Raw genomic sequence first — 55698 nt, 5'->3', positions numbered from 1 at the left:
AACGATCGTGCGTTTCCACTAGTGACAAGGCGCTTGACACTGGCAACACTGCCGGCCGTGGACGTAACAGGAGCGTAACGTGTCTTTGCACCGGTTCTTGGCTCTCACCCTCGGCCTGCTCTTGATGGTGGCAGGCAGCGCGCACGCCCAGTCCGTCGATGCGGGCGGCGTGAAGTTCTCCAAAGACCTGCAACTGCGCAATGCGCGCCTGCAACTCAACGGCGCGGGCGTGCGCTACAAGGCCATCTTCAAGGTCTATGCGGCCGGCCTCTACCTGGTGGAGCGCACCGACAGCGCGGAGGCCGCCATTGCGGCCGCCGGGCCGCGCCGACTGAACATCGTGATGCTGCGCGAGATCGATGCCAACGAGCTCGGCAAGCTCTTCACCCGCGGCATGGAGCAGAACGCCGCCCGCGAGGAGTTCGCCAAGTCCATCCCCGGCACCATCCGCATGGGCGAGATCTTTGCGGCACGCAAGCGGCTGGCGGTGGGCGAGTCCTTCCAGATCGACTGGATTCCCGGCGAGGGCACCGTGATCTCGGTCAACGGCAAGCCGGCCGCCGATCCCATCGTGGAGCCGGAGTTCTTCACGGCGCTGATGAAAATCTGGCTCGGCCAGCATCCCGCCGATCCGGCACTGAAGGATGCGCTGCTCGGCAAGGAGCCGAAGGCAGCGCGCGGCGGCAACAGCTGAGGCCGGGCGGCAGCCGCTTTGCGTGCAGTGCAGCGGCTGCAGGCGCGTGCCGGGCCGCGAGCGGCGGGCGGGCGGCGAATGAGCCGCCGGAGACCGCCTGCGCGCCTTCGATCCATACCGCAGAGGCGGTGCAGGCCGCCAAGTGCGCCCGCTTTCCGCGCTGGTGCGCCAACACCCGGCTAGTGCGCGAACAGCCGGCTCAGCGAATCGACATAGCCGTTGGCCGGCGTGTCTTGCACCGGCTCGCCATGGTTGTAGCCATAGGTCACCAGCACCACCGGGCAACCGGCCGCCTGCGCGGCGCGGGCGTCATTGCTCGAGTCGCCGACCATCAAGGTGCGGCCCGGCGCGGTGCCGAGGGCTTCGCAGGTCTTGAGCAGCGGCAGCGGGTCCGGCTTCTTGCGCTCGAAGGCATCACCGCCGAAGGTCCGCTCGAAGAACGGCGCGAGGCCCTTCTTCTCGAGCAGTGGCAGCGCGAAATCGCTCGGCTTGTTGGTCAGGCAGGCCAGCTTCAGGCCACGGTCGCGCAAGGCCTGAAGGCCCTCGCGCACGCCGGGATAGACCTCGGAATGGTCGCCGTTGATGGCCACGTAGTGATGGTGGTAGCGGTCCCAGGCCGGCGCGAACAGTCGCTCGACCTCCTCGGGTGCCAGGCTGCGCCCCAGGGTGCGCCGCAGCAGGTGCTCCGACCCCTTGCCCACGGTGCGTTCGATGAAGCCACGCTCCACGCCGGGCAGGCCCAGGTCGTCCAGCATGCGATTGAGGACGACGACAAAGTCGCCCAGGGTGTCCACCATCGTGCCGTCGAGGTCGACGATGACGGCTTGCAACTCGCTCGGGTTCAGGCGCATCGGTTGGGGGCCATCGTGCATCCGCCCGGCGGGCGGCCTCGCTCACGCGGCCCGTCGGCATTATCCGGGCCGCAGCGGCCGGGGCACCAGCACGTCCTCTTACATCGCACGCAAGAGCTGCGACAGACTGTGCGGTCCGATGATCGGCGCCCCCGGCGCGCCTTCCACAAGACACCCGGAGACCGGCTCATGCACACCATCACCCGCTGTCTGCCCCATGCCTTCGGCGCCCTGGCGCTGGCCCTGCTCGCCGCCTGCGGTGGGGGTGGCAGCGACAGCGAGACCCCCGACAGCACCGGCACCGCCGACAACGGTGCGGTCACCGACGACAGCAACAGCCAGGCCAGCGGCACCGCCGGCCCGGTGCGCAGCGGCGAAGCCACCTTCTACGGCGCCACCGGCGAAGGCCACTGCAGCTTCGATGCCAGCCCGCAGGACCTGAGGGTGGCGGCGATGAACCATGCCGACTATGCCAACAGCGCCATGTGCGGTGCCTACGTGGCCGTCAGCGGGCCCAAGGGCAAGGTCACCGTGCGCATCACCGACGAGTGCCCGGAATGCCCGCGTGGCCACATCGACCTCAGCGAGTCGGCCTTCGCCCGCATCGCCGACCCGGTCGCCGGCCGGGTGCCGGTCACCTGGCAGGTGGTGCCGGGCCCGGTGCAGGGACCGGTGCAGTACCGCTACAAGGAAGGCAGCAGCATCTGGTGGACCGCTATCCAGGTGCGCAACCACCGTCGCCCGATCACCAAGCTGGAGATCCGCCCCACCGGCAGCAGCCAGTGGATTGCGGTGAAGCGCGAGCCTTACAACTACTTCGTGTATCCGAGCGCGATTGCCGCGGGCGCCCTGCAGGTGCGCATCACCGCCGAAGGCGGTGCGGTGCTGGTGGACACGCTGCCCGAGCCGCGCGGCGGCCTGCTGGTGCAGGGCCGGGCGCAGTTCCCCGGTTGAGGCCGGGCCTGGCCGCGGGCTCAGGCCGCCAGGCGCTCGCGCATCTGGTCGATCACGGCCTTGTAGTCCGGCTTGCCGAAGATCGCGCTGCCGGCCACGAAGGTGTCGGCACCGGCGTCGGCCACCTGGCGGATGTTGTCGACCTTGATGCCGCCGTCGACCTCGAGCCGGATGTCGCGGCCGCTGGCGTCGATGAGCTTGCGCACCTGCTCGACCTTGCGCAGCGCCGACGGAATGAAGCTCTGCCCGCCGAAGCCGGGGTTGACGCTCATGATCAGCACCAGGTCGACCTTGTCGATCACCCACTCCAGCAAGTCGATGGGGCTGGCCGGGTTGAAGACCAGCCCGGCCTGGCAGCCCTCGGCCTTGATCAGTTGCAGTGTGCGGTCGACGTGGGTGCTCGCGTCAGGGTGGAAGCTCACCAGGTCGGCACCGGCTTTCGCAAAGGCCTGCGCCAGCGCATCCACCGGCTGCACCATCAGGTGCACGTCGATCGGCACGCGGCTGCCGTCGGCCTTCTTGGCATGCGGGCGCAGGGCTTCGCAGATCATGGGCCCGAAGGTGAGGTTGGGGACGTAGTGGTTGTCCATCACGTCGAAATGGATCCAGTCGGCGCCAGCGGCGATGACGTTCTTCACTTCCTCGCCCAGGCGGGCGAAGTCGGCGGACAGGATGCTGGGGGCAATGCGGTAGTCGGGCATGGGGATTCCTTCGGAATCCGTGATTCTATGGAGCGCTTGCTACCATCGCCGCCCAGTGCAGCACCAACCCTCATATGAGCAGCTACGAGTTCACCTGCAGCGTCGAGCCGCGATACATCCCCGAGCAGTCCGATCCGGGGCACGGCGTGTTCGCGTTCGCCTATACCGTGACGATACGCAATACCGGCGACATCGCCGCCCAGCTGATCTCGCGCCACTGGATCATCACTGATGCCACCGGCCGGGTCGAGGAAGTGAAGGGGCTGGGCGTCATCGGCCACCAACCGCTGCTCAAGCCGGGCGAGGGTTTCGAATACACCAGCTGGACGCGCCTGGCCACGCCGCGCGGCACGATGAGCGGCAGCTACTTCTGCGTGGCGGAGGACGGCGAGCGCTTCGAGGCGCCGGTGCCGGCCTTCTCGCTCAGCGTGCAGCGCAGCGGCCTGCATTGAGGCGAGGCACCGAATGCGCCTGATGCTGTTGCGGCGCGTCGCCTGGGACCTCAACACCCTGCTGGCCACGCTCAAGCCGCGCGCCGAGCAGGCCGAGCGCAACCTGTGGTGGGTGCGCCTGGTCGAGTGGCTGCGCCACGCGCCGCTGCGCCGCGAAGGCGTGGACGCCCCCGAGCCTGGCACCCGGACGCCCTTGCCGGTGCTGCGCCTGCGCCACCTGCTGCGCCTGCTCGAGCGCCAGCCCGACTACCGGGCGCAGGTGGTGGAGCTGATTGCCCGCACGCTGCAGGAAACCGATGCGACGCTGCTGCTGGCCGACTTCGGCTTCGCGCCCCGCATGGCCTTCTTCGGCGAGATTGCCGAACGGCTGCAGCGCAAGCTGCTGCCCGGCACCGCCGAAACGCGGGACCTGGCCGAGCTGTTCCAGCTGGTGTTCTCGCAAGCCGACGATGCGCAGTGGCTGGAGGCCATCGACGACGCCACGCTGGAGAAGCTGGGGACGCTGCTGCACGAATCGGTCGCCGCCTCGGCGCATCCGCAGGCAGCGGCCGGCTGGCGTCGGGCGCAGCTCGACGCGCTGCTGTTCTGCGTCAGCCAGGTGCGCGCCGCCGCGTTCTCCGCCGAGATCCGCACCCGGCTGTCGGCCCCCGCGCAATCGCTGACGCCGTTCCGCCAGCTGGCACGGGCGTTCGAGGAGGTGCGCGAGCTGATCGAGGACAGCGCCGAGCCGCCCGCCGCGCTGGCGCCGGCGCTCGGCTTCGCGCGGGCCCTGCTGGACGCAGGGCGGCGCGACGTGCAGAGCGTGTACGAGCACCTGGAGGAGCACGGCGTCTCGATCGACATCGTCTTCACCCTGGAGCAGCTGCAGGCCCGCCTGGACCGCATCGACCACCTGCTCGACTGCCTGCTGAGCGATCGGCCTGCCCATGCGGTGCGGCGCCTCATGGTGCAGTTTGCCGAGGCCGCGCAGCAGCGCCGCAGCGTGCGGGCCTTGCTGGCCCGCAACTATTCGCTGCTGGCGCGCAAGGTGACCGAACGCAGCGCCGAGACGGGCGAGCACTACATCACCCGCAACCGGCGCGAATACCTGCAGATGTTCCGGCGCGCCTGCGGCGGCGGGGCGGTCACCACCGTCACGGTGCTGCTCAAGTTCTTCATCGCCGGCCTCGGCCTGTCGGCCTTCTGGGGCGGATTGGCGGCGGGGCTGAACTATGCGGCCAGCTTCGTCGCCATCCAGCTCGCCCACTTCACGCTCGCCACCAAGCAGCCGGCGATGACGGCACCGGCGATGGCGGCGCGGCTGCAGGACCTGGCGTCCGACGACGCGATCGAGCGCTTCGTCGACGAGGTGGCCCACCTGATGCGCACGCAGGTCGCCGGCATCCTGGGCAATGTGGCGGTGGTGCTGCCCTGCGTGCTGGGCGTGCAGCTGGCATGGAAGGCCGCCTTCGGAGAAGCGCTGGTCGGTGCCGCGAAGGCCGAGTACGCGCTGCATTCGCTCAGCGCGCTGGGCTGGACGCCGTTGTTCGCCGCCGCCACCGGCGTGCTGCTGTTCGCCTCCAGCCTGGTGGCGGGCTGGGCCGAGAACTGGTTTGTGCTGCACCGCCTGGGCAGCGCCTTGCGCTGGAACCCGCGCATCCTGTCCTGGCTGGGCGAGCGGCGGGCCGAACGCTGGTCACGCTCGCTGCAGGCCCAGGTCTCGGGGTTTGCCGGCAATGTCTCGCTCGGCCTGATGCTGGGCCTGTTGCCGGCGGTGGCCACCTTCTTCGGCATCCACTTCGATGTGCGGCATGTCACGCTGGCCAGCGGCCAGTTGGGGGCAGCCCTGGGCGCCCTGGGCTGGGGCCTGGTCTACCATGCCGACTTCTGGCTGGCGGTGCTCGGCATCGGCCTGACCGGCATGCTCAATGTGGGCGTCAGCTTCGCCCTCGCCTTCCGGCTGGCGCTGCGCTCGCGCAACCTGCGGCTCAAGGACAGGCACCGGCTGTACGCGGCCGTGCGGCAGCGGCTGCGCCGCCATCCGCTCAGCTTCCTGCTGCCCACCGGCACGGCACGGCCGGCGCCGCCCGCCACGTGAGGCCGCGAAGGCGGCCGCCAGCGCGCTTCAGCGGGCCGGGCGGTCGTCCTCCGGTCGGCCTTCGTCGGCACGGCGCTCCCCGCCCTTGCGGCCGGAGAACATCGTCCACCAGACAATGAACACGAAGATCAGCAAGGCGCCCAGCGCCTCCAGCAACAGCAACCACATGTTCCCTCCATCGACCATTCGCCTGCGCCATCGTGGCGCCGCACTGCGCGGGCTCTGCGCGCTCATTCTAGGAAGCCTGGCGGCCTGCAGCCTCACGCCCGATGTCGGCGAGCCGCCTCCCGATACGCCGGCGCTGCCCGGCACGGCCATCGAGCAGCCACGCTCCCGCTGGGTCCCGGTGGGCTGGGAGGCGCTGCCCGGCTGGGACGCCGACCAGGTCGGCCGCGTCTGGCCGGCGCTGATGCAGAGCTGCCAGCGCCCAGCGCCGGCCTGGACCCAGGTGTGCCGCGAGGCCCGCGCGCTGCGCGAGCCGACCGAGTCGGCGGTACGCGGCTTCCTGCAGCGCGAGCTGCAGCCCTACCAGGTGCAGGCGCGCGAAGGCGGGCAGACCGAAGGGCTCATCACCGGCTACTACGAGCCGCTGATCGACGCCAGCCGCGTGCCGACCGCCACCTACCGTGTGCCCCTGCACCAGCCACCGGCCGACCTGGCGCAGCGCCAGCCTTACTGGACCCGGGCCGAACTGGAGAACGTGCCGAGCGCGCGGGCCGCGCTGCGCGGCCGGGAGATCGCGTATGTGGCCGACCCGCTGGACGCCCTGGTGCTGCAGATCCAGGGCTCCGGCCGGCTGCGCCTGACCGAGCGCGACGGCAGCCAGAAACTGGTACGCCTGGCCTTCGCCGCCCACAACAGCCAGCCCTACAAGTCGGTGGGCCGCTGGCTGGTGGAACAGGGCGCCTTCACGCTGGAGCAGGCGTCGTGGCCCGCCATCAAGGGCTGGGCACGTGCCAACCCCGGCCGGGTGCAGCAGATGCTGCACGTCAACCCGAGGATGGTGTTCTTCCGCGAAGAGCCGCTGCCCGACCCCAGCGTGGGGCCTGTGGGCGCGCAGGGCGTGCCGCTGACGCCGGGCCGCTCGATCGCGGTGGACCGCGAGTCCATTCCCTACGGCACCCCGGTGTGGATCGACACCACCGAGCCGGTGCTGCCGCCGGCCACCGGCACGCGGCCGCTGCAACGCCTGGTGGTGGCACAGGACACCGGCAGCGCCATCGTGGGCGCGGTGCGGGCCGATTATTTCTGGGGCTGGACCGAAGGCGCCGGCGACTATGCCGGGCGCATGAAGCAGCCACTGCGCATGTGGACGCTGTGGCCGCGCCAGCCGTCATGACGAGAACCCGCGGCGGGGTGCCTCAGGGGGTGTGCCAGCCCTCAGCCGCAGGCCGGCTCAAGGCGCGCTGACGCGCATCTGCACCAGCACGCGGCGGCTGCCGGCCGCCTCGCGGCTGGACAGCAGGCCCCGTTCCTGCGTCTGCTGCGTGTCGCCACTGCTGGCGATGGTGACCCATTCGCCAAGCGGCAGCTGCACGGTGGTCTGGGTGCTCGATGCATCGCGCACGCCGCCGTCGCCCAGCCGGGCCGATTCGGCGGCGATGTCCACCAGCACCGGCTCGTCGCCTCCGCTCCAGCGCGGCTGCACGGTGAAGCCGCGGCCCGCCTCGACGATCACCGCCGAAGGCAACAGGCTGGCGCCGCCGCGGCCATTCCACATCACCTGATAGAACTGCAGCGGCTGGCTCTGCGCCAGCCGCACGCCCGCGCGGCCGCCGTTGAGCACCATCACCTGCTGCGCCAGCTGGCCGCTGCTGCGGCTTTCGCGGCGGGTGGTCTGCACCGTCACACCGCCTTCGACACGACGGGAGGTGGAGACGCTCACCTCGCCACCAGCCCCCAGCCCCTGCTGCGAAAGCTGGGCTTCGTCGCCCTGGCGCACCTCGATCAGCAGGTTGCGCTGCGGCAAGGCGGCGTCGCCGCGCTGGGCCCAGGCTACGGCAGGGGCGAGCAGGCAGAGGGAAGCGGCAAGAAGCAGGCGGCGGGCCGTCGGGGGCATCGGGGTCTCCTGGGATCGGACAGGCCCACCACTCTACCCAAAGCGAGGCACGGGACGGCGGGGCAGCGGCGCCTCAGCGGGAACTGCCGCCCTGCGACGGCCGCTTGCCGGCGTTCTTCTTGTTGTTGGTGTGCGGGCCGCGCTCCTGCGAGGCCTGCTGCTGCTGCCGCTGCGGCGACTGGGCGGCGTCCAGCTGGGCATCGGGCTGCTGGGTCTGCGGCTGGGGCGTCTGAGAGCCGGGGGCTTCGGGGGAGGCGCTGGTGCGGGGGGTGTCGGGGTTCATGGCATTTCCTTTCGATATGAGAGGACCAGGTCCTGTCTTCCCCACTGGCAAACCCTGTGCCGCCACCCTTGCGCCTCAGCGCGAACGCGGCTTCAGGTGCCCCAGCGGCAGGGCCCGGCTGGCCTTCACCTCGCCCAGCGAGAAGCTGGTGTGCAGGTCCTTCACGTTGGGCAGCTTGAAGAGCGTGTCCATTGCCCAGCGCGAATAGGCGTCGAGGTCGGTGGCCATCACCTGCAGCTCGAAGGTGCCCGAGCCGGAGATGTAGTGGCAGGAGATCACCTCCGGCAGCGCCCGGATCGCATCCTCCAGCTCGCGGGTGGCGGTGGCGTTGTTGCGCTCGGCGTCCACCCGCACGAAGGCCAGCACGCCCAGGCCGATACGGTGCCGGTCGATCTCCGCGCGGTAGCCCTTGATGTAGCCCTGCTCCTCCAGCCACTTCACCCGCCGCCAACACGGCGTGGGCGACAGCCCGATGCGCGCGGCCAGCTCGGCATTGGACAGGCGCGCGTCCTGCTGCAGCTCCACGAGGATGGCCACGTCGTAGCGATCCAGCCCCTCGTGGGGCGCTTCGGCGGCGCCGGAAGTCACTTCCGCGAGCGCTGGGGTTTTCCCTGATTTTGGGATCTTTGAGGGCATTCTTTCTTCCAAACCTCGATGTTGAGTCGATTATTCCTCGAACCCCGGGTTTTGAGGCACAGATAAAAAAGACTTAGCGGCGTCGGATTCCTAAACTTGCCAGGCAAAACGCCGGTCGTGACGAGGCCCGCCACAAGCGGGCTGTCGAGCGGCACACAAGGAGTACACGATGAATGCCCCGCTTCCCGAGTCGATCCGCAAAGCGCTCGAAACGGTCTCCCTGGACGACAAGTACGCGCTGGACCATGGCCGCGCCTTCATGAGCGGCGTGCAGGCGCTGGTGCGGCTGCCGATGCTGCAGCGCACGCGCGACGCCCGCAACGGCCTCAACACCGGGGGCTTCATCAGCGGCTACCGGGGCTCCCCGCTGGGCGGCTACGACCAGGCGCTGTGGCAGGCCAAGAAGCACCTGGCCGCCAACAACATCGTGTTCCAGCCGGGCGTCAACGAGGAACTGGGCGCCACCGCCGTGTGGGGCACGCAGCAGCTCGACCTCTACCCCGAGCAAAAGAAGTTCGACGGCGTGTTCGGCATCTGGTACGGCAAGGGCCCGGGCGTGGACCGCTGCTCGGACGTCTTCAAGCATGCCAACATGGCCGGCACCGCGCGCCACGGCGGCGTCATCGCGCTGGCCGGCGACGACCATATCTCCAAGAGCTCCACCGCCGCCCACCAGAGCGACCACATCTTCAAGGCCTGCGGCCTGCCGGTGTTCTTCCCCACCAGCGTGCAGGAGATCCTGGACCTGGGGCTGCATGCCTTTGCGCTGAGCCGCTTCTCGGGCGTGTGGGCGGGCATGAAGACCATCCAGGAGATCGTCGAGTCCTCCTCCAGCGTCTGGGTCGACCCGGACCGGGTGGACATCGTGCTGCCCGAGGACTTTGCCATGCCGCCCGGTGGCCTGCACATCCGCTGGCCCGACCCGCCGCTGGAGCAGGAAGCCCGGCTGATGGACTACAAGTGGTACGCCGCGCTGGCCTACATCCGCGCCAACCGGCTCAACCACACCGTCATCGACTCGCCGCGCGCGAAGCTTGGCCTGATCGCCAGCGGCAAGGCCTACAACGACACCCGCCAGGCGCTCTATGACCTGGGCCTGGACGACGCCACCTGCCGCGACATCGGCATCCGCCTGCACAAGGTGACGGTGGTGTGGCCGCTGGAGGCCACCATCACCCGCGAGTTCGCCACCGGCCTGCAGGAGATCCTGGTCATCGAGGAGAAGCGCCAGGTCATCGAATACCAGCTGAAGGAAGAGCTGTACAACTGGCGCGAGGACGTGCGCCCGAACGTGCTCGGCAAGTTCAGCGAGCAGCCGGGCGACCAGTCCGGCGGCGAATGGTCCATGCCGAACCCGGCGCAGAACTGGCTGCTGCGCGCCAAGGCCGACCTCAACCCGAGCCTGATCGCCAAGGCGATCGCGCAGCGCCTGGAGCGCCTGGGCCTGCTGCAGCAGCTGGGCAGCGACCTGCGCGCCCGCATCGCCAGCCGGCTGGCCATCATCGAGGCCAAGGAGCGGGCCGAGCAGGCCATCACCGTCAGCACCGACCGCGCGCCGTGGTTCTGCAGCGGCTGCCCGCACAACACCTCCACCCGCGTGCCCGAGGGCTCGCGCGCGGTGGCCGGCATTGGCTGCCACTACATGGTGGTGTGGATGGACCGCCAGACCTCCACCTTCACCCAGATGGGCGGCGAAGGCGTGCCCTGGATCGGCCAGGCGCCCTTCACCAACGAAAAGCACATCTTCGCCAACCTGGGCGACGGCACCTACTTCCACTCGGGCCTGCTCGCCATCCGGCAGAGCATCGCGGCCAAGGTGAACATCACCTACAAGATCCTCTACAACGACGCGGTGGCGATGACCGGCGGCCAGCCGGTCGACGGCACCCTCACCGTGCCGCAGATGACGCGCGAGCTGGAGGCCGAGGGCGTGCGCAAGCTGGCCATCGTCACCGACGACCCGAGCCGCTACAACGCGCCGCTGAACCTCGCGCCGGGCGTCACGGTGCACCACCGCGACGAGCTGGATACCATCCAGCGCCAGTTCCGCGAACTGGAAGGCTGCACCGTCATCATCTACGACCAGACCTGCGCCACCGAGAAGCGCCGCCGCAGGAAGCGCGGCACGCTGGCCGAGCCGCAGCAGCGGGTGGTCATCAACGAGCTGGTGTGCGAGGGCTGCGGCGACTGCTCGGTGCAGAGCAACTGCCTGTCGGTGGAGCCGGTGGAGACCGAGTTCGGCCGCAAGCGCCGCATCAACCAGAGCACCTGCAACAAGGACTTCTCCTGCGTGAAGGGCTTCTGCCCAAGCTTCGTCACGGTGGAAGGCGGCCAGCTCAAGTCGGCCAAGAAGGCCAAGGCCGGGCGGCCCGATCCCTTCCAGCTGCCGGCCCTGCCGGAGCCGTCGCTGCCGCTGGCCGAGCGGGCCTACGGCATCGTCGTGGCGGGCGTGGGCGGCACCGGCGTGATCACCATTGGCCAGCTGCTGGGCATGGCGGCCCACCTGGAGGGCAAGGGCATCGTCACGCAGGACGCGGCGGGCCTGGCCCAGAAGGGCGGCAGCACCTGGAGCCACATCCAGATCGCCAACCGCGCCGAGGCCATCCACACCACCAAGGTCGGCACCGCCGAGGCCGACCTGATCCTGGGCTGCGATCCTCTCGTGGCGGCCAACAAGACCACGCTGAGCGCGATGGGCCACGGCCGCACCAAGGTCGCGCTGAACTCGCACGGCACGCCGACGGCCGCCTTCGTGACCAACCCGAACTGGGAATTCCCCAGCGGCAATTGCGACACGATGCTGGCGCAGGCGGTCGGCGAGGGCAACCTGTCGCGTTTCGACGCCGACCAGCTGGCGGTGCAGCTGCTGGGCGACTCGATCTATGCCAACCCGATGATGCTCGGCTTTGCCTGGCAGAAGGGCTGGGTGCCGCTGGCCCATGCATCACTGATGCGCGCCATCGAGCTCAATGGCGTGCAGGTGGAGAACAACAAGGCCGCCTTCGAATGGGGCCGCCGTGCCGCCCATGACCTGCCGGCGGTGGCCGCACTGGCGCAGCCGCCGGGGCAGGTGGTGCAGTTCGTGCGCAAGCCGACGGTGAACGTCGACGAGTTGATCGCCAAGCGCGAGGAGTTCCTCACCGCCTACCAGAACGCCGGCTATGCGCGGCAGTACCGCAACTTCGTCGAGCGCGTGCGCACGGCCGAGGCGCCGCTGGGCTCCACCCGGCTGACCGAGGCGGTGGCCCGCTACCTGTTCAAGCTGATGGCCTACAAGGACGAGTACGAGGTGGCCCGGCTGCACACCGACCGCAGCTTCCTGGACAAGGTGGCCCAGCAGTTCGAGGGCGACTACAAGCTGGCCTACCACCTCGCGCCGCCGGTGCTGGCCAAGCGCAACGACCGCGGCGAGCTGGTGAAGCGCCGCTATGGCCCGTGGATGCTGCGTGCCTTCGGCGTGCTGGCCCGGCTGAAGGGCCTGCGCGGCACCGCCTTCGATCCTTTCGGCCGCACCGAGGAGCGCCGCACCGAGCGGGCCCTGATCGGCGAGTACAAGGACACGGTCGAGGAACTGCTTGCTTCGCTGACTGCCGAGCGCCTGCCGCAGGCAGTGGAGATCGCCCGCCTGCCGGAGGAGATCCGCGGCTACGGCCATGTGAAGGAGCGCCACCTGCGGACGGCCAAGGAGAAGTGGCAACGGCTGATGGCCCAGTGGCGCGACGGAGCTGGGGTGCGACGGGCGGCCTGAGGGCGGCTCGGTCGCACGCGGCGGCCCGGCGCCCGCCGGGTCGACCGGCATGACGACACGACGATGTGACGCAGCGACTGACGACTGCCCGACGACCTGTGCGGGATACCGAAGCGGACGCTGTGCACCGCCACCTGGCATGCGCCACATGGCGTGCCGGCCGCCCGACACGGGGTAAGCTCGCACCGTTGCCCGCCGCCGCCGGCCTTGCCAGCTGCCGCAGCAGCGGCGGCTGACCGCGAAACCAGGAGCCCCCGATGTCCGATGACCCCCTCCTTTGCCGGCCGGTGCCACTGCGCCGCGCCTTCTTTCTCGCGCCGCTGGCGCTCGGCACGGCGACCATGCTGGCGGCCCTGGGCGGCTGTGGCGGCGGCGGCTCCGGGGACTTCGACGGCGACGACGATGACGACGACGACTCCCACGAGGACGAACCGCGCCTGCGCTTCGTGAACGCGACGCAGGACTACCGCCGGCTCGACATCTCGCTGGACGGCGAAAGCCGGCCGGTCATCGAAGGCCTGGCCTGGGGCGGCGGCAGCACCGGCTACGACTGGCTCAGCGACGGCCGCCACAACTTCCGGATGGTGAGCCGGGACCCGAGCGGCGAGATCACCGGCAGCGAGCGCTTTTCCGACCGCACCTACTACAGCGCCCTCGCCTACGGTCCACGTGGTGACAACGCCCGCCTGCTGTTCCTGGAGGAGAGCGAGCCGGCCCCGGACAACGATGAAACCAAGATTCGGGCCCTGCACCTCGCCTCCCCCAACGGCACGCTGGACCTCTACCTCACGGCGCCGGAGCTGACCGACCTCACTGGCGTGAACCCGGTCCTGTCGGGCCTGCAGTATTCGCAACTCGGCACCTTCCTGAGGCGCGATGCCGAGCGCATGGCCTTGCACCTGACCGCCGCCGGCAGCAAGACGCCGTTGTTCCGCGTCACTTTCGCGCCGGCCGGCGGCTCGGTGCTCACGCTGGTGCTGCTGCGGCGTGACGACCGGCTCAACGTCACCGCCTTGCCCCAGCGGCAGGCGGCCCATCCGCTGGACAACCAGCTCCCCTAGCCTGCGCCGGCAGCCCGGCGGTGGGACCAACGGCCGCCGCCATGCCGATCAGCGGTACCCGTCGCGACGCTCGCACCGGCACCGGCGCCGTCTGTCGGGCGGCCGGGCCGGGGCGCGGCGCGGCTGCCTAGACTCGCCGCCATGCCGTCCCGCGAGCTGCCCTCCTCCTTTCCTGCCGTGCAGGCCGCCCGTTCGCTGCGCAGCGAACGCCGGCTGCCCTTCCTGATTGCCGGCCGGGTCGTCGGCTCGGTCGCACGCGAGCACCTGGCCCTGCTGTCCGACTGCGCGCCCTGGCTGCAGATCGGCTCTACCGGCGTGCGCATGGACGACCGCCTGCGCAACGAAGTGCAGCGCAGTGCGGCGCTGGCCGCCGCCAACCAGTCCCTGCGCGACGACGGCGTGCTGACCGGCTGGCGCAACGAAACCTATGCGGTGTTCGGTGAACCCGGCGAGCCGCCGCTGGCCCTCATCGAGCGGGCCGCCTCGCGCTTCTGGGGCACGCTGACGCTCGGCGTCCACCTCAACGGCTACCTGGCCGACCCGACCGGCCGGCCCACCCACCTCTGGATGGCCCGGCGCGCCCTCAGCAAGCCCACCGACCCCGGCAAGCTCGACACCCTGGTGGGTGCCGGCGTGCCGCACGGCCAGTCGCCGTTTGCCGCCCTGGTGCGCGAAGCCTGGGAAGAATCGGGCCTGCCGCCCGAGCTGGCCAGCTGCGCCACGCTGGGCGAGCCCCTGCAGCTGCACCGCGATGTGCCGCAGGGCGTGCAGCACGAGATCCTGCATGTCTACGACCTGCAGCTGCCGCCTGATTTCGAGCCCCGCCGCATTGACGGCGAGGTGATGGAGCACCAGCTGCTGCCGCTGGCGGACGTGCTCCTGCTGCTGCGCGGCGACGAGATGGCGGTGGACGCCGCCCTGGCGACCCTCAGCTTCCTGTCACGCCACGGCCTGCTCGCCGACGAAGAGGTGCCCGCCCTGGCCCAGGCGGCCTGAGCCCCGCGACCACGGCAGGCCGGCGAAACGGATGCAGGCGCCCATCGGGTCCGTCTCGCGCTGAGCCGGCTGGCCGCACCGGGGCCGGCGACCTTCTGGCCGTCGGTCCGCTCGTCGAGCAGGTGCCGCAGCCGTCGGCACGCGGTCGTGGGCCCGCACCACCGGCAGGTTGCGGCCCGGGCTCAGAACTCGAACAAGGTCAGGCCGGCGCCGAAGCTGGTCTGGCGGTAGTTGTAGTCCAGCAGGGTCTCGCCATAGCCGGTGAAGGCCTGCAGGTACCAGCGCAGCCCGTCGGGCTGGGCGCTGTCCACCGGATAGGTCCAGTCCAGCTGCAGCGAACCGCGCTTGAAATCCTTGAGGTTCTGCCGCCAGCGCAGCGAGGCGGTGGCACTGCCCGGGATCCAGGTCACCGCCACCTCGCTGCGGCCCACGTACTTCGTCAGGTCCGGATTGTCGTTGTCCTCCGGGTCCTCGCTGAGGCGCTTGTTCAGGCGCGCGTAGAGCGTCACATCGCCGCGCTCGAGGCCGGCACCGACATAGATGCGGTTCCAGCTGCGCGACAGCGGGTCCGGCTGCCCGTTGGACTGGTGGGCCAGCCCGGCCTGCAGCATGCGGAACTGCCAGCCGCCCGGCAGGCGGCGCAGCCCCTCGGGCACCGGCACCACGTAGATCAGCTCGGGCTCGAAGTCGGTGTTGCGGAACGGCGAGGATTCCTTGCGGTTCCAGACCTGCCACAGCGATTGCTGGGTGTAGCCGAACCACAGATCGGCCCCCGGCAACAGCAGGCCCTGGGCGATCTTGGTACGCACCGAGAGCTGCAGCTTCGCTTCCAGGCGCTTGTAGTCCGGCCCGCTGCCGTTGCTGGGCCGCGTCGGGCTGCTGGGCCGGCGGTTGATGTCGCTGGTGTAGTGCACCGGCAGCAGGAAATTGGGCCGGTAGGTCTTGAAGCGAAAGGTGCCGCGCTTGTCCGACGAATCGAGCTCCCAGAAGCTCGACCAGAGGCTGGGCGTGTCGCCGGCCCGCAGCCCGGGCCCGGCGCCGGTCGTGGCGGCGGCGGGCGCCTCGGGCGTGGCGGCCGGCAATGGCGCCGGCAGGCTGGCGCGCGCAGCCGGCTCCCCGGTGGTGGCGCCGGCCGGCGCCGCCGCCGGGGCCTGGCCACGGCCGGCGAGGCGGTCGTAGCAGGCCAGGCGCTCGCTGTCGCCGGGCACTTCGGCGCAGCTGGTCAGGCTCAGGGGCTGCACCGGGGCCTGCGCCCAGGCGGCCGCTGCGGCCGTCAGCGCCCAGCCGCCCAGCAGCAGGCGGCGGGCGGCACGCTCGTGCGAGAACAGGTCGCCCCCCTGTGGGCCGTGGTCTTTGGCATGTGCTTGCATGGCGTCGAAGTGTGCCGCAAGACGACGACTTCCCTGTTTCCTGACGCAGCAACCTTTCAAAGCATTCGAACGATTCGGTGAAGGCGGGTGAACTTCCGGCCTGCTGCCGCCTCCTATGCTTCACATCTGTTCCATGCGTTTGCACAGTGGCAGACGTCTGGCCCGCCATCCGGCTCCCGTTCAAGCAGTTTCAATGAAGTCCCAGCCCACAGTCCGCTACTCCAGCGTTGCCATGGCCTTCCACTGGCTGCTCGCGCTGGCGATTGTCGGCGCCTTTGTCGTCGGCCTCTACATGACGGGGCTGTCGATGTCCCCCACCCGGCTGAAGCTCTACAACTGGCACAAATGGGCCGGCGTGAGCATCCTCGCCCTGTCGGCCGCCCGCCTGCTGTGGCGCCTGGTGCAGCGGCCGCCGGCCCTGCCGGCCGGCATCGCGGCCGCCATGCCGGCCTGGCAGCGCATCGCCCACCATGCGACGCACGGTCTGCTCTATGTGCTCTTCTTTGCCGTGCCGCTGGTCGGCTGGGCCTACAGCAACGCGGCCGGCTTCCCCATCGTGCTGTTCGGCGTACTGCCGCTGCCCGACCTGGTGACCCCCGACAAGGCGCTGGCCGAATGGCTCAAGCCCTGGCATGGCCGGCTGGCCTATGCGCTGGCCGCGCTGGTGGTGCTGCATGTGGCGGCCGTCATCAAGCACCAGTTCATCGACCGCGACGGCCTGCTGGCACGCATGCTGCCCGGCCCTCGCTGATCGCCTCCACCCCTTTCGTCTCTCCGGGAACCTGTCCATGAAATACCTGCTCTCCCTCGCAGCCGCCGCCAGCGTCCTGGCCGCCACGCCCGCCCTGGCGCAACAGAAGCTGCTGCCGGCGCAAAGCGAGATCGTGTTCGTCAGCAAGCAGATGGGCGTGCCGGTCGAAGGCCGCTTCAAGAAGTTCGACGCACGTGTCGCCTTCGATCCGAAGAAGCCCGAGTCCGCCAACATCGCCTTCACGGTGGACCTGGGCAGCGCCTCGCTCGGTGCGCCGGAAACCGAGGCCGAAGTGGTCAAGCCGCTGTGGTTCAACGTCGCGAAGTTCCCGCAGGCCAGCTTCCAGTCCAGCAGCGTGAAGGCGCTCGGTGCCGGCAAGTACGAAGTGGCCGGCAAGCTCAACATCAAGGGCAATGCGCGCGACCTGGTGGTGCCGGTGACGCTGGCCCAGTCCGGCGGCACCACCAGCGCGGCCGGCGCCTTCACGATCAAGCGGCTCGACTTCAAGATCGGCGAAGGCGAATGGGCCGACACCTCGATGGTCGCCAACGACGTGCAAGTCAAGTTCAAGCTCGCGCTGACCGGCGTGGGCGCCCTCTGATCCTCGCTCGCCCGGCCGGCCGCTTGGGCCGCCGGGCGGCTTTCCTGTCCTCACCGTCCTCCTCTTTCTGAAATGGATTCCAACGTGAAGAAGACCCTCCTCGCCGCCGCACTGCTGTCCAGCGTCATCGCCGCCCAGGCCGAGCCGGTGACCTATTCGATCGACCCGAGCCACACCTTCGTGACCTTCGAGGTCGTGCACTTCGGCACCTCCACCAACCGCGGCCGCTTCGACAAGAAGGAAGGCACGGTGCAGATCGACCGCGCCGCCAAGACCGGCAAGGTCGAGCTGACGCTGGAGACCGACTCCATCAATACCGGCGTGGCGCCCTTCAACAAGCACCTGCAGAGCAAGGACTTCTTCAACACCGCCGAGCACCCGACCGCCAAGTTCGTCGGCGACAAGTTCACCTTCGACGGCGACAAGGTGACGGCTGTCTCCGGCACGCTGACGCTGCTGGGCAAGAGCCAGCCGGTCACCCTCAAGGCCAACCGCTTCAACTGCTACCAGAGCCCGATGCTCAAGCGCGAGGTCTGCGGCGGCGACTTCGAGACCACCATCCAGCGCAGCCAGTGGGGCATGACCTACCTGCTGAACATGGGCCAGCCTGACGACGTGCGCCTGCTGGTGCAGGTCGAGGCGGTCAAGCAGTAATCCGACTTCCGGCCACCCTCGGATGGCCTGCCACGCCCTGGCCTTGAGCGCCGGGGCGCGCCTGCAGGTGCACCCTGCGCACGCCGGCGCAACGCCGGCCGAGCCGCGCGCCCGCTTCCTATAATCCGCCGGGCAACTTCCAGAGTTCCATGCGCGAGACAGAGCGCGCTGCCCCGCCCGCCTCCTTCACCACCGCCCTGCCTCCTGCCAAGCGCCCCTGGTGGCGCGTGCTGGCGGCCTGGGCCGGTGCGGCCGTTGCGCTGGCCTGCTGCGCGCTGATGCTGCTCGGCGTGGCGCTGGCGGTGGCTTATCCCAACGTGCCGGAGATCCACGAGCTGACCGACTACCGGCCGCAGCTGCCGCTGCGCGTGTTCTCGGCCGACGGTGTGCTGCTGGGCGAGTATGGCGAGGAGCGGCGCCGCTACCTGCCGCTGAGCGAGATCCCCAAGGTGGTGGAGAACGCGGTGCTCTCGGTGGAAGATGCGCGCTTCTACGAGCACCCGGGCATCGACCTGGTGCGGGTGGCGGGTGCCGGCCTGCGCAACATCGTGGACTTCCGCAGCGAAGGCGCCTCCACCATCACGATGCAGCTGGCGCGCAACTTCTACCTGCCGACCGAGAAGACCTTCACCCGCAAGCTCTACGAGATGCTGCTGGCGTTGAAGATCGAGGGGCAGCTGTCCAAGCGCCGCATCCTCGAAACCTACATGAACCACATCCACCTGGGCGAGCGCGCCTGGGGATTCGCGGCAGCCAGCGAAACCTACTTCGGCAAGCCGCTGCAGCAGGTCACCCTGGCGGAGGCGGCCATGCTGGCCGGCCTGCCGCAGGCGCCGTCCACCCGCAACCCGGCGGTCGACCCCCAGCGGGCCCGGGCCCGGCAGTGGCATGTGCTGGAGCGCATGTTCCGCAACGGCGTCATCACGGCCGCCGAGCGCGACGCCGCCCGCGCCGAGCCGCTGCGCCTGCACCTGCGGCCAGAGCTGCCGGAGTATGGCCGCCACGCTGCCGAGACGGCCCGCCAGCTGGTCTACAGCCACTACGGCGCGGAGGCCTACACCCGGGGCCTCAATGTGCACCTCACCATCGACTCGGTGCAGCAGCTGGCCGCCTGGCAGGCCCTGCGCCGCGGCATCCTCGACCACGAGCGCCGCCAGCCCTGGCGCGGGCCGGAGGCGTATGTCGACCTGCCCGCCGAGCCCGGCGAAGTGCAGGCCCGCATTGCCGAAGCCTTGCTCAAGCACCCGGACAACGGCGAGCTGCAGGCGGCCGTGGTGCTCGAGGCGAGCCCCGGACGGGTGGTGGCAGCCCTGCAGGACGGCCGGCCGGTGACGCTGGGTGCCACCGGCCTGCGCAGCGCGGCCACCGCACTCGCCGACAACGCCGACCCGCGCACCCAGCTGCGCCGGGGGGCAGTGGTCCGGCTCCTGCAATCAGCTGCGGGCGACTGGAGCCTGGCGCAGCTGCCCGAGGTCAGCGGCGCCTTCGTCGCACTGGACCCGGCCACCGGCGCGGTGCGTGCGATGGTCGGCGGCTTCGATGCCAGCCGCAGCGCGTTCAACCGCGCCACCCAGGCCTGGCGGCAGACCGGCTCGTGCTTCAAGCCTTTCCTTTATTCCGCGGCCCTGGAGCAGGGCTACACGCCGGCCACCGTCATCAATGACGCGCCACTGCGCCTGGACGCCGCAGCCGCCGGCGGGCGGGCCTGGGAGCCGCGCAACCATGACGGCCGCTTCGACGGTCCGATGTCACTGCGCCGCAGCTTCGCTGCCTCCAAGAACATTGCGGCGGTGCGGTTGCTGCAGGCCATCGGCTCGCCGTTCGCGCGCCAGTGGGCCGGCCGCTTCGGCCTGGACCCGGAGCGCCAGCCGGCCTCGCCCAGCCTGGCACTGGGCGCCGGGCAGGCGACGCCGCTGCAGCTCGCGTCGGCCTACGCGGTGATCGCCAACGGCGGACACCGGCTGCCGCCGCTGTTCATCGAGCGGCTGACCGATGCGCGCGGGCGAATCATCAAGGCCTGGCCACCGGCGGCGCGCGGTGCTTCGACGCGGGCGATCGACGAGCGCAACGCCTTCCTCACCGGCAGCCTGCTGCAGGAGGTGGTGCGCAACGGCACCGGCGCGCGGGTGCAGCAGGCACTGCCGCGGCCCGACCTGTTCGGCAAGACCGGCACCACCAGCGACGCGCAGGATGCCTGGTTCGCCGGCTACCAGCCGGGGCTGGTGGCCGTGGCCTGGCTGGGCTACGACGAACCGCGCCGGCTGGGCCTGCGCGAGGGTGGCGGCACGCTGGCCCTGCCGGTGTGGATCGATTTCATGAGCCAGGCCCTGCGCGGCGTGCCGGTGAAGATGCCGCAGCCGCCGGACGGCCTGGTGTGGTGGGACGGCGAGTGGTTCTTCGAGGAATACACCCCGACCACCGGCATCGCCACCCTGGGCATGGAAGACAGCCCGCCGGCCTCGCCCAGCGAGGAGGAGCGGCGCAGCATCCTGGACCTGTTCCGCTCCTGAAAGCGGCTCAGGACTGGATGTACTTCTCGAACACGTCGCTGAAGTCGCGCTTGACGTGGCGCTCCAGCAGCGCGCTGTTCACCGTGTAGAGCAGCGCGTTGTAGTGCTTCACGAGCGTGGCCTCGCTGTCGACCGAGCCGATCTTGTACATCGAGGCGAGCGCGCTCAGGCAGGGCAGCACGTTGTCGCGTGCCACCGCATGGCGCGACTGCATCTTGCCGATGGTGTGCAGCGCCTTGTAGATGTCCTTGAGCTGCTCGAGATGGCTCTTGCGCACGTCGATGTTGAAGTCCAGCGAGTCGTCGATCCTGAACTTGAGCTCGATGTCGAGGTCGATGGTGCCGGCCGTCTCGATCGACACGCCGCTGATGACATGGCTGGCGAAGTCATAGCGCCGGATGGCCCGCTTCGACGAGACGGCGGAGTCGCCGTCCACGTGGATCAGGGCCAGGTTGGTGAAGCAGTACTCATCCTTCTTGGACTTGATCAGGAAGAAGATCTTCTCGCCGTCCTCGTGGAAGAGGTAGTCGTCGGCATCGACCTTGTCGTAGTCGGACGGCGCGACGATCACGCCGATGTCACTGAGGCCGAGCGCCTCGGCCGCGAACTTCTTGAACATGTGCTGCTTTCTGTGGCGATCAGTGGCCGGCGGCGGCCGCCGTCGCGCCTGGGTGGAAGGGCTCCGCCATTCTCGACGCGGCCTGGCGAGGCCGGCCACCCCCAGGCGGGGGGCGGGTGGCGGGCCGGTCAGGCCGGCTGCACCAGGCGCCGGCGCTTGATGATCACCACCGGCGTCTGCGCCGGCCGCGGCGGCGGCGCCTCTGCGGCTCGCCGCACTGCCGCACGGACCTGGCTGGTGCTGAGGGCGGTGGAATGGTCGCCGTTGAGCTGGAAGTACAGACCCTCGGTGCTCACGGCCAGCGCACCGATCTGCGCGCCGCGCTCGATGCTGCCCAGCAATTCCAGCGCATCCCCTTCCGGCCGCGGCTGGGTGAACCGGCGCCAGTAGACCTCACCCAGGCGCACCCGCCATTGTTGATTTCGACGTGCCATCGTCAGCCTCGGTCTTGTGGTCGCTGGGAGAGGGAATGCTGCCGGCCCACGCCCACATCAATGCGACCAACGGAGCATCCAGATGGATGAGGGGCGGCGGGCAGGGATTCTGCCGCTTGGCCGCGACCTTCATGTGAATCACCTGTCGTCTTTTACAGGGAGCAACAACTCCAGCGCGAGCGGCCTTGCGGCTGGCAGCGACAAGTGCCGGCCTGCCTGCCCGCGGGGTGTGCGCAATGTCACGAAAGCCGGTCTTGCCCGCCCAAAAGCGGGCCTTCTTGGCAAGGCTGCGACGCAAGTCCGCTGGCGCGCGGCCGCAACACCGGGAAGCGCGCGTCGTCCGGCCGGCTGTGCCGGAAAGCCATCGGGGCGCGAATCGGCGGTTGTCGACGGCATCGAACTTGCTGTTTGGCCCCCCGGCTTCGCGATATCGGCACAAGGACGCGCTTCGCGAGCCGCGCAAGACACAAGCAGTTTCAGACACGACCTGCTCGGTCGCCCGATGACCATTTCGGGCTCCCGGAATTGCGCAATCCATCGTAAGGAGGGATGCCCCTTGGAACAACGCGCAACAAACACTCTGGTGGAACCCCGCCGACACCGCCTGGCCGCTGCCGCGACCCTGGCAATCCTGCTGACCGCCTGCGGCGGCGGCGGCGGAGGCGGCTCAAGCAGCAGCGACGGCGGATCCGGCACTTCGGGCGAAGCGGATCCGTTCGCGGTCCAGCCCACCTCTGCCCGCGACGCAGTCCGGCTGGCCGACCAGGCCACCTTCGGCCCCACCGAAGCCCTGGTCGCCGAGATCCAGGCCAAGGGCCCGGGCCGCTGGGTCTATGAACAGATGCAGGCGGAGCGGCGGCCCGACAGCCCCACCTCGTCCTACTACACCAGCGGCAACGGCGACGCGGTGCACAAGTTCACCGGCTCCGGCGAGTTCTGTGACGGCAAGGGCAGCAACTGCTGGCGCGACTGGTCGTCCACCCAGCCGCTGGTCTGGGACTTCTACCGCAACGCCGTCGGCAAGCCCGACCAGCTGCGCCAGCGGGTGGCCTTCGCGCTGCAGCAGATCCTGGTGGTGTCGAACCTGGAAGTGAGCGGCACCTACGGCTTCCGCAACTACCACAACGCGCTGCTCGACAACGCCCTGGGCAACTACCGCGACGTGCTGAAGAAGGTCGCGCTGTCGCCGGTGATGGGCGACTTCCTGAACAACGCCAACAACGACAAGGCCGCGCCGAACGAGAACTTCGCGCGCGAGCTGCTGCAGCTGTTCTCGATCGGCACCTGCCAGCTGGACGCCGATGGCGAGCTGGCCGGCCGCACTTGCCAGCCCACCTACGACAACGAGACGGTGCGTGCCTATGCCTATGCACTCACCGGCTGGACCTACCCGCAAGGCGGCGCCACGCCGTGGGGCTGCTGGCCCAAGGGCACCAACTGCCGCTACTACGGCGGCGACATGGTGCCGGTGGCGCAGTTCCACGATACGCAGGAGCGCAAGCTGCTGAACGGCGTCACGCTGCCGGCCGGCCACACGGCGCCCCAGGCGCTGGAGGCCGTGCTCGACAGCCTGATGAACCACCCCAACATGGCGCCCTTCATCAGCCGCCAGCTGATCCAGCACCTGGTCACCAGCAACCCGCCGCCGGGCTACGTGGGCCGGGTGGCGAAGGCGTTCTCGACCGGCCGCTGGTACAGCTTCGGCAGCGGCCGGCGCGGGGACATGAAGGCCACCATCGCGGCGGTGCTGCTCGACGTCGAGGCCCGCAAGATCGACCACAGCCCGCGCATGGGCCGCCTGCGTGAGCCGGCCCAGATGTTCACCGGCGTGCTGCGCGCGCTCAACGGCCAGACCGACGGCGAGCCGTTGGCCTGGTGGTGGGGCGACACGATGCGCCAGCATGTGTTCCGTCCGCCCTCGGTGTTCAACTTCTATTCGCCCGACTACCCGGTGGCCGGCACCTCGCTGGTGGGCCCGGCCTTCGGCATCCACAACGCCAACACGGCGCTGCAGCGGCTGAACTACGTCAACTACCTGGTCAACTGGGGCGGCTCCAAGGCCAGCGCGAGCGTGCCGAACGCCACCGCCACCCAGGTCAACCTGAAGCCCTTCGAGGCTGATGCGGCCGACCCCGCCAAGCTGGTCGACCGGCTGTCGATGCTCGCCTACGGCCAGCCGCTGACCGGCAATGCCCGCGCGCAGGTGATCAACGCGGTCGCCGCCTTCAGCCAGCAGACCAGCGGCGCCGCCTACCTGAGCAACCGCGTCAAGAGCGCTGCCTACCTGGTGTTCAGCGCCCCGCAATATCACGTGATCCGGTGACCGCGCCATGACCAAGAAACTCGACCTCCACGATCTCGACGCGCTGGTCCTGCAGCGCCGCCAGCTGCTGAAGCTGGCCACCGGCGCCCTCGGCGTGGCCGGCCTGTCCGGCCTGGCGCTGGGCCCCAGGCTGGCCCATGCGGCCGACTACCGCGCGCTGGTGTGCGTCTTCCTGTACGGCGGCAATGACGGCCTCAATACCATCGTGCCGACCGACACCACCCGCCACAACCAGTACAGCGCGGTGCGCAAGGGCCTGGCCCTGCCGCGCGCCAGCCTGCTCGGCCTGGCCGGCAGCGACTATGGCCTGCACCCCTCGCTGTCTGCCCTCAGCTCGGCCTGGAACGACGGGCACCTCGCGCCGGTCTTCAACGTCGGCCCGCTGGTGCGGCCGATGACCAAGGCCGAATACCGCAAGGAGCCCAACGCCTCGCCGCTGATCCCGGACAACCTGTTCTCGCATTCCGACCAGCAGACCCTGTGGGAGACCGGCACCACCAGTTCGCTCGCCCGCACCGGCTGGGGCGGACGTGCGGCGGCAGCGCTGGGCACCACCAATCCGGTGATCTCGGTCGGCGGCAACGGCCGCTTCGGCGTCTCGGACCTGGCAGCGCCGCTGGTGCTGCCCGCGCCGGGTGCGACCTTCGGCGCCGAAGGGCTGCAGGACAGCTGGGCCCCTGTGGCCGCCCGCAAGGCGGCGCTGGAAGCGCTGTATGCCGAGAACCATGCCAACGAGATGCTGCAGGCCTATGTGAAGCAGCAGCGCGATGCCTTCGCCACCTCGGCGCGGCTCGGCCCGCTGGTGAAGATCAAGCCGGGCGACACCGGCGCCTCCAGCGCGCTGAAGCAGGCCTTTGCCTCGCTGACCGGCCCCGACGGTCAGGCGACGACGATGATCGCCCAGCAGCTGTTCCAGATCGCCAAGCTGATCGAAGGCCGTGCCACCGTGCAGGGCGACCGGCAGATCTTCTTCGCCCAGCTCGGCGGCTTCGACACCCACGGCAACCAGATCGACGACAACGCCACCGTCGGCGAACATGCCCGGCTGCTGAAGATGCTGGGCGATGCGATGGGCGCCTTCCACCAAGCCATGAAGAACATCGGCATGGCGCAACAGGTGACGCTGTTCACACAGAGCGACTTCGGCCGCACCTTCCTGCCCAACAACAGCAACGGCACCGACCACGCCTGGGGCAACAACCACCTGGTACTGGGCGGTGCAGTGAAGGGCCGCACCACCTACGGCACCTACCCCACCCTGCAGCTCGGCGGCCCGGACGATGTCGGCGTGGACAGCTGGGAGCAGCAGGGCCGCTGGCTGCCGACCACCAGCGTGTCGCAGTACGCGGCCACGCTGTTGCGGTGGTTCGGTGCCGGCGACGGCCAGCTCGACTCGATCCTGCCCAACCTGGGCAACTTCGGCTCGAAGCGGGTGCTGGGCTTCCTCTGATCCCCGGCGCGGCCGGGCCGCGGGCGGCGCTCGCCGGGTGATGCCCGGCGGGCCGGCCAGGCGGCTCAGCCCAGGACGGAAGGCCACGCGCCGGACCGGGAGAAGCACCGCAGGAACGCACTGCGGCGGCACGGTCCGCGATGCGGGGTCCGCGCGGGCCGCGCGGCGTCTTGCCCTTGGCAAGCAGCCTGACCGGTCCGCGCCGGCTTCCTTGCCGCCGGCTCTCCTTCTGCTTCCCGCTACCCGGCTTTTCCCTGGCTGCTGCTTCCCGCCATCTCCGCTTCAGGCCGTCTTGGCCTGCGCCGCCCGCGCTGCGAACTCCGCGCGCAAGGCCTTGAGCTTCTCGCGCGGGTCTTCCTTCATCGTCTTCTCGTCCAGCTTCATCTCGGCAATGAAGCGGCTCGGGATGCCGGCGACCCAGTCGCGGCCCTTCTTGCGCCGCTTGAGCACGCTCACCGCCAGCGTCTTGCGGGCGCGGGTGATGCCGACATACATCAGCCGGCGCTCTTCCTCCAGGCGCTGCGGGGTCATGTCCTCGTCCTCGCTGCGGAAGGGCAGCAGCCCTTCGTTGACGCCCACCAGCACCACGTGCGGCCACTCCAGGCCCTTGGACGCATGCAGGGTCGACAGCGTCACCACGTTCGGGTCGCCGGCCCGCTCGGTCAGGCTGAGGATGACGGAGATGGTCTGCGCCACGTCCATGATGCTCTTGCGCTCGCTCTCCACCTTCACGCCGCCGTCGTCCTCCAGCACACCGCCGCAGCGCCGGGCGATCCAGTCGACGAAGTCCATCACGTTCTGCCACCGGGTGGCGGCGGCCTTCTCGCTTTCCTCGCCGTCGTAGAGGTGCTGCTCATAGCCGATTTCCTTCAGCCACTCCATCAGCACCGGCTTGGCCGCCTCCGCGCCCATCGTGTGGCGGAAGCGGTATTCGAGGTCGTTCACATAGCGGCCGAACTCGTGCAGCGAGCCAATGGCGCGCGCGCTGACGGCGCTGGCCAGCGAATCGGCGAACAAGGCCTCGAAGAGGCTGACCTTCCACTTGGCCGAGAACTCGCCAAGCTGGCCCAGCGTCTGGTGGCCAATGCCGCGTTTCGGGGTGGTGACCGCCCGCAGGAAGGCCGGATCGTCATCGTTGTTGACCAGCAGGCGCAGCCAGCCGCACAGGTCCTTGATCTCCGCGCGGTCGAAGAAGCTCTGGCCGCCGGACACCTTGTACGGAATGTCGGCCTTGCGCAGCGCCTGCTCCAGCACCCGCGCCTGGTGGTTGGCCCGGTAGAGGATGGCGAAGTCGCTCCAGTTGGCCGGCGCGCTGGTGGTGGCGCCGCCGCGGATGGACTGGATGCGCGCCACCGCCCGCTCGGCCTCGTGCTCTTCCTTGTCGCACTCGACCAGCCGCACCGGCTCGCCGTCGCCGTATTCGCTCCAGAGCTTCTTCTCGAAGATCTTGGGATTGGCGGCGATCACGTTGTTGGCCGCACGCAGGATGTTGCCGGTGGAGCGGTAGTTCTGCTCCAGCGGGATCACCTTCAGGTTCGGGTACTCCTGCGGCAGGCGCTTCAGGTTCTCGATGGTGGCGCCACGCCAGCCGTAGATGGACTGGTCGTCGTCGCCCACCGCGGTGAACATCGCCCGCTCGCCCACCAGGGCCTTCAGCAGCTCGTACTGCACGGCGTTGGTGTCCTGGTACTCGTCCACCAGCACATAGCGCAGCGTGCGCTGCCATTTCTTGCGCACCTCTTCATCGCGCTGCAGCAGCTTCAGCGGCAGGCTGATCAGGTCGTCGAAGTCGACCGCCTGGTAGGCCGTCAGGCGCTCCTCGTAGAGCTTCATCACCCGGGCGCAGACGCGCTCGTCGTCGTTCTGGGCGGCCGCCTCGGCCTGCTCGCTGCTCAGGCCCTGGTTCTTCCACAGGCTGATGGTCCACTGCCAGCTGCGCGCCTGCGCGGCGTCGGTGGTGCCACCCGCATCGCGCAGGATGCCCAGCACGTCGTCGCTGTCGAGGATGGAGAACTTGTCTTTCAGGCCCAGCCGCGCGCCGTCCTCGCGCAGGAAGCGCACGCCCAGCGAGTGGAAGGTGCTGATCACCAGGTCCTTGGCCGCCCGGGCACCCACCAGGCCGCGGGCGCGCTCGCGCATTTCTTCCGACGCCTTGTTGGTGAAGGTGATGGCCGCGATCTGGCCGGGCGCATAGCCTTCCTGCAGCAGGCGGTCGATCTTGTGGGTGATGACGCGCGTCTTGCCCGAGCCGGCGCCGGCCAGCACCAGGCAGGGGCCTTGCAGGTAGTAGACGGCTTGGAGCTGGGCGGGATTGAGGCTAGGCGGGGCAGACACGGCGTGGAATCTCGGTCGTTCTATGGCAAGCGGGCGCTCGCCTCGGCAGGCTGCCGGGTGGGGGCGGATGCGAAGCCGGCCATCATAGCGAAGGCCGCCGCCGGCCGGTTTCGCGCTGGCGTGACAAAGCACCGGCGGCCCGCTTACAGTGGCGCGGTCCTGCCCGAGCACGCCCGCCTCCGGCCCCTGGCCGCGGCGGGGCCCCATCCCCGCGGAGCCTGCCCATGACGAGCCCCTTGTCCCGCCGGCTGTTCCTGTCCGGCAGCGCCGCGCTGCTGGCCGCGCCGGCCTTCATCCACCGTGCGCGGGCTGCCGACGTGCCGTTGTTCGAGCTGGGTGTGGCCTCGGGCCATCCCCAACCGCACGCCGTGGTGCTGTGGACCCGGCTGATGGGCGAGCAGTTGCCCCGCCAGGTGCCGGTGAGCTGGGAACTGGCGCAAGACGAGGCCTTCACCCGCGTGGTGGCCCGCGGCAGCGAGATCGCCGAGCGTGGGTGGGCCCACAGCGTGCACGCCGAGCCGCGCGGCCTGTCCCCGGGCCGCTGGTACTACTACCGCTTCCAGGCCCTCGGGCAGCGCAGCCCGGTGGGCCGCACGCGCACCGCACCGGCGCCGGCCGCCGAGGCGCCGCTGGCCTTCGCCATCGCCAGCTGCCAGCACTACGAAGTCGGCCACTATGCGGCCTGGCGCCACCTGGCCGGCGAGCCGCTCGACCTGGTGCTCTTCCTGGGCGACTACATCTACGAAGGCGCGCCGCGGCGCCAGGCACTGCGCCAGCACGAGGGTGAGGGGCCGGCCGTCACGCTGGAGCAGTACCGCGCGCGCTACGCCACCTACAAGCGAGACCCCCTGCTGCAGGCGGCCCACGCAGCCTGCCCGTGGCTCACCGTGTGGGACGACCATGAGGTGCAGAACGACTATGCCGGCCTGCGCGGCCAGGAACTGGAACGCAACTTCCCGCTGCGCCGCATGGCCGCCTACCAGGCGTACTGGGAGCACCTGCCCTTCCCGAAGGCGGCGCGGCCGCGGCGCACCGCGATGCGCATCTACGGCCGCACCGACTGGGGCCGCCTGGCCCGCCTGCACCTGCTCGACGACCGCCAGTACCGCGATCCGCAGCCCTGCCCGCCGCCGCGCCGGGGCGGCTCCAACACCGTGCTGGCCCGCGACTGCCCCGAGCTGGCCGACCCGCGCCGCTCGCTGCTCGGCGCGCGCCAGGAACGCTGGCTGGCCGAAGGCTGGGACCTGCACCGCCCCTGGAACCTGGTGGCCCAGCAGACCTTGATGGCGCGCTGCAGCTGGCGCGACCCGGCCGCCCCGGACAGTCCGGCCGGGGAGTACTGGACCGACGGCTGGGACGGCTATCCCGCAGCCCGCCGCCGGCTGCTGCAAGGCGTGGCCGAGCGCGGCCTGTCAGGGGTGGTGGTGCTGGGCGGCGACGTGCACAGCCACTGCGTGAGCGACCTGAAGCTGGACTTCGACGACACCGAGGCGCCGGCACTGGCCACCGAGTTCTGCAGCACCTCCATCACCAGCACATCGCTGCCCCAGAGCCAGCTCGACGCGATGCGGCCGTGGAATCCGCACCTGCACTACGCCCGCAGCGACCAGCGCGGCTACATGCGCTTCGACCTCGACGCCAAGCGGCTGTCGGCCCGCCTGCTGGCCGTGGAAGAGGTGAAGGACCCCGACAGCCCGGTGGCCACCGTCGCCCGCTTCGAGGTGGACCCGCGCCATCCCGGCGCCCGGCGGGACGGCGCCTGAGCCACGCCCTCACCGCGCCCTACTGCACCCCTACTGCGCCCCTACTGCGCCCTACGGCGGCGGCGGCCCGCCGGCATCCGGTGGCTCCGGCCACCGACCAGGGCCACCGGCGGTATCGCCGCTTGAGATACTGCGGCCCGCCATGTCAGCCATCTTCGCGGTCACCCTGCCCTTCTTCGCCCTGGTGCTGGGCGGCTACCTCGCCGCGCGGGCCCGCCTGCTGCCGGAAGCGGCGATTCCGGGGCTGAATGCCTATGTGCTGTTCTTCGCGCTGCCGTGCCTGCTGTTCCGCTTCGGGGCCGGCACACCGCTGGGGCAACTGCTCGATCCTGGGTGGCTGGCCCTCTATGCCACCTGCGCCTTGCTGGTGGTGGCTGTCACGGTGACCGTGTCCCTGGGCGCCGGCCTGCGCCTGCGCGACGCGGCCTTCGGTGCGCTGGTGGCGGCCTTCCCCAACACCGGCTTCATGGGCGTGCCGCTGCTGGTGGCGCTGCTCGGTCCCCAGGCAGCAGGGCCGGTGATCCTGACCGTGCTGGTGGACTTGTTCCTCACCAGTTCCCTGTGCCTCGCACTGGCGCAGAGCGAGGGCGCGGGCTCCCTGAAGGCCGGGCTGGCCAAGGCCGTGCGCGGCGCGCTCGGCAACCCGCTGCCCTGGGCCATCGCGCTCGGTGCGCTGGTGTCGGTCAGCCAGGCGGCCCTGCCCGGCCCGCTGGCACAGATCGTCCGCATGCTGGCCGACTCGGCCACGCCGGTGGCCCTGTTCACCATCGGCGCGGTGCTGTGGCGGGCCAACGCAGGCGCCGACGCTGCCCGCACGCCGTGGCGGCACGTAGTGCCGGTGGTCACCATCAAGCTGCTGCTGCACCCGGCCCTGGTGCTGGCCACCGGCCACCTGGCCAGCGCCGCCGGCCTGCCCCTGCGAGGCGAGGCGCTGCAGGCCCTGGTGCTGGCGGCGGCACTGCCTTCGGCCAGCAATGTCTCGCTGCTGGCCGAGCGCTACGGCGCCGACAACGGGCGCATCGCCCGCATCGTCCTGTACTCCACGGCGGCAGCCTTCCTCAGCTTCTCCTTCGCGGTAGCGCTGTTCCAGCGCTTCGGCTGACACGCCGCCAGCGCGCCCTGGCGGGCGGGTGCTCGCCGGCCTGGCCGCCAGCCATAGGCAGCGCCGGTATTTTTGGCCGTCTCTATAGCAATTCGCTATTGTCAACATGGCGACGTTCAACTTCCTCGCCCCAGCCGGCTCCATTAATCTTCATGCATCCAATCTATTGATGCACTAACAACGATAGCAAATGAGCCAGCCATGACCGATCTTGTTCTCGAACTGCTGGCCGCCCTGGCCGAAGCGATCTGACGACGACATCCCGATCCCGAGGAATCTCCATGACCAGCCGCACCACACTCACCACCGCCTCCGGCATCCCGGTGGCCGACAACCAGAACTCCCTCACTGCCGGCCCGCGCGGGCCGGTACTCCTGCAGGACTTCCACCTGATCGAGAAGCTGCAGCACTTCAACCGCGAACGGGTGCCCGAGCGGGTGGTGCATGCCAAGGGGTCGGCCGCCTACGGCACCTTCACCGTCACCCAGGACATCACCCGCTACACGCGCGCCAAGCTGTTCGAGCGGGTCGGCAAGCAGACCTCGGTGCTGCTGCGCTTCTCGACGGTGGGCGGCGAGAAGGGCTCGGCCGACACCGAGCGGGATCCGCGCGGCTTCGCGGTGAAGTTCTACACCGAGGAAGGCAACTGGGACCTGGCCGGCAACAACACCCCGGTGTTCTTCATCAAGGACCCGGGCAAGTTCCCCGACTTCATCCACACGCAGAAGCGCGACCCGCAGACCAACCTGAAGTCGCCGACGATGATGTGGGACTTCTGGAGCCAGAGTCCTGAAGCCCTGCACCAGATCACAACGCTGTTCAGCGACCGCGGCACGCCCGACGGCTACCGCTTCATGCATGGCTTCGGCAGCCACACCTTCAGCCTGGTGAACGCCGGGGGCGAGCGCTTCTGGGTGAAGTTCCACTTTCGCTCGATGCAGGGCATCCGCAACCTCAGCGTGGCCGACGCCGTCCGGCTGGCCGGCGAGGACCCCGACTATGCGCAACGCGACCTCTTCAACGCCATCGAGAACAAGGACTTCCCCCGCTGGCGCCTGTGCGTGCAGGTGATGCCGGAGGTCGAAGCCGAGACCTGGTCGCGCAAGACCGGCTGGAACCCCTTCGACCTGACCAAGGTGTGGCCGTACAAGGACTATCCGCTGATCGAGGTGGGCGTGCTGGAGCTCAACCGCAACCCGCAGAACTACTTTGCCGAAGTGGAGCAGGCTGCCTTCTCGCCGGCGAACGTGGTGCCGGGCATTGGCTTCTCGCCCGACAAGATGCTGCAGGGCCGGATCTTCGCCTACCACGACGCCCACCTGTACCGGGTGGGCACCAACTACCAGCAGTTGCCGGTCAACCGCCCGCAGTGCCCGTACCACACCTACCAGCGTGACGGGGCGATGCGCTTCGACGGCAACGGCGGCGCGGCGGCGAACTACGAGCCCAACAGCATCGCCTCGGCGCCCAAGCAGGCACCCGCCTACCGCGAGCCGCCCCTGAAGATCAGCGGCGATGCCGACCGCTACGACCACACGGTGGATGGCGACCCCTACACCCAGGCCGGCAACCTGTTCCGCCTGCTCGATGCCGCGGCGCAGGACCGCCTCACGAGCAACATCGCCAGCGCCATGCGCAGCGTGCCGATGTCCATCGTGCAGCGCCAGCTGGTGCACTTCGCCAAGGCCGACCCGCGCTATGGCGACGCCATCGCCCACAAGCTCGGCATCGAGGTGCCCGGCGCGGCGTGATCCCCCGGCTGCGCGGGGCGGCTGCGGCCGGCCGCGGGGCTCCTGCACAAGGAAAGGACATCATGAAGAACCGAAGCATTGCGTCGCCCGCGCTCCCCCTGCGCCAGCAAGCCGGGCTGCTGCTGTTTGCCGGTGGCTGCCTGGCGTTGGCCTCCGACCTCGCGCGCTGGCTGGCTGTGGCCGGCTGAAGCGGGCCACCACGCGCATGGCCGGCCGGCAACGAGCTGGCTCGGCCGGCCCGCATTGCGGCGCTGGCGCGCTGCCCCACTGCGGTGCGTGCCACGGACTTTCAGGTGGAGGCATTGACAATTCGCCTCCTGATCGAGAACACTGCAGCCATGACCACCGCCAAGACCCTCCTACTCATTACGCTGGCCACCACGATGGTGGCCGGTCTGAGTCGGCTCGGGTCCAGAGCAGCACAGCGCACCTAGCGCCCCCTGATACCCCGAGTTCCGAGACAGAACGGCCAGCCACAAGCTGGCCGTTGTCGTTTCTGCCCCCCGTTATCTACCCCTCCGGAGTCCCCACATGATCACCCCGATTAAGACGTCCACCGAGATTGGCACCCTGCGACTAACCAAGAGCTGCCCGGCCACGCGCCTGTGGCTGTCGGGCGGCTTCGACATGGCCACCTCCCTCGCCTCGCCACCTCACCGGACACCGCCTTCATCATGTTGATCGACCCGAGCCGCAAGTACCGTCCCTTTCCTCCCCTCGCCCTCGCCGAGCGCCGCTGGCCCAGCCGCACGCTCACCGCGCCGCCCATCTGGATGAGCACGGACCTGCGCGATGGCAACCAGGCCCTCTTCGAGCCGATGGACGCCAGCGCCAAGCTGCGCATGTTCCAGATGCTCTGCCGCATCGGCTTCAAGCAGATCGAGGTCGCCTTCCCCTCCGCTTCCCAGACCGACTTCGACTTCGTGCGCCGGCTGATCGAAGAACGGCTGATTCCCGATGACGTCACGATCGAAGTCCTGACCCAGGCGCGCGAAGACCTGATCCGACGCACCTTCGAATCGCTGCGCGGCGCGCCGCGCGCCATCGTCCACCTCTACAACGCCACCGCACCGGCCTTCCGCCGCATCGTCTTCGGCATGTCGCGCGAGCAAGTGCGCGAGCTGGCCACCCGCAGCGCGGCACTGATCGCCGAGCTGGGCGCCCAGCAGCCCGACACCCAGTGGACCTTCCAGTACAGCCCTGAAGTCTTCAGCGGCACCGAGCTCGACTTTGCCTGCGAGGTGGTCGATGCGGTGATGGACGTCTGGCAGCCGACACCCGAGCACAAGGCCATCGTCAACCTGCCAGCCACGGTGGAGATGAGCACGCCCAACGTCTATGCCGACCAGATCGAGTGGATGCACACCCACCTGCGTCGGCGTGACAGCCTGGTGCTCAGCGTGCACCCGCACAACGACCGCGGCACCGCCGTGGCAGCCGCCGAGCTGGCGGTGCTGGCTGGCGCCGACCGGGTGGAAGGCTGCCTGTTCGGCAATGGCGAGCGCACCGGCAACGTGGACCTGGTGACGCTGGCGCTCAACCTCTACAGCCAGGGCATCCATCCGGGGCTGGACTTCTCGCACATCAACGAAGTGGCGCGGACGGTGGAAGACTGCACCCAGCTGCCGGTGCACCCGCGCCATCCCTATGTGGGGGACCTGGTGTTCACCGCCTTCTCGGGCTCGCACCAGGACGCCATCAAGAAGGGCTTCGCGGTCCAGCAGCCCGACGCGGCCTGGGAAGTGCCCTACCTGCCGATCGACCCGGCCGACGTGGGGCGCAGCTATGACTCCATCGTGCGGGTCAACAGCCAGTCCGGCAAAGGCGGCATCGCCTACCTGCTGGAGGCCGGCCACGGGCTGGTCATGCCGCGCCGGCTGCAAGTGGAGTTCAGCGCAGCCGTGCAACAGGTGGCCGACCACAGCGGTGGCGAGCTGAACGCAGCCGACCTGTGGCAGCTGTTCGTCGATGAATACCTGGCGCCCGGCGAACCGCTGCGCTATGTCTCGCACGACAGCCACGAGCAGGGCGGCCGCGTGCACCTGAGCCTGCAGGTCGAGGCCGGCGGGCAGGTGCTGCAGCTCACGGGACACGGCAACGGCCCGCTCGATGCCGCGGTGCAGGCGCTCGGCCTGCCGCTGCGCATCGACAGCTATGAAGAACGCGCCCTGCAGTCCGGCTCCGACGCCAGGGCGGTGGCCTTCGTCGAGATCGGCTGGCCAGGGCTGGCCGGCAGCCTGTTCGGCGCCGGCGTGCACACGAGCATCGTGAGCGCCTCCATCCAGGCCTTGATCAGCGGCATCAACCGCTGGCAGGCGCGTGAACCCGGCGTGGTGCCGCAGCGCTTCGGCGCCGGCGCAGCGGCTGCCTGAGGGAGGCGATGATGGACGACTTCGATCCCGCGCCCGGCCCGCTGGATGAGGGCCGCGGCCTGTCGCACCACTGCGTGCTGCACAGCCCCCTGCTGGACGACCTGGTGGCCGGCACGACGCCCGCCCTCTGCTGCACGAGGTGCGGCCGCAGCGAGCGCATGGTGCGCCACGGCCGGCTCACCCGGCTGCTGCGCGACGTGCCACGCGATGGCCGGCCCACCTGGCTGCGCCTGGACGTCACCCGCTGGCGCTGCGGCGCCTGCGGCAGCACCCAGACCCCCGTGCAGGACGGCTTGCAGACCCGCCGCCGCCTGACGCAAGGGCTGATGGACTGGCTGGTGCAGCAGGCCGGCCAGCGCCCGCTGTCACAGCTGGCCCGCGAAGCGGGCGTGGACGAGAAGACGGTGCGCCGCCTGGCGCGCCCCAGCTGAAGCCGAGCAACGACACGAAGCCGAGGGACCGGCCAGCGCCACATCACCGCTGCCGGGCCACCATGGCGCCGCGCTGCTCATCCGGCAGCGACGGCAGCGTGCGTTCGCGCCGGCCCGCCACACGCGGGCCGTCACCTCGTCACTTCCTCTGCAGGCGCGCCCGGGCGGGCGCGCCCCTGGGCTTTGGCCGCCTCAGTGCAGCTTGCGGCCGCACGCGCCGCAGAAGGTATCGTCCGGTGCCACCACGCTGTGGCACGACGGGCAATGCGGCACCGGCTTGGACAGGTCGAGCCCGCCACTGGCCGGCAAGGGCGACACGGCCGGCGGCAGGGTGTCCTCGAAATCGCCGCCAGTGTGCGGCGCCGCCGCCGGGCGCGGTGGCTGGGCCGGCGCCATCGGCTGGATGATGGTCATCGGGTCCGCATGCCCGGACGGCGGCGGCACCGGCGCCGGACGCGGCGGCTGGGCCGGCGCCATCGGCTGGATGATGGTCATCGGGTCCGCGTGGCCGGTCGCCGGCGGCACCGGGGCCGGCCGCGGCGGTTCGGCCGGTGCCATCGGCTGGATGATGGTCATCGGGTCCGCGTGGCCGGTCGCTGGCGGCACCGGGGCCGACCGCGGCGGCTCGGCCGGTGCCATCGGCTGGATGATGGTCATCGGGTCCGCATGGCCGGGCGCCGGCGGCACCGGGGCCGGCCGCGGTGGCTCGGCCGGCGTCATCGGCTGGATGATGGTCATCGGGTCCGAGTACGAGGACGCGGGGGCCGGCGGCGTCGCGCCGGGCAGGTCGTCGGCCTCGGGGGCGCGCGCGGCTGCCGCGCTTTCGCCCCGCCGGCGGGCGGCATCCTGGACCTCCTGGGCCCGGCGGCGGGCTTCCTCGGCGGCCTGCTGGGCCTTCTCCCGGGTCTTGGCGATGGCGGAGTCCAGCGCCGCTTCGGCGAGGGCGGTGTCCAGGCCCACGCTCAACTTCAGGTAGGTCAGGCACAGGCCGAAGAGCAACAGCGCATTGAACACCGCGATGACCACACCCCACACCACGGCCGCCCCCACGCCGGCGCCGACCCAGGTGCTGCTGCTGACGGTACCGTTCGGCGGCTCCAGGCCCCCCAGGCCCATGCCCAGCACGCTGTTCATCACGCTGGCGGTGACGGCGAAGCCGCCCCCGACGAAGGCCATCACCAGGCCCGCCACGAAGCCGACCAGGATGAACAGCAACATCAGGTTGAGAAACGCCTCCAGCGGCCGCTGCGTGGCAATGGCCCACAGGCGCGACAGGGCCTGCTTCAGCGTCTGCCCCTCGAACAGGGCCGGCGCCGCGAGGCCCCAGGCCACATAGGCGCCCAGCAGCAGCAAGGCCGCGCTGAACACCAGCAGTGGCACCACCACCACCAGCAGCAGCCCGCCCAGCAAGGGGATCTTGCACAGGAACAGCAGCACCGAGGCCGTCACGCCCCAGGCCAGGAAGGCGCACAACAGCACCAGTGCCAGGCCAAGCATGCGCAGCAGCACCATCGGGCTGCCGGTGAAGGCTTCCACCGTGCCGGTGACCGGCTGCTGCAGTGCCTGGTCCATCAGCTGGCGGCCGGCGGCCACCATGCCGAGCATCATCAGCAGGAAGCCCAGCAGCACGGACACCGCGCTGATGAAGCCCACCCCGGTGGACACGCCCAGCCCGATAAGCAGCGCCACCCCCACGAAGGTGCCGAGCAAGGTGAGCAGGGCACGCGGGTTGCGCCAGGCCTCCCCGATGCGGGTCAGGCTGTGGGGCCCGGCGCCGCTGAAATTGAACGATGACATGGTGTCCCTCCGGCGCGGAGCGCCTGCTGTGGTCTCGATGGGGCGCAACGATAGCGCCGGCCGGCCGCGAACGCCACCCTCGGCCGCGCCGGCCGGCAGCACGGGCGGCCCGCTCAGATCGCGAGCGGGTCCACGTCCACCGCCCAGCGCACCAGCCCCTTGTGCTCGGCCCGCAGCCCATGCAGCTCCGGCAGCCAGGCGGCCAGCAGCCGCTGCAGTGCCGGGCGCGACGCGGCCTCCACCAGCAGCTGGGCCCGCTCCACATTGGCGACCCGGGCCACGCTCATCGGCACCGGTGGATAGAGCACCACGCCGGCATCGCCCGCGCCGAGCTCCTCGGCCATGGCGGCCGCCGCGGCGAGCCAGGCCTGGGCCACTTCCTGCGTGCGGCCCTCGGCGCGCAGCAGGGCCTGGTGGGCATAGGGCGGCATGCCGGCCATCTCGCGCTCCTTCAGCGTGCTGGCGGCAAAGGCGGCGTAGTCGTGCCCCCGCAGCGCGGCATAGAGCGGATGCGACGGGTGCCAGGTCTGGATCAGCATCTCGCTGCGCGCGGCCTGCCCGGCGTCGCGGCCGGCGCGACCGGCCGCCTGCATCAGCAGTGCGAACAGGCGCTCGCCGGCCCGGAAGTCGCTGCTGAACAGGGCCGAATCCGGGTTCACCGCCGCCACCAGCGTGACGCGCCGGAAGTCATGGCCCTTGGCCACCATCTGGGTGCCCACCAGCACATCGACCTCGCCCGCATGCACGCTGGCCAGCTGTGCCTCGAGGCTGCCCTTCAGGCGCGTGGTGTCGGCATCGATGCGGGCCACGCGCGCTTCGGGCAGTGCCTGGGCCAGCTGCTCCTCCAGCCGCTCGGTGCCACGGCCGACCGGCTGGATGTCCTGGTTGCCGCATTCCGGGCAGGCCCGCGGCACCCGCTCGGCATAGCCGCAATGGTGGCAGCGCAGGCTGCGGTCGATGCGGTGGAAGACACGCCAGGCACTGCAATGCGGGCAGCCGCTTTTCCAGCCGCATTCCAGGCATTGCAGCACCGGCGAGTAGCCGCGCCGGTTGAGCAGCACCAGGCTCTGCTCGCCGCGCGCCAGGCGCTGCGACAGGGCCGCCACCAGCGCAGGCGACAGCGCCGCGCTGTAGGCCGCGTCCTTGGGCACATGGTTCATGTCGACGAAGCGCACCTGCGGCAGCACACCGCCGCCGACCCGGTCCGGCATCGCCAGGCGCAGGTAGCGGCCGCGCTCGGCCTGCTGCCAGCTCTCGAGCGACGGGGTGGCCGAGCCCAGCAGCACGGTGGCCCCCTCCAGCTTGCCGCGGTACACCGCCAGGTCGCGCGCCGAGTAGCGGGCGCCTTCCTGGCTCTTGTAGGACGGGTCGTGCTCCTCGTCGACCACGATCAGGCCGGGCCGCGGCAGCGAGGCGAACACCGCCATGCGCGTGCCGAGCACGATGTCCGCCTGCCCGAGGTGGGCCGCCAGCCAGTGCTTCAGCCGCTGCGCCGGCGTCAGCCCGCTGTGCAGCGAGACGATCAGGCGCTGCGGGAAGCGCTCGGCGAAGCGCGCCTCCAGCTGGGGCGTGAGATTGATCTCCGGCACCAGCACCAGGGCCTGCCGCCCGGCCGCCAGCGCCTGTGCCACGGCGCGCAGGTAGACCTCGGTCTTGCCACTGCCGGTGCTGCCATGCAGCAGCGCCACCTGCGACCGACCCGGCTCGAGCTGGGCCAGGGCCTGCGCCTGCTGCGGCGTGAGAGCCGGCAGCACCGGCTCACTGCCGCCGGCCGGCTGCAGTTTCTGCAGCTTCCTCAGGCGCTGCAGCAGCTGCGCATCGCTGAGCTTGCGCAGCTCCGGTGGCAGCACCGACAGGGCCACTTCGCCAATGCCTCGCTGGTAGTAGGCCGCGGTGAAGGCCACCAGCTGGCACCAGGCCGCCGGCAGGGGCGGCAGGCTGGCCAGCACTTCACCCACCGGGCGCAATTCGACGCCGTCCGCAGTGCCCGGCGAGTCGCCGCAGGCCCACACCACCCCGCACACCGTGCGCCGCCCGAGCGGCACCTGCACCAGCGTGCCGGGCGCCCACGCTCGCTCGCTGAGATAGCTCAGCGGCCCCCGCAAGGCACTGTATTGGGGAGCATCGACCACCACCCCCAGCACCTGGGACTCACTCATTTAGCCCTGTCATTTCCGCCAGCTCTTTCAGACCCGACCGTAAGCGCTTGAAAAGAAACGTCTTTTGCAGCTATCCACCGATCGTGTGGATAACTTTGTGGGCAAGCTGCGAAAACCGGCGCTAAATGCTTGTCCCGCGCGGCTCCGCTTAGTTTGATGCCCCATCGTGCAGTGCTGTCGTCTCTATAAAAATCAATAACTTAGCGAGCACTTCCCGACTTACTCCCAGAGCCTGCACAAGTCCAATAAGATTTGACAGGCACCGCTTTTTTTGGGGATAAGTCAAGGCCACTGGTACGGCCTGAGGGGTTACCCGGTGCGCTTCGCGCACAAGCCGGTCAGGCCCCGGCTCCCGCCTGTCGCACCCGCCGGGAATGCTCGTGGACTGCCTCGACCAGTACAGCGACGCTGTCCGGCGGGGTGAACTGGCTGATGCCATGGCCCAGGTTGAAGACATGCCCGGCATGGCTGCCGTCGGCGTTGCGGGGGTTGCCGAAGCTGTCGATCACCTTGCCGACCTCGGCATGGATCTGCTCGGCCGAGGCGAACAAGACGGCAGGATCCAGGTTGCCCTGCAGCGCCACCCGGTGGCCGATGCGCGCACGGGCCTGCGCGAGGTTGACGGTCCAGTCGACGCCGACCGCATCGGTGTCGCTGGCAGCGATCTCATCCAACCACAGGCCGCCCCCCTTGGTGAAGACGATGCGCGGAATACGCTGGCCGTCGTGCTCGCGCCTGAGCTGAGCCAGCACCCGCTGGGTGTAGGCCAGGCTGAAGGCCTGGAACGCGCCGTCGGCGAGCACGCCCCCCCAGGAGTCGAAGATCATCACGGCCTGGGCGCCGGCATCGATCTGCGCATTCAGGTAGGCCGCGACCGCGTCGGCATTGATGGCGAGGATGCGGTGCATCAGGTCGGGGCGCTGGTACAGCATGGTCTTGACCAGGCGGTAGTCGTCCGAACCGGCGCCCTCCACCATGTAGCAGGCCAGTGTCCAGGGGCTGCCCGAGAAGCCGATCAACGGCACCCGCCCCTGCAGGGCGCGGCGGATGCTGGTGACGGCGTCGAACACGTATTGCAGCTTCGCCAGGTCGGGCACCGCCAGGCGGGCCACGGCCGCCTCGTCGCGCACCGGGGAGGCGAAGCGCGGCCCCTCGCCGGCCGCGAAGCTCAAGCCCAGGCCCATCGCGTCGGGCACCGTCAGGATGTCGCTGAACAGGATGGCCGCGTCCAGCGGATAGCGCTCCAGGGGCTGCAGCGTCACCTCGGTGGCCAGTTCGGGGTGGGTGGCCAGCCCCATGAAGCTGCCGGCCCGCGAGCGGGTCGCGTTGTACTCCGGCAGGTAGCGTCCCGCCTGGCGCATCAGCCAGACGGGCGTATGGTCGGTCGGCTGGCGCAGCAGGGCGCGCAGGAAGGTGTCGTTCTGGAGGGGCGCAAACATAGCCCTGCATTGTAGGGAGCGCTGCGACGGCGCCGGACGCGCAGGGCTTCGGCCCACGGCCCAGGGACCGCTGCTTGCTGACATGCCGCAAGCCAACGGCCGGCGGGGCGCTTGAACTGCGGCATGATCGCCCCTATTCATGCGAGCGGCGGCTTTCGCGCCGGCCCTTCCCTTCACAGAACAGGAGCCACAACGATGAAAAAGACGATTGCCACCTGGACCTGCGTGCTGGGCCTGAGCCTGGGCCTCAGCGGCTGCGGCTACAACCAGTTCCAACAGCTCGACGAGGAGGTGAAGGCCTCCTGGTCCGAAGTGCTCAACCAGTACCAGCGCCGGGCCGACCTGGTGCCCAACCTGGTGAACACGGTCAAGGGCGAGGCCAACTTCGAGCAGACCACCCTGACTCGCGTGGTCGAGGCGCGGGCCAAGGCCACCTCGGTGCAAGTGACCCCGGAGACCCTCAACGACCCGCAGGCCTTCCAGCGCTTCCAGCAGGCCCAGGGCGAGCTGTCGGGCGCGTTGTCGCGCCTGCTGGTGGTCAGCGAGAACTACCCGAACCTGAAGGCCAACCAGGGCTTCCAGGACCTGCGCGTGCAATTGGAAGGCACCGAGAACCGCATCACCGTGGCCCGCAACAAGTACATCGGCGCGGTGCAGCAGTACAACGTGCTGGCCCGCAGCTTCCCGACCAACCTGACGGCCAAGATGTTCGGCTACCCGCCCAAGCCGAACTTCAGCGTGGCCAACGAAGCGCAGATCTCGACCCCGCCGACGGTGGACTTCGGCGCCTCGCGGTGAGGCGGCGATGACGCAGGCCGCACTTCATCCATGCCGGGCCGCCCTGGCAGCCTGGCGCTGGTTGCTGGCCGCCTGGCTGCTGGGGATGCTGGCTGCCGGGCCGTTGCTGGCCCAGCAGGCGCCACAGCCGGTGCCGCCTCTGAATGCCCGAGTCACCGACCAGACCGGCACGCTCAGCACCGCCCAGCGGGCCGCGCTGGAGGCCAAGCTGGAGCAGGTGGAGACCCGATACGGCAGCCAGGTGGCGGTGCTGATGGTCCCGACCACCGCGCCCGAGGACATTGCCGCCTACGCCTGGCGCGTGGCCGACCGGTGGAAGATCGGCCGCAAGGAAGTGGGCGACGGCCTGCTCATCGTGGTGGCGAAGAACGACCGCCGCGTGCGCATCGAGGTCGCACGGGCGCTCGAGGGCGCCATTCCCGACCTGGCCGCCCGCCGCGTCATCGACCAGGCCATCGCGCCCGCGTTCAAGGCCGGCGACTATGCCGGCGGGCTGAACGCCGGCGTGGACCGGCTGGCGGCGCTGATTGCCGGCGAAGGCCTGCCGGCGCCCTCCCCCCGCAACAGCGGCGGCAGCGCCGGCGAACCGGGCACCCAGTGGTTCGACCTGGCGATCTTCCTGTTTGCCGGCGCCCCGGTCATCGGCGCCGTGCTCAGCGGCCTGCTGGGCCGCAAGCTCGGCTCGCTCGGCACCGGCCTGGCGGTGGGCGCCCTGAGCTGGTGGTTCACCGCCAGCATGGTGGTGGCGGCGATCGCGGCGGTGGGCGCCCTGTTGCTGATGCTGGCGATGGGCGTCGGCTCGGCACTGTCGTCCGGCCGCGGGCGGGGCCTGCGCCACCAGACGCCCATCGTCTGGGGCGGCTTCGGCGGTGGCGGCGGGTTCGGTGGCGGCGGCAGCGGGGGTGGCGGGTTTTCGTCCGGAGGCGGCGGCAGCTTCGGCGGCGGCGGCTCGTCGGGCAGTTGGTGAGGAGGGGCACCCCATGAACATCAAGCGCATCCTGCGCCACCGCTGGTGGGACGACACCGACACCCGCCGGGTGCTGGGCCCGGTGGCCCTGCAGTCGCTGGAAGCCCGGGTGCAGGCCAGCGAGGCCCGGCACACCGGCGAGATCCGGCTGTGCATCGAAGGTGCCCTGCCGTGGAGCTATCTGCGCCGCGACGCACCGGCCCGCGAGCGGGCGGTGTCGATGTTCGGCAAGCTGAGGGTATGGGACACCGAGGACAACAACGGCGTGCTGATCTACCTGCTGCTGGTGGAGCACCGCATCGAGGTCGTTGCCGACCGGGGCGTGTCGCGCTGCGTGCCGCAGGCCGAATGGGACCGCATCGTGCAGGGCATGTCCGAGATGCTGCGCGCCGGCCAGGCCGAGGCGGCCCTGGGACTGGCGGTGGACGAGGTCACGGCGCTGCTGGTGCGGCATTTTCCGCTGCGCGACGGGCAGCCGAATGTGGACGAGTTGCCGAACCGCCCACACGTGGCCTGAGAGCCGGCCCCAAAACAACAACGCCCGCCAGGCCACAGCCTGCGGGCGTCGTTCGGGCACCGGCGCCACGGGCCCGTCGACCCGTCGCATCCGGCATCATCAACTCACTTGCGGCGGAACCGGCGCAGTGCGGCGATCTGGGCGGCCATCGCCGCGAATTCGCTCTGGGCCTTGGCGAAGTCGATGTCGCTCTTGGCGTTCTTCATCGCTTCCTCGGCCAGGCGCTTGGCCTCGGTGGCCTTGGCTTCGTCCAGGTCCTTGCCGCGGATGGCCGTGTCGGCAAGCACCGTCACCGCATTGGGCTGCACTTCCAGGATGCCGCCGGCCACGAAGACGAACTCTTCCTCGCCGTTGTCAGCACGCTCGATGCGCACCGCACCCGGACGGATGCGCGTGATCAGCGGCGTGTGCTGCGGCAGGATACCCAGCTCGCCCGACTCGCCGGGCAGCGCGACGAACTTCGCCTGGCCGGAGAAGATCGAGGCTTCCGCGGAAACGACGTCGACTTGAATGGTTGCCATAGTTCAGCTTCCTCAGCTTCCTTCGAGAGGGGAGACGATGCAAGAAGCACGCAATCGGCGCGGCGGCGGCTGACGCCGCACGCGCCGCGGCGTCGCTTACTGCAGGGTCTTGGCCTTCTCGAAAGCCTCGTCGATCGTGCCGACCATGTAGAAGGCCTGCTCCGGCAGGCTGTCGCACTCGCCGTTGACGATCATCTTGAAGCCGCGGATGGTTTCCTTCAGCGGCACGTACTTGCCCGGCGAGCCGGTGAACACTTCCGCGACGTGGAAGGGCTGCGACAGGAAACGCTGGATCTTCCGGGCGCGAGCCACGGCCAGCTTGTCTTCCGGTGCCAGCTCGTCCATGCCCAGGATCGCGATGATGTCGCGCAGTTCCTTGTAGCGCTGCAGGATGGCCTGCACCTGGCGTGCCACCGTGTAGTGCTCTTCGCCGACCACGTTGGGGTCGACCTGGCGGCTGGTGGAGTCCAGCGGATCGACCGCGGGGTAGATCCCCAGCGAGGCGATGTCGCGGGACAGCACGACCGTGGCGTCCAAGTGGGCGAAGGTGGTCGCGGGCGACGGGTCGGTCAAGTCATCCGCCGGCACGTACACGGCCTGGATGGAGGTGATCGAGCCGATCTTGGTGGAGGTGATGCGCTCTTGCAGGCGGCCCATTTCCTCGGCCAGCGTCGGCTGGTAGCCCACGGCGGACGGCATGCGGCCCAGCAGCGCGGACACTTCCGTGCCGGCCAGGGTGTAGCGATAGATGTTGTCCACGAAGAACAGCACGTCGCGGCCTTCGTCGCGGAAGGACTCGGCGATGGTCAGGCCGGTCAGTGCCACGCGCAGACGGTTGCCCGGGGGCTCGTTCATCTGGCCGTACACCATCGCGACCTTGTCGAGCACGTTGGAGTCCTTCATCTCGTGGTAGAAGTCGTTCCCTTCACGGGTCCGCTCGCCCACGCCGGCGAACACCGACAAGCCCGAGTGCTGCTTGGCGATGTTGTTGATCAGCTCCATCATGTTCACGGTCTTGCCCACGCCGGCGCCACCGAACAGACCCACCTTGCCGCCCTTGGCGAACGGGCAGATCAGGTCGATCACCTTGATGCCGGTTTCGAGCAGGTCCTGCGACGGGCTCAGCTCGTCGTAGGCCGGTGCCTTGCGGTGGATCGAGGCGCTCAGCTCGGCGTTGACCGGGCCAGCTTCGTCGATCGGGTTGCCCAGCACGTCCATGATGCGGCCCAGGGTGGCCTTGCCCACCGGCACCGTGATCGGCGCGCCGGTGTTCTGCACCATCATGCCGCGACGCAGACCGTCGGAGGAGCCCAGCGCAATCGTGCGGACCACGCCGTCGCCCAGCTGTTGCTGCACTTCCAGGGTCAGCGCGGTGCCTTCCATCTTCAAGGCGTCGTACACCTTGGGCATCGAATCGCGCGGGAACTCCACGTCCACCACGGCGCCGATGCACTGAACGATCTTGCCTTCAGCCATTTTTCGTTCCTTCAATCAATATTCGTTGGATGCCTTCAGGCCTCGCGCCGTCAGACGGCCGCCGCCCCGCCGACGATCTCCGACAGTTCCTTGGTGATCGCTGCCTGCCGGGTCTTGTTGTAGACCAGCTTCAGCTCGGCGATCAGGTTGCCGGCGTTGTCGGTCGCGGCCTTCATCGCGACCATGCGCGCCGACTGCTCGGACGCCATGTTCTCGGCCACGGCCTGGTACACCAACGCCTCGATGTAGCGGGTCAGCAGCTCGTCGAGCACGCTTTGCGCATCGGGTTCGTAGATGTAGTCCCAGGCATGCTGGCTCTTGTCGGCCTTCAGCGAGTCGGCCGACAGCGGCAGCAGTTGCTGCACCACCGGCTCCTGCTTCATCGTGTTGACGAAGCGGGTGTAGCAGAGGTAGACCGCGTCGAGCTTGCCTTCGGCGTACTGGTCGATCAGCGTCTTCACCGGGCCGATCAGGCGCTCCAGGTGCGGCTGGTCGCCCAGCTGCGTCACCTGGGCCACCACCTTGGCGCCGATGCGGTTCATGAAACCGACACCCTTGTTGCCGATGGCCACCGTCTGCGCCTTCAGGCCCTGGGCTTCCAGTTCCTTCAGCTTGGCGGTGGTGGCGCGCAGGATGTTGGTATTGAGGCCGCCGCACAGACCCTTGTCGGTGGTGACGACAATCACGCCCACCTGGCCGGTACCGCTGTTCTGCTGCAGAAAAGCGGGCACGTACTCAGGATTGGCCTGAGCCAGGTTGGCCGTGATGTTGCGCACCTTCTCGGCATAAGGCCGGGCCGCACGCATGCGGTCCTGCGCCTTGCGCATCTTCGACGCGGCGACCATCTCCATGGCCTTCGTGATCTTGCGGGTGTTCTCCACCGACTTGATCTTGCCGCGTATTTCCTTGCCTGCCGCCATGACGGAACTCCTTGTTCTGTGGGATCAGGCGAAGGACTTCTTGAACGACACGATGGCGTTCTGCAGCTCGGCTTCCGAGTCCTTGTCCAGGGCCTTGTTGGTGTCGAGCTTCTGCAGCAGCGCGCCGTGGCTGGTCTTCAGGAACTGGTGCAGGCCGGCTTCGAAGGCGAGCACCTTCTTGACGTCCACATCGTCCAGGAAGCCCTTGTTCACCGCGTACAGCGTCGCGCCCATCAGCGAGATCGGCAGCGGCGAGTACTGGGCCTGCTTCAGCAGTTCGGTCACGCGGGCACCGCGGTCCAGCTGCTTGCGGGTGGCTTCGTCCAGGTCGGAGGCGAACTGCGCGAAGGCCGCCAGCTCACGGTACTGCGCCAGGTCGGTACGGATACCGCCGGACAGGCCCTTGATCAGCTTGGTCTGGGCCGCACCACCGACGCGCGACACCGAGATACCGGCGTTGATGGCGGGACGGATGCCAGCGTTGAACAGGCCGGTTTCCAGGAAGATCTGGCCGTCGGTGATCGAGATCACGTTGGTCGGCACGAATGCGGACACGTCACCGGCCTGCGTCTCGATGATGGGCAGGGCGGTCAGCGAGCCGGTCTTGCCCTTCACTTCACCGTTGGTGAACTTCTCGACGTACTCGGCGCTGACGCGAGCGGCACGCTCCAGCAGGCGGCTGTGGAGATAGAACACGTCGCCGGGGAAGGCTTCGCGGCCCGGCGGCCGGCGCAGCAGCAGCGAGATCTGGCGGTAGGCGACGGCTTGCTTGGACAGGTCGTCATAGACGATCAGCGCGTCCTGGCCGCGGTCGCGGAAGTACTCGCCCATCGTGCAGCCGGAGTAGGCCGACACGTATTGCATCGCGGCGGATTCGGAGGCCGAGGCGGCGACGACGATGGTGTATTCCATCGCGCCGTTGGCTTCCAGGGCCCGCACGACGTTCTTGATCGACGACGCCTTCTGGCCGATGGCGACGTAGATGCAGGTCACGCCCTGACCCTTTTGATTGATGATGGCATCAATCGCGACCGCGCTCTTGCCGGTCTGGCGGTCGCCGATGATCAGCTCGCGCTGGCCACGGCCGACGGGCACCATGGAGTCGATCGACTTGACGCCGGTCTGCAGCGGCTGCGACACGCTCTGGCGTGCGATCACGCCCGGGGCGATCTTCTCGATCGGCGAGCTGAGCTTGGCGTTGACCGGGCCCTTGCCGTCGATCGGCTGGCCCAGCGCGTTGACCACGCGGCCCACCAGTTCGGGGCCGACCGGCACTTCCAGGATGCGGCCGGTGCACTTGACCGTGTCGCCTTCGGAGATGTGCTCGTACTCGCCCAGAATCACCGCGCCGACGGAGTCGCGCTCCAGGTTCAGTGCCAGGCCGAAGGTGTTGCCCGGGAACTCGAGCATTTCGCCGGCCATCACATCGGACAGGCCGTGGACGCGGCAGATGCCGTCCGTCACCGAGACCACGGTCCCCTGGTTGCGGATGTCCGCTGCCGCACCGAGACCCTCGATGCGGCTCTTGATCAGTTCAGAAATTTCTGCGGGATTCAGTTGCATTGCATTCTCCCAGTCTTGTCCGGGTCCGGGCGCTGGCGCCCGGAGCCTGAACTTGGCTGCCCCGGACTCGCGCCCGGATGTTCATCGGCGCCGCGTGGTCTCAGGCGACCAGCGCAGCCTTCATGCGTTCCAAGCGGGCCTTGACGGAGGTGTCGAGCACCTCGTCGCCAACCACCACGCGCACGCCGCCGATCAGCTCGGGCTGGACCTGCACGGTCGGCAGCAGCTTGCGGCCGAAGCGCTTCTCCAGCGTGGCCACAAGCTCGGTGAGCCGTGCCTCGTCGATCGGAAAGGCGCTGTAGACCGTGGCGTCGACCACACCCTCGTTCGCATGCTTGAGCGCACGGAACTGCGAGGCGATCTCCGGCAAGGCGGCGAGCCGGCCGTTGTCAAGCAGCGTGGACACGAGGTTGCGGACGCCCTCGCCCAGCGGCATCCCGACCACCGACGTCAAGACGTCGAAGACCTGGGCGCGCTGCACGCGAGGGTTGTCCGCCAGCTCGCGCAGCTGCGGGTTAGCGACCACGACCGCCAAGGCGTCGACCTCGGCAGCCCACTGGTTCAAGTCACCTTTGCGGGCCACCTCGAAGAGGGCTTCCGCATAGGGACGCGCGATGGTTGCGAGCTCAGCCATGATCAAAGCTCGGTTTTCAGACGGGCCAGCAACTCGGCGTGAACGCCGGCGTTGACTTCCTTCTGAAGGATCTGCTCGGCGCCCTTGACCGCCAGGGCGGCAACCTGCTCGCGCAGCGCCTCCCGAGCCGAGATCAGCTGCTGCTCGGCCTCGGCCTTCGCATTGGCGATGATCTTGGCCGCTTCGACATCGGCCCGTTTCTTGGCTTCGTCGATGATGGCTTGCGCACGCTTTTCAGCGTCGCCGAGGCGTTGGGTCGCCTCCTGGTTGGTTTTGGCGAGCTGGGCCTCGACCTGCTTTCCGGCGTTGGCAAGGTCAGCCTTGGCCTTGTCAGCAGCGGCCAGCCCGTCCGCGATCTTCCGGGCGCGCTCGTCGAGCGACTTCGTGATCGGGGGCCACACGAATTTCATCGTGAACCACACCAGGATCCCGAAGACCACCATCTGCGCCCAAAGGGTAGCGTTCAGATTCACGGCTCGGACCTTTCTCGGTTACGGAAATGAAGACTGCGAGAAAAGCCGATCAAGCGCCGGTGACGACAAACGGGTTCGCGAAGGCGAACAGCATGGCCACGCCAACGCCGATCAGGAAGGCCGCGTCGATCAGGCCGGCCAGCAGGAACATCTTGGTTTGCAGTTCGTTCATCAGCTCAGGCTGACGTGCCGATGCTTCCAGGTACTTGCCGCCCATCAGTGCGATACCGATACATGCACCGACAGCGCCCAGGCTGATGATCATCCCGCAAGCGATAGCGACATAACCCAACACTTGTTCCATGATTACTCCTACTTTTGAGTGGTTTGACGAACGGAAAGGGAAACGGAAAAAACGCGAACCGGGATCAGTGGCCTTCGTGGGCCTGCCCGATGTAGACCAGGGTCAGCATCATGAAGATGAAGGCCTGGAGCGTGATGATCAGGATGTGGAAGATGGCCCAGGCGGTGCCGGCCAGCACATGGCCGATCCACATCATGGTGCCGCCCATCGAGGCGAAGCCGGTCATGCCCATCAGCGCGATCAGCAGGAACACCAGCTCACCGGCGTACATGTTGCCCCACAGCCGCATGCCGTGAGAGATGGTCTTGGCGCCGAATTCGACGATGTTCAGGAACAGGTTGGCCGGGGCCAGCGCGATCGCGGCGATGCCGTGGGCGTGGAACGGAGCGGTGAACAGCTCCTTGATCCAGCCGCCCACGCCCTTGATCTTCATGTTGTAGAACAGGCAGAGCAGCAGCACGCCGATCGACATGCCCAAGGTGGCCGACAGGTCGGCGGTGGGCACGACGCGCATGTAGGCGTGGTGCGGGTCATGGCCGGCCGCGGCATAGACCTGGGTCCACAGTGCCGGCAGCAGATCCACCGGCAACAGGTCCATCGCGTTCATGAAGAAGATCCAGATGAACACGGTCAGCGCCACCGGCGCCACCAGGCGGCGCGACTGGGCGTTGTGGACGATGCCGCGGGCCTGGGTGTCGACCATTTCGACCAGCATCTCGACAAAGGCCTGGAAGCGGCCCGGCACGCCGGACGTGGCCTTGCGTGCAGCCAGCCACAGGATGAACACCGCCAGCAGGCCGAGGGAGGCCGACCAGAAGATGGAGTCGTAGTTGATGACCGAGAAATCGGCAATGCCTTTCTGGTCGATGTTCTGAAAGTGCTTCAGGTGGTGGGTGATGTAGTCACCCGCGGTCGGTGCATGTCCTTCGGCAGCCATCTCTCTTCTTTCGAACGGTTGTCTTTAAGACGTTTTCTTTATCCGGCGCTGCCACAGCAGCGCCAGCCAACTTGCCTTCATGCACACGATCATCGAGACCAGCAAGGCCGGCCAGCTCAGATCGGGCACCATCCTGGGCGCGGCCACCAACATGACCACCGCCACGAAAATCTTCACGAACTCCCAGAGCATGAAACCCAGCACCGCGGTGCCAGGGCTCGCTCCCGAAAGCCCCTTGCTCATGCCGCGCGCCATCAAGGCCCCCGGCACTACGGTTGCAGCCGCGCCGTACAGCGCCGACCAAGCCGCTTCGACCCGCCCCGTGGCGAGCCACCAGACGAGGGTGGCGAGCACACCTGCCACTGCCTGCGCCGCCACCACCCGCCAGGGCGACAGCAACGGGCGCCCGGCTCTGAGCGCCTGCGCTTGTTCGCGCGTCAGGGGCTTGAAAACCGGCTCCTCGTCCGCACTTGTGCTGTCACCGAAGTCCGTGGTGTCGAACCCCCTTGCGGCCACCGCTGCCTGCGTGTCGGCATCGACAGCCGCCGCAGCGTTGACGCTCGGCTCGCCGGACCGTGGTGAAGCGGGTGCTTTGCCTGCTTTCTGTTCTGGTCTCACGGCGTTCGGTTACAAACTGGTTGCGGCAAATCCGCGGAATTATACGTGGAAACCCCTGCTTCTCTCACCCCCCGGCCTGTAGGCGCCCCGACGTGGTGCTGCGCCGACACGGCTTGACGACCATCAAACGACCGTGGCATGGCACGTGCAAACGGCCTGCAGCGTGCAGTCCTGCCGCTTGCGGCCTGCCGGCCCGCCCGAGAAAGCTCGCGTGCCACTGCAAGGAAAACGCAAGGCAAACGACAGCCGGTTCCATCGGGGAACAAGACGGTGCCCGCCTTGCGTGTCGAAGCAAGGCCAGTTGGTGACCAAGCGAAATTTCCCGCAGGAACGCGACGCATGAGACGATTCACGCCATGACATCGATGAAGGACATGCTGGCACGCCGGCTGAAGGACCAGCTGCCACGCCGCGACGACCTGGCGCGCAACCGCTGGCTGCGTCCCATCGCAGCGCATGTGCTCGCGCCGGAGCTGTGGCGCATGCGCGGCGAGGCGGTGGCCCGCGGCGTCGCGGTGGGCACCTTCTGGGCGTTCGTCGTGCCGGTGGCGCAGATCGTGTTCGCCACCGCCCATTGCGTCTGGTGGCGGGCCAACATTCCGGTGGCCGCGGCCATCACCTTCATCACCAATCCGCTGACGGTCGGCGGCTGGCTGTGGCTGGCCTACCAGGTGGGCAGCCTGGTGGTGCAGGCGCCGCCCCCGCAACTGCCCGGCGCCGATGCCGGTGCATGGGGCCTGCTGCAGTCCGTCGGCCTGCCCGCGCTGGTCGGCATGGGCCTGTTCGCGACGGTGGGTGCCGGGCTCGGCTACCTGGGCGTCAAGCTCGCCTGGCGGCTGCGGCTGGCACGGCGGCTGAAGGCGCGCGCGCAGCAGCGCGCTCGCTGAAGCAGGACCCGGCCACGCGCTGGGCACACGCGCGCCCCGCAGCGGCGCCAGCGCCTGCCACGAGCGCTCGTGCAGAGTGGCCAACCCGGCCTGGCCCGGACGCGGCACGGCCGGCACAGGGCAGCGAGAGCCGCCGCGCCGTGCCACTCGTGTGAAGTGCCCGCCGGCTCAACCTCGCCAGGCAGTGGCGGGCAGCCCCGGCACTTCCACCCGCAACTGCAGCACGCAACCGGCCCACGGCTGGGCGGCCAGCTCCTCGGCCGGGCGCTTCTCGCGCGAGGTGGTGACGTAGAGCGTCTTCAGGTCAGCTCCGCCGAAGGCCGGCATCGTCGGGCAGCGCACCGGCAGCCGCACCTCGCGCAGCAGCTCGCCGTCCGGGGAGAGCTGCAGCAGCCGCGACCCCTCGAACATCGCCACCCAGTAGTTGCCGTCCACATCCACCGCGCCGCCATCGGGCCGGCCGCCATAGCTGTCCAGTGACTGCCCTTCACGCTTGAGCTCGAAGCGCTTGAAGACCCGTCGTTCGCCGGCCTCGCCGGTGGCCGGGTCGAAGTCCAGCAGGAAGATGGTGTGGCTGGTGGTGTCGCTCCAGTACATGCGGCTCGCGTCGGGGCTCCAGGCCAGGCCGTTGGACACCGTGACGCCCTCGCCGCGGCGGCTCAGCCGGCCATCCGGGTCGAGCCGGTAGAGCGCCGCCAGCGCCGGCTTGCGCGGCTCGTAGATGGTGCCGCACCAGAGCCGGCCAGCCGGGTCGACCTTGCCATCGTTGAAGCGCTCCTGCGCCGGGTCATAGGGTGGCGGCGCAAGCTGTTCCCGCTGGGCGCTGCGGGGGTCGAAACGCCACAGGCCGTCGCGCATCGCCAGCACCAGCGCCTGCGAGGTGGTGGCCGCGCAGCAGCTCACGTCGGTGTCGAAGGCCCAGCTGTCGAGCGCTTGCCGAGCCGGGTCGAAGCGATGCAGCTTGCGGCCGGCAATATCGCAGTAGTAGAGCACCTGCTCCACCGGATGCCACATCGGCGACTCGCCCAGCACCGCCGGCTGCTCGACGGCCCGCGTGACTTCATACAAGCCGGCCATGCTCAACGGACCTCCTGGATGCGCAGCTGGATCGACGCGCCCATCGACGCGCCGGGGGCCAGCGTCACCACGCCGTGCGACGCCGGGTCGGGCAGATTGAGCGCATTGTTCGCATGGCTGACCGGCTCGACCGCGAAGAAGTCCTGCTCCGGCGGGGTGTAGACCACCAGGTAGGGCAGCGAGGCGCTCAGCATCAGCGAGAAGCGCTCGTCGCGGATGCGGGCCTGCCCTTGCCAGCCAGTGAAGCAGTTGTCGAAATCGAGATGGACCACGTCGGCATCGATGCCGTTCTGCTTGACCCAGTGCGTGGGCAGCAGCGTCTCGTCGACCTCCCATCGACCAGCCAGCTCGGCATGCAGGCGGCTGCGCTGGCGCTTGGGGAAATAGGGATGCCAGCCAAGGCCGCCGGGCGCGGGCACCTGGGCCCGGTTGGTGAGGCTGAGCTCCAGGCTCAGGCCCTGCTCGTCCACCACCAGCTGCTGGCGTGCCTCGAAGGCGAAGGGCCAGTCCTCGTCCGGCTGGTGCTGCAACTCCAGCACGGCCGAGCGCTCGCCCTGCTCGACCACGGTCCAGGGCCGCAGCAGGCCCACGCCATGAAGCGAGTGCGGCGACGGGCCGAAGTTGCAGCGCGTGCCCCGCATCTGGCCGTCCCACTCGAAGCGGCAGTCGGCAATGCGGTTGGAATAGGGGACCAGCACAAAGCCGGCGCACTGCCGCGGATGCGCCAGCGCATCGGGCTCCATCGAGCGCAGCACCGGGGTGCTGCCGTGCCACAGGCCGGCGATGCAGCCGCCCAGGTCGGGCCGCAGCGCGAGCCGCAGGGCGCCCGCGCGCAACTCGATCGTTTGGGGATCAGGGGTCATGGTGCCTCCAGTCAGATGCCGGCCCTCCTGCAGGCTCTGCAGGCCGGCACGGCGCCACGCAACAGTCGAACAGCCGCCGATGCTACGCCGGTACCTCGCCGTAACCGACATCGGGGCCTTCAGTCCAGCGCCACCTTCAGGTAGTGCGCGCCGGGCAGCGGGTTGAAGTAGTAGGGCGGGATCTCGACGAAACCCAGCGTGGCGTAGAGCGATCGGGCGGCTTCCATCTCGTCGAGCGTGTCGAGCAGCATCACCGAATAGCCGCTGCGCCGGGCCTCGTCGATCAGGGCCTGGGCAATGGTGCGTCCCAGGCCGAAGCGACGGAAGGGCTTGCGCACATAGAGGCGGCGCATCTCGCAGGCATTGGCATCGTCGGCATCGGGCATCGGGCGGAAGCCGCCGCAGCCAGCCAGCTGCGCGTCCACGAAGGCAAGTAGCAATTGCCCCATCGGCGCGGCGTACTCGCCCGGCAAGGAGCGCAACTCGGCCTCGAAGCCCTGGAAGCCGAGGTCGACACCGAGCGTATCGGCGTACTCCTGGAAGATCTCGCGCGTGGCCTCCAGCAGTTCCGGCTGGTCAGGAACAACGAGGCGTATCTCGGGTGATTGCATCGATCGATCGGTCGGTCGGCCGCGGGACGGCAGTGCTCGCGCCGAGTCTAACCCGCCATTTGCAGCAAGGCAGCCACTGCGGCCAGCGCCACTGCAAACACCACCAGGGCGCCAGCGCGGGTGGCGGCGCTGTCGCGCGAGGCGGGCGCCGCCATGTCCACCTCCTTGTCGCCGCTGCACATGGGGCCGAGCAGGTTCTGCCGCCGCACGCCGGCGTAGTACCCGATGGCCGCGAGATGCAGCAGCACCAGCCCGATCACCAGCGGCTCGCCGATCACCGTGTGATACCAGGTCAGGCGCAGGCTCAACGCAGTGGACACCTGGGCTGCGAAGGGGCCGGTGGTGGCGATCTCGTCGTCGGCGAACAGGCCGCTGCCCACCTGCGCAGCGAGCGCCAGCAGCATGGCCAGCACCGACAAGCTGCCCAGCGGCGTATGGCCCACCGCCTGCAGCGGCTCGCCGCGCCCGCGCAGGTAGCGCCACACCGCCGCCGGCCCGCGCACGAAGCTCGCGAAGCGCGACCAGTAGCCGCCCACCAGGCCCCACGCGCCACGGAACAGCAGCAAGGCCAGCACCAGGTAGCCCAGGCGGAAATGCCACACCATCGCCTCGCCGCCCACCTGGGCGGTGGCCACCAGGGCGACCACGGCGACCGCCAGCATCCAGTGGAACAGGCGAGTCGGCAGGTCCCAGACACGGATCTTCATGGGCGCTTGCGGTCGGGAAGTGTCAAGCCCGTGGTTTTACCCGTGAAAGGCGGTAGACCGCAAGCGAACAAGCAGGGGGAACGGCTGCGTACACTCGTGCGGCTGCCTCGGCAGCGCCCTGCCCTCCCCACGACCCAGACCACCTCACCGATACAGGAGCCGTTGATGAGAAACATGCTGTGCGCCCTCGCTGCCGCTGGTGCGACCCTGGTGGCGCTGCCGGCATCGGCGCAGTTCGCCAAGCCGGAGCACGCGATCGAGTATCGCAAGAGCGCGATGTTCTTGATCGGCCAGCATTTCGGCCGCCTCGGCGCCATGGCCAACGGCCGCGCGCCGTTTGACGCAAAGGCGGCGGCCGAGAACGCGGCGGTGCTGCAGTCGCTGGCCCACCTGCCCTGGGCCGGCTTCGTCGAAGGCACGGCCGACGGCGAGACCAAGGCCCGGCCTGAAATCTGGAAAGAGAACGACAAGTTCCGCGCCGCCGCCACCAAGATGCAGGACGAGTTGACCAAGCTCGACGCGGCGGCGAAGTCCGGCAGCCTGGAGCAGTTGAAGGCGGCCTTCGGCCCGGCTGCGCAGAGCTGCAAGTCCTGCCACGACAACTACCGCTCGAAGTGAGCCGGCGGCGCCGGGCCGCATGCCGCTGGCGGCTCAGCCCGGCGCAGCGAAGCCCAGCACCACCCGGCGGGTCTTGGCGCTCTTCTTCTCGACCTTGGTGACCACCACCGCGCCCACCGCGGCGCTGTTGGCCACATGCGTGCCGCCACAGGGCTGCAGGTCGACCCCGTCGATCTTCAGCACGCGGACGCGGCCGCTGCCGCGCGGTGGCGACACGCTCATGCTGCGCACCAGCTGCGGGTTCGCGTCCAGCGCCTCGTCGCTGATCCAGCTGTGGCTGACCGCATGGCCGCCCTCCACCAGGCGGGCCAGCCCGGCGTTCACGGCTTCCTTGTCGATCGGCTCGGTGGTGTGGAAGTCCAGCCTCGCGTACTCGGCGGTGATGGAGCAGCCATCCACCGGGTAAGGCAGCAGCGCGCACAGCAGATGGGTGGCGGTGTGCAGCCGCATGTGACGCTCGCGCCGCTGCCAGTCGATGCGGGCGGTGACCCGCTGGCCGGGCTGCAGCGCTTGCAGCAGCGCTTCCTGGCCGGGGGCTGGCACATGCAGGACGCTGCCCGGCTCGCTGCCCTTGCAGGTGTCGGCGATGTGCAGCGCGCTGCCGTCGGCCAGCAGCAGCGCACCGGCGTCGCCGGCCTGGCCGCCGCCACGCGGATAGAACACCGTGCGGTCGAGCTGGATGCCTTGCGCATCGACGGCCATCACGCCGGCCTCGCACTCACGCAAATAGCTGTCTTCGCGGAACAGTTCCTCGGTCACCTCGGACTCCTCACCTCTGAGTGAAATCGATAATGCGGCCATGTCCGACATCGTCCTGGCCACGCTCAACGCCAAA

General features: G+C 69.3%; 53 protein-coding genes (1 of these 53 running past the window's edge). 26 read left to right on the top strand and 27 right to left on the bottom strand.

The features are described 5' to 3' along the window. Positions 1 to 97: 97 nt before the first annotated feature. A complete protein-coding gene (locus tag N7L95_RS17300) occupies positions 98 to 694 on the top strand; it encodes a chalcone isomerase family protein (RefSeq protein WP_301256506.1) in 597 nt (198 codons plus the stop codon). Between the two features lie 179 nt (positions 695 to 873). Here the strand turns inward: N7L95_RS17300 and gph are convergent, their stop codons facing one another. After that, complete coding sequence (gene gph, locus N7L95_RS17295) at positions 874 to 1545, bottom strand: phosphoglycolate phosphatase (RefSeq protein ID WP_301256505.1); 672 nt, start codon at positions 1543 to 1545, stop codon at positions 874 to 876. Positions 1546 to 1734: 189 nt separating this feature from the next. Between gph and N7L95_RS17290 the strand changes: the two genes are divergently transcribed. Beyond that, complete coding sequence (locus tag N7L95_RS17290) at positions 1735 to 2499, top strand: expansin EXLX1 family cellulose-binding protein (RefSeq protein ID WP_301256504.1); 765 nt, start codon at positions 1735 to 1737, stop codon at positions 2497 to 2499. A gap of 20 nt (positions 2500 to 2519) precedes the next feature. Here N7L95_RS17290 and rpe read toward each other — a convergent pair whose 3' ends face one another. After that, positions 2520 to 3200, bottom strand: coding sequence for a ribulose-phosphate 3-epimerase (rpe, locus tag N7L95_RS17285; protein ID WP_301256503.1), 681 nt, complete (start codon positions 3198 to 3200; stop codon positions 2520 to 2522). A gap of 74 nt (positions 3201 to 3274) precedes the next feature. On the opposite strand from rpe, the gene apaG reads away from it, so the two are divergent. Together apaG and tlpB are read left to right on the top strand one after the other, a co-directional pair. Beyond that, positions 3275 to 3652, top strand: a complete 378-nt coding sequence (apaG, locus tag N7L95_RS17280) for a Co2+/Mg2+ efflux facilitator ApaG/CorD (protein ID WP_301256502.1) — start codon at positions 3275 to 3277, stop codon at positions 3650 to 3652. Positions 3653 to 3665: 13 nt separating this feature from the next. Further along, entirely contained in the window at positions 3666 to 5729 is a 2064-nt protein-coding gene (gene tlpB, locus N7L95_RS17275; RefSeq protein WP_301256501.1) for a transporter-like protein TlpB, read from the top strand. Positions 5730 to 5756: 27 nt separating this feature from the next. On the opposite strand, the gene N7L95_RS17270 is transcribed toward tlpB, so the two are convergent. After that, positions 5757 to 5897: a hypothetical protein gene (locus tag N7L95_RS17270; RefSeq protein ID WP_301256500.1), complete on the bottom strand. Its 141-nt coding sequence runs from the start codon at positions 5895 to 5897 to the stop codon at positions 5757 to 5759. Here N7L95_RS17270 and mltA point away from each other — a divergent pair. Then, positions 5896 to 7068, top strand: coding sequence for a murein transglycosylase A (gene mltA, locus N7L95_RS17265; RefSeq protein ID WP_301256499.1), 1173 nt, complete (start codon positions 5896 to 5898; stop codon positions 7066 to 7068). The two genes, N7L95_RS17270 and mltA, sit on opposite strands and share 2 nt — an antisense overlap. Before the next feature lie 57 nt (positions 7069 to 7125). On the opposite strand, the gene N7L95_RS17260 is transcribed toward mltA, so the two are convergent. The 3 genes from N7L95_RS17260 to N7L95_RS17250 form a co-directional block, all read right to left on the bottom strand. Then, the gene (locus tag N7L95_RS17260; RefSeq protein WP_301256498.1) at positions 7126 to 7788 is read right to left on the bottom strand and encodes a hypothetical protein; all 663 of its coding nucleotides are present in this window, start codon (positions 7786 to 7788) and stop codon (positions 7126 to 7128) included. 73 nt (positions 7789 to 7861) lie between these two features. Then, positions 7862 to 8071 carry a hypothetical protein gene (locus N7L95_RS17255; protein WP_301256497.1) on the bottom strand — a complete coding sequence of 70 codons (210 nt, stop codon included), beginning with the start codon at positions 8069 to 8071 and terminating at the stop codon, positions 7862 to 7864. Positions 8072 to 8146: 75 nt separating this feature from the next. Next, the gene (locus tag N7L95_RS17250) at positions 8147 to 8707 is read right to left on the bottom strand and encodes an Lrp/AsnC family transcriptional regulator (RefSeq protein WP_301256496.1); all 561 of its coding nucleotides are present in this window, start codon (positions 8705 to 8707) and stop codon (positions 8147 to 8149) included. A 169-nt stretch (positions 8708 to 8876) separates the two neighbouring features. Here N7L95_RS17250 and N7L95_RS17245 point away from each other — a divergent pair, with 169 nt between their 5' ends. From N7L95_RS17245 to N7L95_RS17235, 3 genes are all read left to right on the top strand, one after another. After that, positions 8877 to 12455: an indolepyruvate ferredoxin oxidoreductase family protein gene (locus N7L95_RS17245; protein ID WP_301256495.1), complete on the top strand. Its 3579-nt coding sequence runs from the start codon at positions 8877 to 8879 to the stop codon at positions 12453 to 12455. A 257-nt stretch (positions 12456 to 12712) separates the two neighbouring features. Beyond that, positions 12713 to 13516, top strand: coding sequence for a DUF4397 domain-containing protein (locus N7L95_RS17240; RefSeq protein WP_301256494.1), 804 nt, complete (start codon positions 12713 to 12715; stop codon positions 13514 to 13516). Positions 13517 to 13657: 141 nt separating this feature from the next. After that, entirely contained in the window at positions 13658 to 14512 is an 855-nt protein-coding gene (locus N7L95_RS17235) for an NUDIX hydrolase (RefSeq protein ID WP_301256493.1), read from the top strand. Between the two features lie 182 nt (positions 14513 to 14694). On the opposite strand, the gene N7L95_RS17230 is transcribed toward N7L95_RS17235, so the two are convergent. Then, on the bottom strand, positions 14695 to 15882 hold the full coding sequence (locus N7L95_RS17230; protein ID WP_301256492.1) for a phospholipase A: 1188 nt from the start codon (positions 15880 to 15882) through the stop codon (positions 14695 to 14697). Between the two features lie 193 nt (positions 15883 to 16075). Here N7L95_RS17230 and N7L95_RS17225 point away from each other — a divergent pair, with 193 nt between their 5' ends. The 4 genes from N7L95_RS17225 to N7L95_RS17210 all read left to right on the top strand — a co-directional run bounded on the left by N7L95_RS17225 (position 16076) and on the right by N7L95_RS17210 (position 20398). Continuing rightward, positions 16076 to 16633: a cytochrome b gene (locus N7L95_RS17225; protein WP_301256491.1), complete on the top strand. Its 558-nt coding sequence runs from the start codon at positions 16076 to 16078 to the stop codon at positions 16631 to 16633. A 37-nt stretch (positions 16634 to 16670) separates the two neighbouring features. Next, positions 16671 to 17234, top strand: coding sequence for a YceI family protein (locus tag N7L95_RS17220; RefSeq protein WP_301256490.1), 564 nt, complete (start codon positions 16671 to 16673; stop codon positions 17232 to 17234). Positions 17235 to 17318: 84 nt separating this feature from the next. Continuing rightward, a complete protein-coding gene (locus N7L95_RS17215) occupies positions 17319 to 17888 on the top strand; it encodes a YceI family protein (protein WP_301256489.1) in 570 nt (189 codons plus the stop codon). Between the two features lie 149 nt (positions 17889 to 18037). After that, positions 18038 to 20398: a penicillin-binding protein 1A gene (locus N7L95_RS17210; RefSeq protein WP_301256488.1), complete on the top strand. Its 2361-nt coding sequence runs from the start codon at positions 18038 to 18040 to the stop codon at positions 20396 to 20398. Between the two features lie 7 nt (positions 20399 to 20405). Here the strand turns inward: N7L95_RS17210 and N7L95_RS17205 are convergent, their stop codons facing one another. Beyond that, a complete protein-coding gene (locus tag N7L95_RS17205; protein WP_301256487.1) occupies positions 20406 to 21017 on the bottom strand; it encodes a PH domain-containing protein in 612 nt (203 codons plus the stop codon). Between the two features lie 128 nt (positions 21018 to 21145). Further along, on the bottom strand, positions 21146 to 21451 hold the full coding sequence (locus N7L95_RS17200) for a hypothetical protein (protein WP_301256486.1): 306 nt from the start codon (positions 21449 to 21451) through the stop codon (positions 21146 to 21148). 583 nt (positions 21452 to 22034) lie between these two features. On the opposite strand from N7L95_RS17200, the gene N7L95_RS17195 reads away from it, so the two are divergent. Both N7L95_RS17195 and N7L95_RS17190 read left to right on the top strand, forming a co-directional pair. Continuing rightward, positions 22035 to 23774: a DUF1800 domain-containing protein gene (locus N7L95_RS17195; protein ID WP_301256485.1), complete on the top strand. Its 1740-nt coding sequence runs from the start codon at positions 22035 to 22037 to the stop codon at positions 23772 to 23774. A 7-nt stretch (positions 23775 to 23781) separates the two neighbouring features. Next, positions 23782 to 25224, top strand: a complete 1443-nt coding sequence (locus N7L95_RS17190; RefSeq protein ID WP_301256484.1) for a DUF1501 domain-containing protein — start codon at positions 23782 to 23784, stop codon at positions 25222 to 25224. A gap of 282 nt (positions 25225 to 25506) precedes the next feature. On the opposite strand, the gene N7L95_RS17185 is transcribed toward N7L95_RS17190, so the two are convergent. Further along, entirely contained in the window at positions 25507 to 27558 is a 2052-nt protein-coding gene (locus tag N7L95_RS17185) for an ATP-dependent helicase (protein ID WP_301256483.1), read from the bottom strand. Between the two features lie 224 nt (positions 27559 to 27782). Here N7L95_RS17185 and N7L95_RS17180 point away from each other — a divergent pair, with 224 nt between their 5' ends. From N7L95_RS17180 to N7L95_RS17155, 6 genes are all read left to right on the top strand, one after another. Further along, on the top strand, positions 27783 to 29321 hold the full coding sequence (locus N7L95_RS17180) for an alkaline phosphatase D family protein (RefSeq protein WP_301256482.1): 1539 nt from the start codon (positions 27783 to 27785) through the stop codon (positions 29319 to 29321). A gap of 142 nt (positions 29322 to 29463) precedes the next feature. Continuing rightward, on the top strand, positions 29464 to 30423 hold the full coding sequence (locus N7L95_RS17175; RefSeq protein ID WP_301256481.1) for an AEC family transporter: 960 nt from the start codon (positions 29464 to 29466) through the stop codon (positions 30421 to 30423). A 281-nt stretch (positions 30424 to 30704) separates the two neighbouring features. After that, positions 30705 to 32174 (top strand): catalase, encoded by a 1470-nt coding sequence (locus tag N7L95_RS17170; RefSeq protein WP_301256480.1) that lies wholly within the window; start codon positions 30705 to 30707, stop codon positions 32172 to 32174. 62 nt (positions 32175 to 32236) lie between these two features. After that, positions 32237 to 32362, top strand: coding sequence for a hypothetical protein (locus tag N7L95_RS17165; RefSeq protein ID WP_301256479.1), 126 nt, complete (start codon positions 32237 to 32239; stop codon positions 32360 to 32362). A 486-nt stretch (positions 32363 to 32848) separates the two neighbouring features. Beyond that, positions 32849 to 34546, top strand: a complete 1698-nt coding sequence (leuA, locus tag N7L95_RS17160) for a 2-isopropylmalate synthase (RefSeq protein ID WP_301256478.1) — start codon at positions 32849 to 32851, stop codon at positions 34544 to 34546. Between the two features lie 11 nt (positions 34547 to 34557). Continuing rightward, positions 34558 to 34977, top strand: a complete 420-nt coding sequence (locus tag N7L95_RS17155) for a transposase family protein (protein ID WP_301256477.1) — start codon at positions 34558 to 34560, stop codon at positions 34975 to 34977. Positions 34978 to 35169: 192 nt separating this feature from the next. Here the strand turns inward: N7L95_RS17155 and N7L95_RS17150 are convergent, their stop codons facing one another. The 3 genes from N7L95_RS17150 to hemE all read right to left on the bottom strand — a co-directional run bounded on the left by N7L95_RS17150 (position 35170) and on the right by hemE (position 40372). Then, the gene (locus tag N7L95_RS17150; protein WP_301256476.1) at positions 35170 to 36774 is read right to left on the bottom strand and encodes a hypothetical protein; all 1605 of its coding nucleotides are present in this window, start codon (positions 36772 to 36774) and stop codon (positions 35170 to 35172) included. A gap of 113 nt (positions 36775 to 36887) precedes the next feature. After that, a complete protein-coding gene (locus tag N7L95_RS17145) occupies positions 36888 to 38933 on the bottom strand; it encodes a primosomal protein N' (RefSeq protein ID WP_301256475.1) in 2046 nt (681 codons plus the stop codon). A 338-nt stretch (positions 38934 to 39271) separates the two neighbouring features. After that, positions 39272 to 40372, bottom strand: coding sequence for a uroporphyrinogen decarboxylase (gene hemE, locus N7L95_RS17140; protein WP_301256474.1), 1101 nt, complete (start codon positions 40370 to 40372; stop codon positions 39272 to 39274). Between the two features lie 195 nt (positions 40373 to 40567). Between hemE and N7L95_RS17135 the strand changes: the two genes are divergently transcribed. From N7L95_RS17135 to N7L95_RS17125, 3 genes are read left to right on the top strand one after another with little or no spacing between them, the layout of a single operon-like run. Then, positions 40568 to 41170, top strand: a complete 603-nt coding sequence (locus N7L95_RS17135) for a LemA family protein (protein ID WP_301256473.1) — start codon at positions 40568 to 40570, stop codon at positions 41168 to 41170. 7 nt (positions 41171 to 41177) lie between these two features. After that, the gene (locus N7L95_RS17130) at positions 41178 to 42137 is read left to right on the top strand and encodes a TPM domain-containing protein (RefSeq protein ID WP_435870025.1); all 960 of its coding nucleotides are present in this window, start codon (positions 41178 to 41180) and stop codon (positions 42135 to 42137) included. Positions 42138 to 42150: 13 nt separating this feature from the next. Then, positions 42151 to 42654: a TPM domain-containing protein gene (locus N7L95_RS17125; RefSeq protein WP_301256472.1), complete on the top strand. Its 504-nt coding sequence runs from the start codon at positions 42151 to 42153 to the stop codon at positions 42652 to 42654. Positions 42655 to 42758: 104 nt separating this feature from the next. Here N7L95_RS17125 and N7L95_RS17120 read toward each other — a convergent pair whose 3' ends face one another. The 9 genes from N7L95_RS17120 to N7L95_RS17080 form a co-directional block, all read right to left on the bottom strand. After that, the gene (locus N7L95_RS17120) at positions 42759 to 43175 is read right to left on the bottom strand and encodes a F0F1 ATP synthase subunit epsilon (protein WP_301256471.1); all 417 of its coding nucleotides are present in this window, start codon (positions 43173 to 43175) and stop codon (positions 42759 to 42761) included. A gap of 96 nt (positions 43176 to 43271) precedes the next feature. Further along, on the bottom strand, positions 43272 to 44651 hold the full coding sequence (gene atpD, locus N7L95_RS17115; protein ID WP_301256470.1) for a F0F1 ATP synthase subunit beta: 1380 nt from the start codon (positions 44649 to 44651) through the stop codon (positions 43272 to 43274). A gap of 50 nt (positions 44652 to 44701) precedes the next feature. Further along, a complete protein-coding gene (atpG, locus tag N7L95_RS17110; RefSeq protein ID WP_301256469.1) occupies positions 44702 to 45571 on the bottom strand; it encodes a F0F1 ATP synthase subunit gamma in 870 nt (289 codons plus the stop codon). A 24-nt stretch (positions 45572 to 45595) separates the two neighbouring features. Next, positions 45596 to 47134, bottom strand: coding sequence for a F0F1 ATP synthase subunit alpha (gene atpA, locus N7L95_RS17105; protein WP_301256468.1), 1539 nt, complete (start codon positions 47132 to 47134; stop codon positions 45596 to 45598). Between the two features lie 100 nt (positions 47135 to 47234). Next, positions 47235 to 47768, bottom strand: coding sequence for a F0F1 ATP synthase subunit delta (locus tag N7L95_RS17100; RefSeq protein WP_301256467.1), 534 nt, complete (start codon positions 47766 to 47768; stop codon positions 47235 to 47237). A 2-nt stretch (positions 47769 to 47770) separates the two neighbouring features. Next, positions 47771 to 48241 carry a F0F1 ATP synthase subunit B gene (locus N7L95_RS17095; protein WP_301256466.1) on the bottom strand — a complete coding sequence of 157 codons (471 nt, stop codon included), beginning with the start codon at positions 48239 to 48241 and terminating at the stop codon, positions 47771 to 47773. A 49-nt stretch (positions 48242 to 48290) separates the two neighbouring features. Further along, the gene (gene atpE, locus N7L95_RS17090) at positions 48291 to 48545 is read right to left on the bottom strand and encodes a F0F1 ATP synthase subunit C (protein ID WP_301256465.1); all 255 of its coding nucleotides are present in this window, start codon (positions 48543 to 48545) and stop codon (positions 48291 to 48293) included. A 64-nt stretch (positions 48546 to 48609) separates the two neighbouring features. After that, positions 48610 to 49482 carry a F0F1 ATP synthase subunit A gene (gene atpB, locus N7L95_RS17085; protein WP_301256464.1) on the bottom strand — a complete coding sequence of 291 codons (873 nt, stop codon included), beginning with the start codon at positions 49480 to 49482 and terminating at the stop codon, positions 48610 to 48612. Positions 49483 to 49506: 24 nt separating this feature from the next. Then, positions 49507 to 50100, bottom strand: a complete 594-nt coding sequence (locus N7L95_RS17080; RefSeq protein WP_301256463.1) for an ATP synthase subunit I — start codon at positions 50098 to 50100, stop codon at positions 49507 to 49509. A 356-nt stretch (positions 50101 to 50456) separates the two neighbouring features. On the opposite strand from N7L95_RS17080, the gene N7L95_RS17075 reads away from it, so the two are divergent. Next, positions 50457 to 50987, top strand: a complete 531-nt coding sequence (locus N7L95_RS17075; RefSeq protein WP_301256462.1) for a DUF2062 domain-containing protein — start codon at positions 50457 to 50459, stop codon at positions 50985 to 50987. 168 nt (positions 50988 to 51155) lie between these two features. On the opposite strand, the gene N7L95_RS17070 is transcribed toward N7L95_RS17075, so the two are convergent. The 4 genes from N7L95_RS17070 to N7L95_RS17055 form a co-directional block, all read right to left on the bottom strand. Beyond that, the gene (locus N7L95_RS17070) at positions 51156 to 52064 is read right to left on the bottom strand and encodes an SMP-30/gluconolactonase/LRE family protein (RefSeq protein ID WP_301256461.1); all 909 of its coding nucleotides are present in this window, start codon (positions 52062 to 52064) and stop codon (positions 51156 to 51158) included. A 2-nt stretch (positions 52065 to 52066) separates the two neighbouring features. After that, complete coding sequence (locus tag N7L95_RS17065; RefSeq protein WP_301256460.1) at positions 52067 to 52927, bottom strand: aldose 1-epimerase; 861 nt, start codon at positions 52925 to 52927, stop codon at positions 52067 to 52069. A 119-nt stretch (positions 52928 to 53046) separates the two neighbouring features. Next, positions 53047 to 53538: a GNAT family N-acetyltransferase gene (locus N7L95_RS17060; protein ID WP_301256459.1), complete on the bottom strand. Its 492-nt coding sequence runs from the start codon at positions 53536 to 53538 to the stop codon at positions 53047 to 53049. 47 nt (positions 53539 to 53585) lie between these two features. Continuing rightward, a complete protein-coding gene (locus N7L95_RS17055; protein WP_301256458.1) occupies positions 53586 to 54245 on the bottom strand; it encodes a cytochrome b/b6 domain-containing protein in 660 nt (219 codons plus the stop codon). Between the two features lie 165 nt (positions 54246 to 54410). Here N7L95_RS17055 and N7L95_RS17050 point away from each other — a divergent pair, with 165 nt between their 5' ends. Beyond that, the gene (locus tag N7L95_RS17050) at positions 54411 to 54863 is read left to right on the top strand and encodes a c-type cytochrome (protein ID WP_301256457.1); all 453 of its coding nucleotides are present in this window, start codon (positions 54411 to 54413) and stop codon (positions 54861 to 54863) included. Positions 54864 to 54896: 33 nt separating this feature from the next. Here N7L95_RS17050 and N7L95_RS17045 read toward each other — a convergent pair whose 3' ends face one another. Continuing rightward, on the bottom strand, positions 54897 to 55622 hold the full coding sequence (locus tag N7L95_RS17045; RefSeq protein ID WP_301256456.1) for an alanyl-tRNA editing protein: 726 nt from the start codon (positions 55620 to 55622) through the stop codon (positions 54897 to 54899). 40 nt (positions 55623 to 55662) lie between these two features. Between N7L95_RS17045 and N7L95_RS17040 the strand changes: the two genes are divergently transcribed. Further along, positions 55663 to 55698: the start of a B12-binding domain-containing radical SAM protein gene (locus tag N7L95_RS17040; protein ID WP_301256455.1), read on the top strand. It continues 1542 nt past the right edge of the window; the window shows 36 of its 1578 coding nt (coding positions 1-36); it begins with the start codon at positions 55663 to 55665; its stop codon lies off the right edge, out of view.

This window comes from Eleftheria terrae (assembly GCF_030419005.1).
GTDB classification, from domain to species: domain Bacteria; phylum Pseudomonadota; class Gammaproteobacteria; order Burkholderiales; family Burkholderiaceae_C; genus Caldimonas; species Caldimonas terrae.
Note: the sequence above shows the minus strand (reverse complement) of the source record. Positions and strands in the feature narration are given on the sequence as shown.

Excerpts from the sequence above, each read along its gene's own strand:
- gph (WP_301256505.1), bottom strand. The coding sequence starts at position 1,545 with ATGCGCCTGAACCCGAGCGAGTTGCAAGCCGTCATCGTCGACCTCGAC.
- N7L95_RS17290 (WP_301256504.1), top strand. The coding sequence starts at position 1,735 with ATGCACACCATCACCCGCTGTCTGCCCCATGCCTTCGGCGCCCTGGCG.
- rpe (WP_301256503.1), bottom strand. The coding sequence starts at position 3,200 with ATGCCCGACTACCGCATTGCCCCCAGCATCCTGTCCGCCGACTTCGCC.
- apaG (WP_301256502.1), top strand. The coding sequence starts at position 3,275 with ATGAGCAGCTACGAGTTCACCTGCAGCGTCGAGCCGCGATACATCCCC.
- tlpB (WP_301256501.1), top strand. The coding sequence starts at position 3,666 with ATGCGCCTGATGCTGTTGCGGCGCGTCGCCTGGGACCTCAACACCCTG.
- mltA (WP_301256499.1), top strand. The coding sequence starts at position 5,896 with ATGTTCCCTCCATCGACCATTCGCCTGCGCCATCGTGGCGCCGCACTG.
- N7L95_RS17270 (WP_301256500.1), bottom strand. The coding sequence starts at position 5,897 with ATGTGGTTGCTGTTGCTGGAGGCGCTGGGCGCCTTGCTGATCTTCGTG.
- N7L95_RS17260 (WP_301256498.1), bottom strand. The coding sequence starts at position 7,788 with ATGCCCCCGACGGCCCGCCGCCTGCTTCTTGCCGCTTCCCTCTGCCTG.
- N7L95_RS17255 (WP_301256497.1), bottom strand. The coding sequence starts at position 8,071 with ATGAACCCCGACACCCCCCGCACCAGCGCCTCCCCCGAAGCCCCCGGC.
- N7L95_RS17250 (WP_301256496.1), bottom strand. The coding sequence starts at position 8,707 with ATGCCCTCAAAGATCCCAAAATCAGGGAAAACCCCAGCGCTCGCGGAA.
- N7L95_RS17245 (WP_301256495.1), top strand. The coding sequence starts at position 8,877 with ATGAATGCCCCGCTTCCCGAGTCGATCCGCAAAGCGCTCGAAACGGTC.
- N7L95_RS17240 (WP_301256494.1), top strand. The coding sequence starts at position 12,713 with ATGTCCGATGACCCCCTCCTTTGCCGGCCGGTGCCACTGCGCCGCGCC.
- N7L95_RS17235 (WP_301256493.1), top strand. The coding sequence starts at position 13,658 with ATGCCGTCCCGCGAGCTGCCCTCCTCCTTTCCTGCCGTGCAGGCCGCC.
- N7L95_RS17230 (WP_301256492.1), bottom strand. The coding sequence starts at position 15,882 with ATGCAAGCACATGCCAAAGACCACGGCCCACAGGGGGGCGACCTGTTC.
- N7L95_RS17225 (WP_301256491.1), top strand. The coding sequence starts at position 16,076 with ATGAAGTCCCAGCCCACAGTCCGCTACTCCAGCGTTGCCATGGCCTTC.
- N7L95_RS17220 (WP_301256490.1), top strand. The coding sequence starts at position 16,671 with ATGAAATACCTGCTCTCCCTCGCAGCCGCCGCCAGCGTCCTGGCCGCC.
- N7L95_RS17210 (WP_301256488.1), top strand. The coding sequence starts at position 18,038 with ATGCGCGAGACAGAGCGCGCTGCCCCGCCCGCCTCCTTCACCACCGCC.
- N7L95_RS17205 (WP_301256487.1), bottom strand. The coding sequence starts at position 21,017 with ATGTTCAAGAAGTTCGCGGCCGAGGCGCTCGGCCTCAGTGACATCGGC.
- N7L95_RS17200 (WP_301256486.1), bottom strand. The coding sequence starts at position 21,451 with ATGGCACGTCGAAATCAACAATGGCGGGTGCGCCTGGGTGAGGTCTAC.
- N7L95_RS17190 (WP_301256484.1), top strand. The coding sequence starts at position 23,782 with ATGACCAAGAAACTCGACCTCCACGATCTCGACGCGCTGGTCCTGCAG.
- N7L95_RS17180 (WP_301256482.1), top strand. The coding sequence starts at position 27,783 with ATGACGAGCCCCTTGTCCCGCCGGCTGTTCCTGTCCGGCAGCGCCGCG.
- N7L95_RS17175 (WP_301256481.1), top strand. The coding sequence starts at position 29,464 with ATGTCAGCCATCTTCGCGGTCACCCTGCCCTTCTTCGCCCTGGTGCTG.
- N7L95_RS17170 (WP_301256480.1), top strand. The coding sequence starts at position 30,705 with ATGACCAGCCGCACCACACTCACCACCGCCTCCGGCATCCCGGTGGCC.
- N7L95_RS17165 (WP_301256479.1), top strand. The coding sequence starts at position 32,237 with ATGAAGAACCGAAGCATTGCGTCGCCCGCGCTCCCCCTGCGCCAGCAA.
- leuA (WP_301256478.1), top strand. The coding sequence starts at position 32,849 with ATGTTGATCGACCCGAGCCGCAAGTACCGTCCCTTTCCTCCCCTCGCC.
- N7L95_RS17155 (WP_301256477.1), top strand. The coding sequence starts at position 34,558 with ATGGACGACTTCGATCCCGCGCCCGGCCCGCTGGATGAGGGCCGCGGC.
- N7L95_RS17150 (WP_301256476.1), bottom strand. The coding sequence starts at position 36,774 with ATGTCATCGTTCAATTTCAGCGGCGCCGGGCCCCACAGCCTGACCCGC.
- N7L95_RS17145 (WP_301256475.1), bottom strand. The coding sequence starts at position 38,933 with ATGAGTGAGTCCCAGGTGCTGGGGGTGGTGGTCGATGCTCCCCAATAC.
- hemE (WP_301256474.1), bottom strand. The coding sequence starts at position 40,372 with ATGTTTGCGCCCCTCCAGAACGACACCTTCCTGCGCGCCCTGCTGCGC.
- N7L95_RS17135 (WP_301256473.1), top strand. The coding sequence starts at position 40,568 with ATGAAAAAGACGATTGCCACCTGGACCTGCGTGCTGGGCCTGAGCCTG.
- N7L95_RS17130 (WP_435870025.1), top strand. The coding sequence starts at position 41,178 with ATGACGCAGGCCGCACTTCATCCATGCCGGGCCGCCCTGGCAGCCTGG.
- N7L95_RS17125 (WP_301256472.1), top strand. The coding sequence starts at position 42,151 with ATGAACATCAAGCGCATCCTGCGCCACCGCTGGTGGGACGACACCGAC.
- N7L95_RS17120 (WP_301256471.1), bottom strand. The coding sequence starts at position 43,175 with ATGGCAACCATTCAAGTCGACGTCGTTTCCGCGGAAGCCTCGATCTTC.
- atpD (WP_301256470.1), bottom strand. The coding sequence starts at position 44,651 with ATGGCTGAAGGCAAGATCGTTCAGTGCATCGGCGCCGTGGTGGACGTG.
- atpG (WP_301256469.1), bottom strand. The coding sequence starts at position 45,571 with ATGGCGGCAGGCAAGGAAATACGCGGCAAGATCAAGTCGGTGGAGAAC.
- atpA (WP_301256468.1), bottom strand. The coding sequence starts at position 47,134 with ATGCAACTGAATCCCGCAGAAATTTCTGAACTGATCAAGAGCCGCATC.
- N7L95_RS17100 (WP_301256467.1), bottom strand. The coding sequence starts at position 47,768 with ATGGCTGAGCTCGCAACCATCGCGCGTCCCTATGCGGAAGCCCTCTTC.
- atpE (WP_301256465.1), bottom strand. The coding sequence starts at position 48,545 with ATGGAACAAGTGTTGGGTTATGTCGCTATCGCTTGCGGGATGATCATC.
- atpB (WP_301256464.1), bottom strand. The coding sequence starts at position 49,482 with ATGGCTGCCGAAGGACATGCACCGACCGCGGGTGACTACATCACCCAC.
- N7L95_RS17075 (WP_301256462.1), top strand. The coding sequence starts at position 50,457 with ATGACATCGATGAAGGACATGCTGGCACGCCGGCTGAAGGACCAGCTG.
- N7L95_RS17070 (WP_301256461.1), bottom strand. The coding sequence starts at position 52,064 with ATGGCCGGCTTGTATGAAGTCACGCGGGCCGTCGAGCAGCCGGCGGTG.
- N7L95_RS17065 (WP_301256460.1), bottom strand. The coding sequence starts at position 52,927 with ATGACCCCTGATCCCCAAACGATCGAGTTGCGCGCGGGCGCCCTGCGG.
- N7L95_RS17060 (WP_301256459.1), bottom strand. The coding sequence starts at position 53,538 with ATGCAATCACCCGAGATACGCCTCGTTGTTCCTGACCAGCCGGAACTG.
- N7L95_RS17055 (WP_301256458.1), bottom strand. The coding sequence starts at position 54,245 with ATGAAGATCCGTGTCTGGGACCTGCCGACTCGCCTGTTCCACTGGATG.
- N7L95_RS17050 (WP_301256457.1), top strand. The coding sequence starts at position 54,411 with ATGAGAAACATGCTGTGCGCCCTCGCTGCCGCTGGTGCGACCCTGGTG.